This window comes from Enterococcus sp. AZ140, assembly GCF_051714405.1.
Lineage (GTDB): Bacteria > Bacillota > Bacilli > Lactobacillales > Enterococcaceae > Enterococcus_B > Enterococcus_B pernyi.
Genome location: NZ_JBIORU010000001.1, coordinates 2,311,271 through 2,368,941 on the forward strand (window position 1 = coordinate 2,311,271; position 57,671 = coordinate 2,368,941).

The 57,671-nt window shown below is 38.5% G+C and carries 52 protein-coding genes, 1 pseudogene, 1 riboswitch and 2 other annotated features (2 of these 56 running past the window's edge); of the genes and pseudogenes, 6 read left to right on the forward strand and 47 right to left on the reverse strand.

Going from position 1 to position 57,671, the window contains the following annotated elements; genetic code table 11:
- From IGJ39_RS10615 to IGJ39_RS10625, 3 genes are all read right to left on the reverse strand, one after another.
- A protein-coding gene (locus tag IGJ39_RS10615; RefSeq protein ID WP_023520114.1) for a DUF969 domain-containing protein crosses the window boundary here: on the reverse strand, window positions 1-63 show its 5' end (the start). Its footprint begins 624 nt before the window's first position; only the first 63 of its 687 coding nucleotides appear in the window; its start codon is at window positions 61-63; its stop codon lies beyond the left edge, outside the window.
- Between the two features lie 413 nt (window positions 64-476).
- Complete coding sequence (locus IGJ39_RS10620; protein ID WP_062804833.1) at window positions 477-1,268, reverse strand: TraX family protein; 792 nt, start codon at window positions 1,266-1,268, stop codon at window positions 477-479.
- Window positions 1,269-1,612: 344 nt separating this feature from the next.
- Window positions 1,613-3,037, reverse strand: coding sequence for a basic amino acid/polyamine antiporter (locus IGJ39_RS10625; RefSeq protein ID WP_195339375.1), 1,425 nt, complete (start codon window positions 3,035-3,037; stop codon window positions 1,613-1,615).
- 208 nt (window positions 3,038-3,245) lie between these two features.
- Here IGJ39_RS10625 and nrdI point away from each other — a divergent pair, with 208 nt between their 5' ends.
- Window positions 3,246-3,695, forward strand: coding sequence for a class Ib ribonucleoside-diphosphate reductase assembly flavoprotein NrdI (gene nrdI / locus IGJ39_RS10630; RefSeq protein ID WP_010734744.1), 450 nt, complete (start codon window positions 3,246-3,248; stop codon window positions 3,693-3,695).
- 36 nt (window positions 3,696-3,731) lie between these two features.
- Here nrdI and IGJ39_RS10635 read toward each other — a convergent pair whose 3' ends face one another.
- The 16 genes and pseudogenes from IGJ39_RS10635 to IGJ39_RS10710 form a co-directional block, all read right to left on the reverse strand.
- On the reverse strand, window positions 3,732-5,705 hold the full coding sequence (locus IGJ39_RS10635) for a glucose PTS transporter subunit IIA (protein ID WP_195339374.1): 1,974 nt from the start codon (window positions 5,703-5,705) through the stop codon (window positions 3,732-3,734).
- A gap of 13 nt (window positions 5,706-5,718) precedes the next feature.
- Window positions 5,719-6,612, reverse strand: a complete 894-nt coding sequence (gene murQ, locus IGJ39_RS10640; RefSeq protein ID WP_104776693.1) for an N-acetylmuramic acid 6-phosphate etherase — start codon at window positions 6,610-6,612, stop codon at window positions 5,719-5,721.
- Complete coding sequence (locus IGJ39_RS10645) at window positions 6,609-7,676, reverse strand: DUF871 domain-containing protein (RefSeq protein WP_438764653.1); 1,068 nt, start codon at window positions 7,674-7,676, stop codon at window positions 6,609-6,611. The genes murQ and IGJ39_RS10645 overlap by 4 nt, the downstream gene beginning before the upstream one ends.
- A 270-nt stretch (window positions 7,677-7,946) precedes the next feature.
- Window positions 7,947-8,219 (reverse strand): hypothetical protein, encoded by a 273-nt coding sequence (locus IGJ39_RS10650; RefSeq protein ID WP_010734740.1) that lies wholly within the window; start codon window positions 8,217-8,219, stop codon window positions 7,947-7,949.
- A gap of 19 nt (window positions 8,220-8,238) precedes the next feature.
- Window positions 8,239-8,544: a hypothetical protein gene (locus IGJ39_RS10655; RefSeq protein ID WP_065096410.1), complete on the reverse strand. Its 306-nt coding sequence runs from the start codon at window positions 8,542-8,544 to the stop codon at window positions 8,239-8,241.
- A gap of 16 nt (window positions 8,545-8,560) precedes the next feature.
- Window positions 8,561-9,919, reverse strand: a complete 1,359-nt coding sequence (locus tag IGJ39_RS10660) for a lipase family protein (protein ID WP_438764655.1) — start codon at window positions 9,917-9,919, stop codon at window positions 8,561-8,563.
- A gap of 4 nt (window positions 9,920-9,923) precedes the next feature.
- Window positions 9,924-10,442 (reverse strand): hypothetical protein, encoded by a 519-nt coding sequence (locus tag IGJ39_RS10665; RefSeq protein WP_438764657.1) that lies wholly within the window; start codon window positions 10,440-10,442, stop codon window positions 9,924-9,926.
- 167 nt (window positions 10,443-10,609) lie between these two features.
- A pseudogene (locus IGJ39_RS10670) lies at window positions 10,610-11,092 on the reverse strand (lipase family protein); the annotation flags it as partial.
- 2 nt (window positions 11,093-11,094) lie between these two features.
- Window positions 11,095-11,613: a hypothetical protein gene (locus tag IGJ39_RS10675; RefSeq protein WP_195273247.1), complete on the reverse strand. Its 519-nt coding sequence runs from the start codon at window positions 11,611-11,613 to the stop codon at window positions 11,095-11,097.
- 326 nt (window positions 11,614-11,939) lie between these two features.
- Window positions 11,940-12,272: a hypothetical protein gene (locus IGJ39_RS10680; RefSeq protein WP_438764660.1), complete on the reverse strand. Its 333-nt coding sequence runs from the start codon at window positions 12,270-12,272 to the stop codon at window positions 11,940-11,942.
- A 2-nt stretch (window positions 12,273-12,274) separates the two neighbouring features.
- The gene (locus IGJ39_RS10685; protein ID WP_438764662.1) at window positions 12,275-12,829 is read right to left on the reverse strand and encodes a hypothetical protein; all 555 of its coding nucleotides are present in this window, start codon (window positions 12,827-12,829) and stop codon (window positions 12,275-12,277) included.
- A gap of 198 nt (window positions 12,830-13,027) precedes the next feature.
- The gene (locus IGJ39_RS10690) at window positions 13,028-13,609 is read right to left on the reverse strand and encodes a polymer-forming cytoskeletal protein (protein ID WP_019723609.1); all 582 of its coding nucleotides are present in this window, start codon (window positions 13,607-13,609) and stop codon (window positions 13,028-13,030) included.
- A gap of 155 nt (window positions 13,610-13,764) precedes the next feature.
- Entirely contained in the window at window positions 13,765-14,292 is a 528-nt protein-coding gene (locus IGJ39_RS10695; RefSeq protein ID WP_260697720.1) for a histidine phosphatase family protein, read from the reverse strand.
- A gap of 104 nt (window positions 14,293-14,396) precedes the next feature.
- A complete protein-coding gene (locus IGJ39_RS10700; protein ID WP_065096057.1) occupies window positions 14,397-15,911 on the reverse strand; it encodes an Lsa family ABC-F type ribosomal protection protein in 1,515 nt (504 codons plus the stop codon).
- 251 nt (window positions 15,912-16,162) lie between these two features.
- Window positions 16,163-17,263 (reverse strand): glycerate kinase family protein, encoded by a 1,101-nt coding sequence (locus IGJ39_RS10705; RefSeq protein ID WP_065096058.1) that lies wholly within the window; start codon window positions 17,261-17,263, stop codon window positions 16,163-16,165.
- A 59-nt stretch (window positions 17,264-17,322) separates the two neighbouring features.
- A complete protein-coding gene (locus tag IGJ39_RS10710; protein ID WP_065096059.1) occupies window positions 17,323-18,213 on the reverse strand; it encodes an oligosaccharide biosynthesis protein Alg14 in 891 nt (296 codons plus the stop codon).
- Window positions 18,214-18,508: 295 nt separating this feature from the next.
- On the opposite strand from IGJ39_RS10710, the gene IGJ39_RS10715 reads away from it, so the two are divergent.
- Window positions 18,509-19,873 (forward strand): amino acid permease, encoded by a 1,365-nt coding sequence (locus IGJ39_RS10715; protein ID WP_062804822.1) that lies wholly within the window; start codon window positions 18,509-18,511, stop codon window positions 19,871-19,873.
- A 280-nt stretch (window positions 19,874-20,153) separates the two neighbouring features.
- Here IGJ39_RS10715 and nhaC read toward each other — a convergent pair whose 3' ends face one another.
- The 14 genes from nhaC to IGJ39_RS10785 form a co-directional block, all read right to left on the reverse strand.
- A complete protein-coding gene (gene nhaC, locus IGJ39_RS10720; protein WP_065096060.1) occupies window positions 20,154-21,566 on the reverse strand; it encodes a Na+/H+ antiporter NhaC in 1,413 nt (470 codons plus the stop codon).
- 409 nt (window positions 21,567-21,975) lie between these two features.
- The gene (locus IGJ39_RS10725; protein WP_065096061.1) at window positions 21,976-23,181 is read right to left on the reverse strand and encodes a M20 family metallopeptidase; all 1,206 of its coding nucleotides are present in this window, start codon (window positions 23,179-23,181) and stop codon (window positions 21,976-21,978) included.
- 23 nt (window positions 23,182-23,204) lie between these two features.
- Complete coding sequence (locus IGJ39_RS10730) at window positions 23,205-24,044, reverse strand: MetQ/NlpA family ABC transporter substrate-binding protein (RefSeq protein WP_065096062.1); 840 nt, start codon at window positions 24,042-24,044, stop codon at window positions 23,205-23,207.
- A 15-nt stretch (window positions 24,045-24,059) separates the two neighbouring features.
- Window positions 24,060-24,740, reverse strand: a complete 681-nt coding sequence (locus tag IGJ39_RS10735; RefSeq protein ID WP_023520129.1) for a methionine ABC transporter permease — start codon at window positions 24,738-24,740, stop codon at window positions 24,060-24,062.
- 1 nt (window position 24,741) lies between these two features.
- Window positions 24,742-25,815, reverse strand: coding sequence for a methionine ABC transporter ATP-binding protein (locus IGJ39_RS10740; RefSeq protein WP_065096063.1), 1,074 nt, complete (start codon window positions 25,813-25,815; stop codon window positions 24,742-24,744).
- A gap of 63 nt (window positions 25,816-25,878) precedes the next feature.
- Window positions 25,879-26,118 (reverse strand) — a binding site (T-box leader).
- Window positions 26,119-26,157: 39 nt separating this feature from the next.
- Window positions 26,158-26,392, reverse strand: a binding site (T-box leader).
- A gap of 123 nt (window positions 26,393-26,515) precedes the next feature.
- Window positions 26,516-27,190: an HAD family hydrolase gene (locus IGJ39_RS10745; RefSeq protein ID WP_010734725.1), complete on the reverse strand. Its 675-nt coding sequence runs from the start codon at window positions 27,188-27,190 to the stop codon at window positions 26,516-26,518.
- A 114-nt stretch (window positions 27,191-27,304) separates the two neighbouring features.
- Window positions 27,305-28,777 carry a helix-turn-helix domain-containing protein gene (locus IGJ39_RS10750; protein ID WP_065096064.1) on the reverse strand — a complete coding sequence of 491 codons (1,473 nt, stop codon included), beginning with the start codon at window positions 28,775-28,777 and terminating at the stop codon, window positions 27,305-27,307.
- Window positions 28,755-29,318, reverse strand: a complete 564-nt coding sequence (locus IGJ39_RS10755; RefSeq protein ID WP_065096065.1) for a hypothetical protein — start codon at window positions 29,316-29,318, stop codon at window positions 28,755-28,757. The genes IGJ39_RS10750 and IGJ39_RS10755 overlap by 23 nt, the downstream gene beginning before the upstream one ends.
- Window positions 29,319-29,439: 121 nt before the next feature.
- Complete coding sequence (locus tag IGJ39_RS10760; protein ID WP_065096066.1) at window positions 29,440-30,531, reverse strand: DUF916 and DUF3324 domain-containing protein; 1,092 nt, start codon at window positions 30,529-30,531, stop codon at window positions 29,440-29,442.
- 155 nt (window positions 30,532-30,686) lie between these two features.
- Complete coding sequence (locus IGJ39_RS10765) at window positions 30,687-31,424, reverse strand: WxL domain-containing protein (RefSeq protein ID WP_019724077.1); 738 nt, start codon at window positions 31,422-31,424, stop codon at window positions 30,687-30,689.
- 17 nt (window positions 31,425-31,441) lie between these two features.
- Window positions 31,442-32,230, reverse strand: coding sequence for a WxL domain-containing protein (locus tag IGJ39_RS10770; protein ID WP_019724078.1), 789 nt, complete (start codon window positions 32,228-32,230; stop codon window positions 31,442-31,444).
- Between the two features lie 38 nt (window positions 32,231-32,268).
- Window positions 32,269-32,994: a WxL domain-containing protein gene (locus IGJ39_RS10775; RefSeq protein WP_065096067.1), complete on the reverse strand. Its 726-nt coding sequence runs from the start codon at window positions 32,992-32,994 to the stop codon at window positions 32,269-32,271.
- On the reverse strand, window positions 32,991-33,374 hold the full coding sequence (locus tag IGJ39_RS10780) for an LPXTG cell wall anchor domain-containing protein (RefSeq protein ID WP_010734718.1): 384 nt from the start codon (window positions 33,372-33,374) through the stop codon (window positions 32,991-32,993). The genes IGJ39_RS10775 and IGJ39_RS10780 overlap by 4 nt, the downstream gene beginning before the upstream one ends.
- 31 nt (window positions 33,375-33,405) lie before the next feature.
- Complete coding sequence (locus IGJ39_RS10785; protein ID WP_081277421.1) at window positions 33,406-38,250, reverse strand: hypothetical protein; 4,845 nt, start codon at window positions 38,248-38,250, stop codon at window positions 33,406-33,408.
- A gap of 795 nt (window positions 38,251-39,045) precedes the next feature.
- On the opposite strand from IGJ39_RS10785, the gene IGJ39_RS10790 reads away from it, so the two are divergent.
- Window positions 39,046-39,228, forward strand: a complete 183-nt coding sequence (locus tag IGJ39_RS10790) for a hypothetical protein (RefSeq protein ID WP_143352731.1) — start codon at window positions 39,046-39,048, stop codon at window positions 39,226-39,228.
- A 405-nt stretch (window positions 39,229-39,633) separates the two neighbouring features.
- Here IGJ39_RS10790 and mgtA read toward each other — a convergent pair whose 3' ends face one another.
- Window positions 39,634-42,282 carry a magnesium-translocating P-type ATPase gene (mgtA, locus tag IGJ39_RS10795; protein WP_023520136.1) on the reverse strand — a complete coding sequence of 883 codons (2,649 nt, stop codon included), beginning with the start codon at window positions 42,280-42,282 and terminating at the stop codon, window positions 39,634-39,636.
- Between the two features lie 343 nt (window positions 42,283-42,625).
- Window positions 42,626-42,798: riboswitch (M-box (ykoK) riboswitch) on the reverse strand.
- A gap of 143 nt (window positions 42,799-42,941) precedes the next feature.
- Between mgtA and ndk the strand changes: the two genes are divergently transcribed.
- Window positions 42,942-43,376, forward strand: a complete 435-nt coding sequence (ndk, locus tag IGJ39_RS10800; RefSeq protein ID WP_010734714.1) for a nucleoside-diphosphate kinase — start codon at window positions 42,942-42,944, stop codon at window positions 43,374-43,376.
- A gap of 180 nt (window positions 43,377-43,556) precedes the next feature.
- Here the strand turns inward: ndk and IGJ39_RS10805 are convergent, their stop codons facing one another.
- From IGJ39_RS10805 to IGJ39_RS10820, 4 genes are all read right to left on the reverse strand, one after another.
- Window positions 43,557-44,423 carry a helix-turn-helix domain-containing protein gene (locus IGJ39_RS10805; RefSeq protein ID WP_066025490.1) on the reverse strand — a complete coding sequence of 289 codons (867 nt, stop codon included), beginning with the start codon at window positions 44,421-44,423 and terminating at the stop codon, window positions 43,557-43,559.
- A 719-nt stretch (window positions 44,424-45,142) separates the two neighbouring features.
- On the reverse strand, window positions 45,143-47,221 hold the full coding sequence (locus IGJ39_RS10810; RefSeq protein ID WP_065096841.1) for an LTA synthase family protein: 2,079 nt from the start codon (window positions 47,219-47,221) through the stop codon (window positions 45,143-45,145).
- 312 nt (window positions 47,222-47,533) lie between these two features.
- Window positions 47,534-48,082, reverse strand: a complete 549-nt coding sequence (locus IGJ39_RS10815) for a hypothetical protein (protein ID WP_080674330.1) — start codon at window positions 48,080-48,082, stop codon at window positions 47,534-47,536.
- Window positions 48,083-48,274: 192 nt separating this feature from the next.
- On the reverse strand, window positions 48,275-49,669 hold the full coding sequence (locus IGJ39_RS10820) for a glycoside hydrolase family 1 protein (protein ID WP_065096839.1): 1,395 nt from the start codon (window positions 49,667-49,669) through the stop codon (window positions 48,275-48,277).
- Window positions 49,670-49,973: 304 nt separating this feature from the next.
- Between IGJ39_RS10820 and IGJ39_RS10825 the strand changes: the two genes are divergently transcribed.
- Both IGJ39_RS10825 and IGJ39_RS10830 read left to right on the forward strand, forming a co-directional pair.
- The gene (locus tag IGJ39_RS10825; RefSeq protein WP_065096838.1) at window positions 49,974-50,390 is read left to right on the forward strand and encodes a hypothetical protein; all 417 of its coding nucleotides are present in this window, start codon (window positions 49,974-49,976) and stop codon (window positions 50,388-50,390) included.
- 352 nt (window positions 50,391-50,742) lie between these two features.
- Window positions 50,743-50,925: a hypothetical protein gene (locus IGJ39_RS10830; RefSeq protein ID WP_010734708.1), complete on the forward strand. Its 183-nt coding sequence runs from the start codon at window positions 50,743-50,745 to the stop codon at window positions 50,923-50,925.
- Window positions 50,926-51,103: 178 nt separating this feature from the next.
- Here the strand turns inward: IGJ39_RS10830 and IGJ39_RS10835 are convergent, their stop codons facing one another.
- The 9 genes from IGJ39_RS10835 to IGJ39_RS10875 all read right to left on the reverse strand — a co-directional run.
- A complete protein-coding gene (locus tag IGJ39_RS10835) occupies window positions 51,104-51,820 on the reverse strand; it encodes a deoxynucleoside kinase (protein WP_010734707.1) in 717 nt (238 codons plus the stop codon).
- A gap of 16 nt (window positions 51,821-51,836) precedes the next feature.
- Window positions 51,837-52,277: a nucleoside 2-deoxyribosyltransferase gene (locus IGJ39_RS10840; RefSeq protein WP_065096837.1), complete on the reverse strand. Its 441-nt coding sequence runs from the start codon at window positions 52,275-52,277 to the stop codon at window positions 51,837-51,839.
- Window positions 52,277-52,852 carry a TIGR00730 family Rossman fold protein gene (locus IGJ39_RS10845; RefSeq protein WP_065096836.1) on the reverse strand — a complete coding sequence of 192 codons (576 nt, stop codon included), beginning with the start codon at window positions 52,850-52,852 and terminating at the stop codon, window positions 52,277-52,279. The genes IGJ39_RS10840 and IGJ39_RS10845 overlap by 1 nt, the downstream gene beginning before the upstream one ends.
- A 348-nt stretch (window positions 52,853-53,200) precedes the next feature.
- A complete protein-coding gene (locus tag IGJ39_RS10850) occupies window positions 53,201-53,416 on the reverse strand; it encodes a hypothetical protein (protein ID WP_155756838.1) in 216 nt (71 codons plus the stop codon).
- A gap of 270 nt (window positions 53,417-53,686) precedes the next feature.
- A complete protein-coding gene (locus IGJ39_RS10855; RefSeq protein ID WP_065096835.1) occupies window positions 53,687-54,694 on the reverse strand; it encodes a sugar kinase in 1,008 nt (335 codons plus the stop codon).
- 2 nt (window positions 54,695-54,696) lie between these two features.
- A complete protein-coding gene (dagF, locus tag IGJ39_RS10860; protein WP_034691486.1) occupies window positions 54,697-55,446 on the reverse strand; it encodes a 2-dehydro-3-deoxy-phosphogluconate aldolase in 750 nt (249 codons plus the stop codon).
- A 5-nt stretch (window positions 55,447-55,451) separates the two neighbouring features.
- The gene (locus IGJ39_RS10865) at window positions 55,452-56,552 is read right to left on the reverse strand and encodes a DgaE family pyridoxal phosphate-dependent ammonia lyase (protein ID WP_438764673.1); all 1,101 of its coding nucleotides are present in this window, start codon (window positions 56,550-56,552) and stop codon (window positions 55,452-55,454) included.
- On the reverse strand, window positions 56,536-57,648 hold the full coding sequence (locus IGJ39_RS10870) for an amidohydrolase/deacetylase family metallohydrolase (RefSeq protein ID WP_438764675.1): 1,113 nt from the start codon (window positions 57,646-57,648) through the stop codon (window positions 56,536-56,538). The genes IGJ39_RS10865 and IGJ39_RS10870 overlap by 17 nt, the downstream gene beginning before the upstream one ends.
- 9 nt (window positions 57,649-57,657) lie before the next feature.
- A protein-coding gene (locus IGJ39_RS10875; protein WP_019722469.1) for a DUF871 domain-containing protein crosses the window boundary here: on the reverse strand, window positions 57,658-57,671 show its 3' portion. The gene runs 1,075 nt beyond the window's last position; only the last 14 of its 1,089 coding nucleotides appear in the window; the start codon falls outside the window, past its right edge; the stop codon is at window positions 57,658-57,660.

Consider the following 57,671-nt stretch of genomic DNA (forward strand, 5'->3'; position numbering starts at 1 on the left):
TAACTTGAAAGCAAAACCAAGAATAACAATCAGTACGCCTAACAGGCTAAGATAATTTTCCATCTGTTTTCCTCCTAAAAATTACATGATATTTTTTCATTATAAAATAAAATTGATTGAAAATATAGAGAATTCTTACAAAAAAAATAATATATTTTAAAAATTCTGTCAATTCCATAACAACAAATGACTTGAAGTCTTATTTATACTGCCGATTTTCTTGAACTACATAACATTTCTTTACATCTAACTAAGGGATCAAAAACTGTAATGTTTGAAACAACTCATAAAAACAAATGAGACGTTTCTGAGACATTAGTCCTCTCTCCCCTAAAACCGAATAAACGACAAGAACAGAAGTAACCTCTTCGAAAAAACAAGACGCCATCCACAAGAATTTGAAGAACAATTTTTGTGGATGGTGCCTTATTTCTTGAGGCTGAACACTTCTGTCCAGACCTCGCCTCATTTGTTTCTTAATGAATAAAAGAAAAAATCAAATAAATGATCCATAGATGTAACGGATAAAACAAGTAAAAAAAGTATTTGTCGAATGCGCGTCCGGTTCCACCTAGTTTTCCATTATAAAGAATGATAAATGGGATAACGGTGACCATCATAAATTCATTATCAAACGTTAAAAATTGATACAATGATTGATAATCAGGCATTTGTGTATAGGATAAAATTGCTAGACAAAATAAGATCAGCGTATACACAAAAATACCTAGAACCAATTTCCCTCGTTCTTTTTTCTCGCGGAAGAAATACATCAGCAACAACATTGGAACTAAATACAGACCACCTTCTGAAAAAGCAATCGTGATCATGACCAATAAAAGTGCTACTGCGACGAGCATTCCTTTTCTCCAAAGTGTTTTTCCTTTTATTATAGAAAGAAGCCACATCAAGCAAAACAGCAAAAATAATGTCAAAAAGATATTATGTGGACCTAAAAATAAATAATAGTTTGGCTGATGATTATATTCACTGATGTAATTTCCTGTTAATAAATGATAGATGATATTTCCAATCGCTACTACGAATGCAGCTATTCCTAATCGTTTCGCATACTGATATTTACTATGCGTATACTTGAAACCTTCAACTAATAAAAATACAAATAATGGCGCAACAAAACGTCCCAACCACGAGACCCAACTTGGTAACCCTAATTGCATCCCGAAATAACTGTTGATATGATCAACGACCATAAAAACAATTGCTATCCATTTCAATTGATAGCTCGTCAACCCTTTCACTCTCATATATTCCCTCCATTTTTTTATGCCTCAAGGAATAAGTATAGCCAATCACTACCTATTTCGACCATCTTTCTCTCAACCTTTTCTCTTACAAAATTGTTTGTTTGGATCATCATTAAAACAATATCTGCCTCAATGTGTCAAAATGTGACAACGTAACCATTCCTCTTCACTGAAATGAAACGAACAATCGCGGAAAAACGTTGTGAGAAAGTCACGTATCGTTTTTACTAAACAATCAGAGAATAGGCAGCATGAAAAAACACCTAAGAAATGACCTGAATCGGGTCGATCTCTTAGATGCTTTTTGAGTGATACAAAAGAATGGGTTTCAACTTTTGTGCGTTTTATAAATGCAATACTCCAGTTGCAAATAATGCCAATGCCACTACTCCAAAAATCGAGACTAACGAAAGCAATAAATAATCAAGTTTTGTCTGTGGAACAGCTTGCTGTTTTTCTTTTCTTGCTTTGAGATAAAATAAGATACCTGGTAAAAATAATACAAGAACGAGCATCACTTCATTGAAAGCGACAAATAGCATTGCCCAAATTTGAAAAGCACTTGCTAATGAGCCAACCAAGAATTGGACCCATTCTTTTCTTTGATAAGATAGTTTCATTTGATACAATCCTAAGAATAACCACGTAAAGAAGATCGCTGCTGTTCCGAGGGTATAAGCAAAGTTATAGGCACTATCTGTAAACAGTAGCGAAAGCAAAAAGACATTTGTACATAAAGTCGTTAATACGATCGCATATGTCGGTGCGCCCTTTTTATTGACTTTTCCCCAACGCGCTGGCAATAAGCCGTCATCCGCCATATTGCGCATCGTTTCAATGGGTAAAATCGTCCAAGATAACCATACACCGACCAGGGAAATGATCAGTCCACCATTGATCACGACAGCTCCCCATTTACCAACCATCATCTCAAACACATAGCCCATTGCTGGTTGCGTTTGGATTGTTTGGAGTTCTTCCATCGTCATCGTACCGTAAGGCAACATCGAAACTAAAACATAGATCACGATCAATCCAAAAATTCCTAAAATCGTGGCTTTTCCGACATCTGATTTTTTCTTCGCTCGTGAACCCACCACAGATGCACCTTCAATTCCAACAAATACCCAAAGCATCACCATGATACAACTTAGGATTTGACTTGAGAAAGGAATCGGCTGTCCATTGGCATTCAAGATGATATCACTTGAAAAATTATTGATGAATTGTTGCAATGAGAACGTGCTGATAGCAACAATGATAAATAAAAATAGCGGAACTAATTTACAAATTGTCACGATTGCATTGACGTAACTGGCATTTTCGACTCCTCGATTGACGAGCCAAGCATATCCCCACAAAAATATAGTACTGACGATGACCGAGGCGACATTTTGCCCCCCATCGAATACTGGAAAGAAATAGCCCAACGCACTCATCAATAGCGTAGCAAATGCCACGTTTCCTAACCAGCAGGTCAGCCAATAGCCCCACCCACTGACGAATCCCGAAAATCGACCAAAGCCAGCTTCGGCATAGCTAAAAATACCACCTTCTAATTCTGGACGTTTCTTATTGATATTATTGATTGACAAAGAGAGCATCATCATGGACGTCCCAACTAATACCCAGCTGAACAATGCTGGGCCACCAGCCGATCCTGAGATGTCGGTCATAATACCGAAAACGCCACCTCCAATCGCTGACCCAATCACTAAGGCCGCTAGTGGGATCAATCCAATACCTTTTTTCTGTTGCTCTGTGTCCATGTACGCATCCTCCAAAATAAACCGCTTTTATGCAAAGTATAGCAAAACTTCGTTTCATTTATTTTTTTCTAAAAAATTCTAATTGAAATTTAATTGTAACTATTTTTTTCTAATTATACAAGGAAAGCGACCGCTTCTCTTCCTCTTCTTATCTACCCAAAAAACAAAAAAATGCTATACTGGATAAGAATGATTGGAGGACGATATCATGAATATCTTATATATCTCAATTTCTGGTAACACCCGAGGATTCGTCAAAAAATTAGCAGCATTTGCTGTGGAACAACATGAAAAAGATGCTTCACTTCCCTTAGTCCACCTGAAAGAGATCCATGAAAATAGCGACTTTGAAAAAGAAACTAAACCTTTCTTTGTGTTTGTGCCAACCTATCTAGAAGGAGGCAATGGCATTGACAGTGGTGACCAAGAGATTTTGACAGAAACCATGCGAGAATACTTGGAATATCAAGAAAATCATGCGCTTTGTCTTGGTGTTGTCGGTAGCGGAAATAAAAATTTTAACTATCAATATTGTTTGACAGCGAAACAATATGCTGAACAATTCGGCTTTCCTATGATAGAAGATTATGAATTACGCGGTACACCAATAGATGTTGAAAGAATCTACCATGCCTTAGTTCAACGATATAGAGCTTAATAAAAAGCGCAAAATCCTTTGATTTTGCGCTTTTTATTATTTTACACTTTTCACATCCATCACAGGTGTTTTTGCTGTTACTTCACCTGTATGTGTTAAAACAAACGTTAGGACATGTTCCATATTTGTCAGGAGAACCATCATAGCGGTTTCTTTTCCTGCCTCTTTGATCGCAGCTAGATCCACGTCCGCTATCATCGTATCTTTTGTGACAGCTTGTCCTTCACTCACTTTTATATCAAATGGCGTTCCACCTAGTTCCACAGTATTGACTCCCATATGGATCAATAGCTCTAACCCATCAGCTGTTGTTAATCCGATGGCATGTTTCGTTGGGAAAATAGAGCTGATGATCCCAGAAGTTGGCGCATAGATATGACCATTCGTTGGTTCAACAAAATACCCTTCTCCCATCATCTTTTGAGCAAATACAGGATCACTCGCTTGTTCGATTGATTGTACTGTGCCATCTGCTACTGCATATAATTGAACAGCTTGTGTTTGATTTGTTGAACCGGTACTTGGTGCTGTCTGAACAGGTGCCTCTTCTGCTAATTCTTCTTTCGCTAATTGTTCTTTAGGAATCCCGAAAAAGAAAGTAGCTAAGAATCCGCCCGCATAAGCAGCTAACAATCCAAGGACGTAGCCAAACCATTTACCATCTGAAATCAAAGGAATCAACGCTGCGCCAGAAGGCCCAATAGCAATGGCACCAATATTCCCGATCAAACCGATCACCGCACCACCGATACCGCCTCCAATACAAGCAGTGATGAATGGACGGCCTAAAGGCAATGTTACACCGTAGATCAATGGTTCACCGATTCCTAAAATCCCTACAGGTAACGCACCTTTGATCATCTCAGTCAATTCTTTGTCTTTCTTACAACGAACCCATAAAGCAAGAGCAGCACCAACTTGTCCAGCTCCTGCCATTGCTAAAATAGGCAATAATAATGTACGTCCTGTTTCATCGATCATTTGTACGTGGATTGGGGTCAATATTTGATGCAGACCAAACATGACCATTGGTAAGAACAATGTACCTAATACAAATCCTGAGAAAGCACCACCCACACTAAGTACCCAATTGATCCCTCCTACCATACCATCTGAGATAAAACCAGCTAATGGCATAATCAAGAAAATCTCGATCAGCCCGATGACAATCAATGAAAGTGTTGGTGTCACAATGATGTCTACTGCATCAGGAACGATTTTGTGTAATTTCTTTTCAACGATCGAAAGCAACCAGACCGCAAAAATCACTCCGATGATCCCACCTTGTCCGGCAGCAAGTGGCGTTCCAGTAAACAGGTTCGTCAAAGGAGCTTCTGGATTCATCCCTGTCAACATGACAACCGCACCGATTACTCCACCAAGTGTTGGCGTTGCGCCAAATACTTGAGCGGCATTGATCCCAGTATAGATGACAAGATAACTAAACATCCCATTTTTAAGAATGTTCATGATGTCGATGTACTGTTGCCATGATGCACCATCGATGGTTCCGGCTGTCACAAGGTTTGTCAATACTGCGGCAATCCCTGCAACGATCCCTGTACCAACAAAAGCTGGAATCATTGGGACAAATATATTCGAGATATCTTTTAAAATAGATTTGATTTTTGACGGTTTTTGTTTTGATTTTTGTACGTTCTTCATCTCTTGGGCACGTTCGTTGACCTTGTCTTTCCCTGATAAACCAGTTGTAACATTAGGGTTTCCAGGAATTTTTTCACCTAGTTTGACTCCTGCTTGGTCAACCATTTCTTGTGCGACTTTGTTTACTTTCCCTGGTCCGATGATGACTTGTAACTGTTCGTCCTCAACTACCCCTAACACGCCCGGTATCGCTTTCAATTTCGCTACGTCGACCAACGATTCATCAATGACCTTCATCCGAACCCGTGTCATGCAATGGACAACGCTGTCTACGTTACCCATGCCACCAGCCCCAGCATAAATTTGTTTTGCCAGCTCTGTCAAAGTCAATTCATTTTTTGCCATTTCCTTTTCCCCCTTACAACGTTCGTTTTACAAAGCCGTCTGCCTCAGCTAGTTTTCTTTTTGCTGTCTCTTTGTCACTATTCGTCAATAACATAACGATCGCTAGTTTAACATTTTGTTCCGCTTCATAAAAGTATTTTTCTGCTGTTTCATAATCCACTTCTGTTGCTTCCATGATGATTCGCTTTGAACGTTCGACTAATTTGTCATTTGTTGGCTTGACATCGACCATTAGATTATTGAATACTTTTCCGATACCGATCATACTGATTGTAGAAATCATATTTAAAATCAATTTCTGTGCAGTTCCAGATTTTAAACGTGTCGAACCTGTTAAAAATTCTGGTCCCGCATCTACCTCAATAGGAAAATCAGCATGTTGACTGATTTCAGCTTCTTTATTACAAGAAATCGTTGCCGTCTTTGCGCCGATTGAACGAGCATAGTCTAAGCCACCAATCACATAAGGCGTGCGACCGCTAGCCGCGATACCTACGACCAAATCATTTTCCGTCAAGTTCAACTGGATCAAATCTTCTCTCCCTAACTCAAGTGAATCCTCTGCACCTTCAACTGCGACAGTCATAGCCGCTTCACCACCTGCAATCAAACCAATGACCATTTCAGGCTCTACACCAAATGTAGGAACACACTCGGCTGCATCCAGTACACCCAATCGTCCACTTGTGCCAGCGCCCATGTAGATCAAGCGTCCATTTTTTTTGAAAGAAACAATCGCGGCTTCAATCACTGGTTCAATACTTGGTAGTTCTTTTGCGACAGCTGCCGCCACTTCATGATCTTCTTGATTCATCAAGCGAGCGGCTTCAGAAACACTCATCTCATCCAAACCAAATGTCTTTTGATTTCTACGTTCCGTTGTTAATTTATCTAAATCGATCGTCATTTCTCAATTCCTTCTTTACATTTAAATTTATAAATCATTCCTGCATGGATTTGTTGGATCAATGGCAAATCAGCCGAGATCACTCGTGCCACACAATTGACTTTTTCATCTGCTGGTAAATCTTCTTTCATTAGTTGGATTTCACCCATATAGCGAAGATACGCTTCATTATCTAACGTGACCGTACCTGTTTTCCGTTCATCTGTTAATCGAGCAGGAATAGGAGGGATTTCTCTAAATCGTGCATCTGCACTACGTACCACAGCTTTAGCTTCATCTTGTCGATTCGTATGTGTACCTAAAATGATTGGACCAAATGTTGGGTCCAACAATGTCACATGCAATAAGATACCACCTGTTTCTTTATAATACGAGAATTGTTCCTGCGTGGTCAGCGATAGCCCACCGTCACCAATATAGATCAGATCCGTTCCACATGAAGCTAAGTCTAGCGCTGCTGCCAAAGGATGTTGGTAACGATGTTCTTCCAATGTTGGAAGTCCTTTGTATAAAGGCCCTCTCAACACTTCATCTCCTGGTACAAATCCTTGAATCGTAAATCCTTGTTCTGCTAACCATTGATTTTTTCTTTGGTACCACGATTTGTCTAACCCTGTTTCTGGGCGCGGATAATAATTGTGCCAAGCTTCCATCTGAGTAAAATCAGCACCTGCTTCTTTTAATTCTTGCACATCTTGTTCAGTGATCGTGCTTGCATTCAAACTGATTTTCAATTGATGAGACCACTTCGCAATCTGTTGGTTCGACAGGTGATAATCCATCCGCAGACCTGTCACACCAATCTCTTTTAATGGCTCAAGATTTTCTAAGGAGAACCCTGCCAACTCTAATGCCTTACCAGATATATCTACCATCAACTCTAATCCGGTTGTTTTTGCTTCTTGGCCAAGTTCCGTCAAACGCCTTTTATAAGCTGAAGGATCATCTTCTGGAATATGCATGGATGTAAAGATACCAATAAATCCCTTCTCTGCCATTTCATGGATATACGTTTTCGTTTCTTCAGACAACTCTTGATTCATAAATACAGAAAAACCAAACATGTACTCTCCCCCCTTACCATGTATCCGCATTCATTTATAAATTGATTATACTTCGTATGAAATAATTTTTCAACATAAATATAAAATATATTAAATTTCATTTCTTGATAGTGTAAAAAAAACGAATCAATGAATTCATCTAAGCAACTAATCCAAAAAAACCAAAAATAGTCCAACCTATTTTCGGCTTTTATAGATTATTCAGTTGATTAGTTCTGACAGAATCCTTTAATCAATTTATGTAAGAATAAGTTTTTTGTGTTTCTTTGACTAACCTTTGTCTAAGGCTTTTTCTTGTTCGTCTAAAGCTAGCGACACTTTGTTGCCAAATTGCCCTTTGAGGGTCTCCTTCAATCCTGTACCTGCTGAAGAAATCGTGCGTTTTGCTCTATTTGTCTCATTCTTCCCAGATTGATTTGTCGTTCTTATTTTCAATCCCTTCTCACTTTTCAGCGCGATTCCAAGTGAACGAGTTAAGCATTTCTCCATATCTTTCTGATATTTCTCCCACCATTGATCAATTGTTTCAATCATTTCAAACATCTCAAAACCTCCATTCTTTTTAATCCAATTGTGCCAGTTTCTTACGATAGACCTGCTCGTTATCTTCTAGGTCAAGCTGGATTTTCTTTCGTTGATGGCGCAATTCCGTCGACAGATCCTCTTCTAAACGAGAAATCATGATACGTCCATAGTCAAAGGCCTCTTGTGGTTCAGAAAAAGAGCGCAAAATCAATCGGAGATCTTTGTAAGTTGCTTCCGCTAGCTCATGGACTTTTCTTTCTGTTGCAATCATTGCTTCTTCTTGCTCTGATAACCCTCGTTTCGTTGCTTGATATGTTTCATAAAGCTGTATTTCCTGACTCAATTTTCCTCTCCTCCTTTTATACCCCAAACAATTGATTCGCTAATTCTTTGTCACGTGCCACCATTTCATTGATTTTTCGGGTGATTTCATCGGCGAGCGTTTGAAACTGTTCCGACATCTGATCGATCTGGCGGATCTTATCTCTAAATTCCTGTGTTGGCTCATCGACAATCTCCCATTTTGTACAATTAACTTCGGCTAATGTTTCAATTACCTCGTTGTACGTCAAATGTGGCGTATAATTGCGTATTCTTCCCAACCAGTCATTCCATAACTCTTCCAACTCCGTAATCCCGTTTTGGTAAATCACGCGAACATTGCCCATCGCCTCATCAAATTTACTTGCTGCGGTCCGTACGACAGCTAACGCTTGGCTATCCTCTAAATAAATTTTTTCTGACCGAGAAAGTCCGCCACCACTTGCAGTCAGCTTCTGCTGTAACTCTTTTAAGGTCAAGAATTCTTTGATTTGAACCTTGAGCCACTCATTTTCTTCTTTCAAACGCTTGATTTCATCTAGGGTATGTTCGCCACTGACTGCTAGTAGTTTGATCATTGCTTCGTTTTCCAAAAGTGTTTGTTGCCACAAAGTTGGGGCTAACAAGATCCCCCCATTGCCATCGACGTATACGATGATCTGTCCATGCTTATCGATATAATTTCCCTCTTCATCTGTTCTGAATTGATCCAGCGAATGGCCAAATGTTTCCCAGCCCGAATTATCGATTCCAAAACTATTGATTGGAAGCATCCCTTTCCCACCAGTGAAAAGCCCACTCGTGACGACATCCGAAGTGTCGTAGATATTGATCAGGGTACCGGGATGATTATCAAATAATGCTTGTGCAAGCCCTGGTCCTGCCGCGCCGTACGTCACACTGTCATAACCATTGATCGCTGCGACAAAAAGTGCTTTAGCGCCACCTAACGAGTGTCCTGTCGTTGAGATCGTATAGCCATCTGATTTGGGATACTGCTTTTCAATTTCACGGGCATAGTTCAAGGCAGAAGCAAATGCACCATTTGAGTGTTTATTACTTCGACCAATTTCCTCAAGGTTAGTATGCCAATCTTTGAGCGAAGTCGTGCCAGCATAGGCAATCGTCAGGTTTTTGGTGATGACGGAGTCGGGGAAGCCATTGACTTTCTTTAGCTCTTCGGTATCAAATGTCTTATACCGATCCTTAAGTTCAGCTACAACCATTGCCTGTGTACTGTTTTTCTTTGGTTTAGATTCATTACCTATTTTATCTTTGTTGGTATCTAGGGTATTTATAACAATATAGTTTTTATTTCTTTTTATCCTATCACCTACGACTAGATTACCATTTTCAACTTGATATACTTCATCTGAGAATCTTCTATTTTGATCCATTGAATTATATCCCTCCATTGTAAAATACAATCTTTATTTCGCTTAGTTGATTACGATTGGGATATTCTAGCTCTTCTAAATAGTATTTATTACCGGGTTTACTTTTATCTGAATCGATATCATAAATCCATTTATCAGTTTCAGCAGATTTGACACCTAATGTAGCAATTTGCTTATTTGAATCATTTATCAAAAAATGCACTTTTAAAAAATTCATTGGACTTACTGTATATCCAGTAAATTCTATTTTCTCAATATCTGTATACTCTCTGATACTCAACATTCTTTCTAAGTATTCTTCGGTTGTTATTCCTCCTTCTTTTTGGTATTCCTCTACGATTTCCTCTTGTTTCTTAGGATCTCTCTTGTAGAGCCGATAATTGTTATACATATAATTCGCCAAATCTTTCTGTATTTCCAGCAATTCTTGAAGATCTTCTTCCCTTTTATCCATATGCATTTTTCCTCCGATTCCTCCTAAAATAATTACCACTAATACACCTAACCAAAATCGTTTCTTCATACATCCTCCTTTCAGACTTCTTTTAGTTTTATATATGATCAGAATAAGCTCTTTACTTACTCTGGAATTTTTTATATAAGATATAACTCTTTTTATAGTTATGTATGGCCACGATAAAAAATTAATTATTTCAGTAGATACTTTGTCATTGTCTTTGATTGCTGCGGCAAGAAGTGTACTTTAGCTCCACCTAACGAGTGTCCTGTCGTTGAGATCGTATAGCCATCTGATTTGGGATACTGCTTTTCAATTTCACGGGCATAGTTCAAGGCAGAAGCAAATGCACCATTTGAGTGTTTATTGCTCTCCCAGATCTCCACGAGGTTTGTATGCCAATCTTTGAGCGAATTCGTGCCAGCATAGGCAATCGTCAGGTTTTTGGTGATGACGGAGTCGGGGAAGCCAGGTACTTTTCTTAATTCATTATCACTAAGTTTTTTGAATTCATCTTTAATTTCTGCTACTACCATTGCCTGCGTACTATTTTTCTTTGGCTTAGATTCATTGCCGATTTTGTCTTTATTGGTATCTATGGTATCTATGGTATTTATAACTAAATAATCTTGTTTTTCTCCAATTTTAGTGTTCAGTTCAATTTCTCCATGCTCAACTTTATAAACCTCATTGGAAAAATCTCTATTTTGATCCATAATTATAAACCTCCGTAATAATATTCAATTATTTCAGTAGGTGTTTCTATTCCATTAGGAAATTCTCTTACTTCTATAAAATACTTGTCTTCAGTTTTTTTTCTACCTATATCGACATTGTAGCGCCATTTATTTGTTTCTGCGGATTTTACTCCCAAAGTTGCGATATGCTTGTTAGAGTTATTCAAATTAAAATGTACTTCTAAAAAATTCATTGGACTTACTGTATATCCAGTAAATTCTATTTTCTCAATATCTGTATACTCTCTGATACTCAACATTCTTTCTAAGTATTCTTCGGTTGTTATTCCCCCATCTTTTTGGTATTCCTCTACAATTTCCTCTTGTTTCTTTGGATCTTTCTTGTAGAGCCGATAATTGTTATACACATAGTTCGCCAAATCTTTCTGTATTTCCAGCAATTCTTGGCGATCTTCTTGTCTCTTATCCATATACATTTTTCCTCCGATTCCTCCTAAGATAATGATCACTAACACACCTAGCCAATACCGTTTCTTCATATATCCTCCTTTCAGACTTCTTTTAGTTTTATATATAATCAGAATAAGCTTCTTACTTATTCTGGAATTTTTTATGTTAGATACAATCTTTTTTATTGAACGCTCTGATTTTGATAGTTATGTATGTCCACGATAAAAATTAATTATTTCAGTAAGTACTTTGTCATTGCCTTTGATTATTGCGACAAGAAGTTTGCTTTAGCTCCACCTACTGAGTACCCTGTCGATGAAATCGTATAACCCTCTGACTTTGGGTAATGTTTTTCAATTTCACGGGCATAGTTCAAAGCGGAGAGAAATGCTCCATTTTAGTGTTTATTGTTTCCTCAAATTTCAACGAAGTTTGTATGCCAATCTTTGACCGAAGTCGTGCCAGCATAGGTAATCGTAAGATTTTTGGTGATGACGGAGTCGGGGAAACCAGGTACTTTTCTTAATTGCTGTTCATTATAACCAAGATATTCCTCTTTTATTTTAGCAACTACCATTGCTTGCATACTATTTTTCTTTGGCTTAGATTCATTGCCGATTTTGCCTTTATTTGTATCTACTGTGTTTATAACTATATAATCTTGATTCTTACCAATTTTATTATTCACTACAATATTTCCTTGCTCAACTTTAGAAGCTCCATCAGAAAAATCTCTATTTTTATCCATAGTTACACCCTCCCATGATAAAAGACAACTTTTTCATTAGGTATTTCGTTTACATCAGGTGTTTTTTTTACTTCTATATAATATTTATAATATTTATTTTCTGATTTTTCTATTCCTATGTCGATATTATATATCCAGTTAGCAGTCTCAGAAGATTTAACACCTAATGTTGCAATTTGTTTATTTGAATCATTTATCACAAAATGTACCTCTAAAAAATTCATCGGGCTAATCGAATAACCCGTAAACTCAATTTTAATTATCTCAGTATACTCTCTGACCTCCAATAATGCTTTCAAATATTCTTCCGTTGTCATTTCTCCTTGTCCATAGTCATATTTCCTGAAGACTTCTTCTTCTTTCCCTCGGTTGTTTATATAGAGCCGATAATTGTTATACACATAATTCGCCAAATCTTTCTGTATTTCCAGCAATTCTTGAATATCTTCTTTTCTTTTATCCATGTAGATCTTTCCTCCGATTCCTCCAAAGATAATGACCGCTAATACACCTAGCAAAACCCGTTTCTTCATATATTCTCCTTTATTTAAAAGCATCTTTTACTCCATATTATTTTCTAGCATGTAGTTATTCTCTTTTTAGTTATGTACGTCTTTTCTGCTGAATCGTTTTTATGTAATCTTTCTCACGATTCATAAGTTCGTATCTCTAGGATTGATACGATATGTTTTTTAATGAAAAAAGACATCTAAAACAGAAGATTTTCTGCTTTAGATGCCTTTATTATCCTACGATTATTCGCTAACTGTTACGTCGCCTGTTACTGATGCGTCGTTTTCGTCAAGTTTTGCTGAATCTTGGTATTCTTGTTTTTCAAATGTTACGTTACCCTCTACTTTTGCTCCGTCTAATACAAAGCCATTCGCTTTTACAAGTACGTCACCTTTGATTGTTCCGTGAACGATATTTGTGTTTTCTGATTCAACGATCAATGTTGGAACAGTGATTGTGTATTCAGCAGTTACGTTACGGTCATCGTCTTGTGAGTACAAAGCAATTTTACGGTAGATGTCTGCACTTGCATCATCTTTGTCATGGAATTCGCCTGCGATAGTTACATCATTTGAGAATGTCACATCACCTGTTGCTGCAACGATCCAGTTACCGTCAGCTGACATTGCTTTTTCTAAAACAGCTGGATCATCACTGATTGAAGCTGTTGATACAACATCTGCTGAACTTTCTGTTGTACTTACTTCTGTTGTTGATGAAGCTGAACTAGAATTAGATGAATCATTGTTGTCAGCACCACAAGCTCCTAAAGCCAAAAGTGCTGTTGCTGTTAAACCTAATAAAGATAATTTTTTTGATAACATTAAATTTCTTCCTCTCTTTTTGTATTCCTATGAAATTATACCATGAAAGCGTACTTATGTGAAATAATCTTCATGAAAAGAAAAAATATTTTATATAGTAGAAAATTTACGATAACATCCTCTAGTTATTCTTGTTACGCCAAGAATAAAAACAGCTAGTCAAAGGTAACTAATTCCGTATTTTCAACAAAAAAGTCAAAGAATGTGTCATTTGGCATCGGATGAAAATAGGCATTGATGATTCGGATCAGTGCATTATGGCAAACAAGCAAGTAGACATTGTCCTCATCTTCTAAGCACTCTTTCAATAAAGGAGTGATCCGTGCATACACATCTAAAACCGATTCCCCATTTGGAAAACGTACCGCAAAATTTTGGCGTGCACGTTGAAAGTCTTCGTCTTCGCTAGGACGCCCATCATAATCCCCAAAATCCATCTCGATCAGTCGTTCATCCACTGTCATAGGTAGATTAACTTTTTTGGCTACCGCTTGTGCCGTATCTCTTGCGCGTTGCAAAGGGGAATGGATGATCTTGGTGATCGGTATTTCCAAGTTTGCAACTTTTTCAGCGAGTTTTTCTGCTTGTTCTTTACCTTTTTCTGTTAATTCGATGTCTGCATGGCCACAAACTAAGCCTTGAGCATTCCAAGTCGTTTCGCCATGTCTAGTAATATATAACATTAGATAACTCTCCTTTATTTTATGCTCTTTCAATTTTATCATACAATTTCAGTCCAAATGGATCATCTGCTTGGAATCGACGACGTTCGATTAGCCTTAGTGATTCAAATGTGTGTTTCTCTTCTTCTCAAGTCGATTCTTTTCGTTGCGACTTTTTCTAAGAATCGCTGGTCATGGTCGACGATCAACATCGCTGGTTTGACTTGTACTAAAAGCTGCTCGATTTGTTCTTGATTGAACACGTCCAGATAATTCAATGGCTCATCCCAGATATAAAGATCTGCGGATTGTGCAAATGATTTGGCTAATTCCACTTTTTTTCTTTGCCCCATACTCATGTTTTCAATGGAGGTATGAAACACGTCTCTTTCCATTCCTAATTTACGAAGATTATTTAAAAAGAGTTCCAAGTCTAGCTGATTCTTTTGCGCAAAATCTGTTAATGATCCGGTGTTATCTTCATAGTTTTGGCGAACATAACTGATGCTGATTGTTGCCGGACGTGTGACATCCCCCTTGGATTGACCAGTAAATTCCCCAAGTAAATACTGGATGATCGATGATTTACCACTACCATTAGGTCCAGTTATTGCCACACACTCTTGTTGCTCGATGCTAAAGCTGATAGGATCGAATAACATCTCTTCATAGCCTAATTGTAGATTTTCTACTGTCAATAAGCGTTTATGATGCGACTGATTTGGGCACATGTTCAATGAATCGATCGACTCTAGATCTTTCAGTAATTTCTCTTTCTCACTAATTTGAGTTTCCATCCGATTGACGATCGCTTTTGAACGTTTCATTGTACGAGCAGCATCCGCTCCAATTGCGCCACGATTGACACGCCGTGCTTCGGTATCAATAAAGCCAACACGTTTTTTTGTTTTGTCTCCTTCTCGAGAGTTAGCCCACTCCGCTTTTTCAGCTGCGGTTTTTTTCAAACGTCCGACTTCTTTTTTGATTTTTTGGTTTTGTGCTAACTCAAACTCATCTTTTCTACGCTTTTGTTCTTCGTAGACGGAATAATTTCCTTGATAGATCACTAATTGACTTTTTTCGATGACCAAAAGATGGTCAACGACTTCATCAATAAACTGACGATCATGACTGACAACAATAAACCCTTGTTTTTTATTATTCAGGTATTCAGCTACTTGCTGACGCCCAATCACATCTAAGTGATTTGTTGGTTCGTCAATCAGTGGAAAATGCAGCTCATCGGTAAATAAGAGAGCCAGCAATACTTTTGTTTTTTCTCCGCCGGAAAGGGAATCGTATGGGCGCCAAAGAATTTCCGGATCTGCCTGCATCAACATCAGCTCACGCTCGATCTCCCATAACTCACCATCTGAAACTTCTAACAACACATCATAGGTTAGTCGATTCGTTTCCCTGACCTGTTGTGGAAAATAGACAAATTCTTGTTGATGGGTCACTTGTCCTTGATAAGGTAGTTTGTTTTGCAAAATAGTTAATAACGTCGTTTTGCCACGACCATTTCGACCAATCAGTCCTAATTTCCATGTGGAATCAATATTTAAGTTTGCTTGATCGAATAACAGATTGTCTTGGCTGTCATAGCCAAACGTCAATTGTTTGATTTCGATTTTAGACATTTATCTTCACCTCGTTATAAAAAAGACCAGTCCTATTTTCAGAACTGGTCAAAGAAGATGAGTACAAAAAGAGACCCACTCATTGAAAGTAGCCAATTCTGAAAATCTGCATACTATCCCCTTGAACGAACAAGGTATAGTTAAAATGCAGCTTCAACAAATTGACTTACTTTTTCAATGCGCGGATCCCTCACTTTGTCTTTATTTGCCACTAGGTTACCATAGGTGTTTTAAGACTGTCAACCAATAAATTATTGAAACAAGCCACTGATTGCCTGTGAAAGCAGTCTGACGTTCTCAAGTGTTTCTTGATGATCCAATGCCTTATCAAGAGAAGTTGGGCCAGTTTGGATACTAAATACACTAGGAAGAATCGTCGTTAATTCACCTAAATCTTTTTCCCGACTCCCACAGAACGCTACAACTTTTTTGTTGTGTTTTTTTGCCAAAGAAGCCACACCATAAGGCACTTTCCCATGAATTGTCTGTTGATCGATCCGTCCTTCTCCTGTAATCACGATATCGGCTGATTTGATTTTATCTTCTAAGTCTACTAACTCAGAGACAGTCATAAAACCTGCTTTCATCGTAGCCCCGACAATGGCTAGAGCGCCTCCGATTCCACCAGCTGCGCCACTGCCAGCGAGTTTATTCAAATCAATTGCTGTGCTTTCCTTGATTTGTTCAACGACCTTTTCTGCTTGGGCTTCCAAAAATGCTAGAGTTTCTGGTGAACCACCTTTTTGTTTCCCAAATAGTTGAGTCGCCCCCTGTTTGCCAGTGTAAGGACTCGTAACGTCCGCTGCGATCGTCAATCGTTGCTCGATTCGCTCTAATTGAGAGACGTCGATTGTCTCGATAGATAACAAAGGATTCCCTTCTGTAACGCCATTTAGTTTCGCCCCTAATGACTGCAATAAACCCAAGCCTCCATCAGAACAACCGCTACCACCTAATGTTACGATAACTTCGTCTACTTGCTGATTCAAAGCATCTTTGATCAACTCTCCTAAACCAAAACTTGAAGCTAACCGGATCGTTTGATCTGTCGGTTCGGTCAACAAGTCCAATCCAATGACTTCCGTCGATTCAATGATGGCTAACTGACGGTTCTTTTTTTGTGTCAGTAAATAACGACATGCTTTTTTCCGAAAGAGCAAATCCGGACAAAAAAGTGTTCGCCATTCCCCGCCTAAAGTAGCGTAAATCACTTCAGCGGTTCCTTCGCCACCATCTGCGATGGGTTGATTGACTGTTTGTTCCGCTTCCCCCCAGCCTTGCAATGCTGCTTGGTTGAGTTCAATAGACGATGCGCTACCTTTAAACGAATCGATTGCTGCAAGTAATTTCATTCTGAGACTCCTTTTTCTGCGATGATTGAACAACGTGTTTTTCTTTAACTATATCATATCTAACGTGCTTCAATACCGCTATATTCATAGATAGAAAATACTTTAGGATCATAATCGATAAACCGCTGTGACCAATTTTCTACATCAAAAAATTCGATGATCTCACGATCGACGGTTTGATAAGGGCTATTTAAGAAGGCAGGAAGTTCCTCCAAATTCCTTTCTTCCAACAAGAAAATATTTTGTGGATTGTAGAAACGATACCCGGAAATTGCTTTGTTATCAGTGACTAATTTTTTTTGGAAGAAAATAGATTCAAATGTTCGTAAAGTCACACCACTTTGACCTTCTCGCAACAATTCCAAAATACCGGTCGAACCATTCGTCTTTTGCAAATATTCTGTATAGGTCAGATACCCTTCTTGATCATTTCCACGACTTGGTAAAATATAAAAGTTTGTTGAAATACCTAACTGTTCAAATGCGGCTTGATAATCATCTGCTCGTTGTTTTCTGCCGTTATCAGTTGCTCCAAAGAACAGATCAGTCGTGACTTCAGCTTTTGGTAATTCCATCTCTTTTGAATAAAAAGAACTATTGTGTTTAATCCCTAACTCTTTTGCTTCTAAAATATCAAAATGGTAAATGTCATCAATTGCTGGTTCTGCTTCTGCTTTCTTCAATAATTGAAGGTGTTCTTCTTTAAAATGGTTCCAAAAGAAGAGGATGATCTTCGCATTTGTGTACGGTCGAATACGAGAAGCAAATGCCACATCAAATCCATAATCTAAAAAAATAATTAGTTTATATTGATCGAGTTGCTGTTGGAACGATGACATAAAGGAATCATCCATCAAATCTTTTGCTGAGATGACGTCCATTGTTTGTACGTATGGGAAAAAATATAACGCCTTATTTTTCGCTATAAGCAATCGTTCGTGTTGGCTCATAGTTATCAACTCCTTATTTTTACTTACTCAAAACAAACCTATTAATTATGGGTTTCCTCTTATAATAGCCCTGTATGAAAGGAAAAAGCGAATGAAACGCTTTCGTTTCAAGTTATTTTTTATAGAAATATAACAATAATTATCAAAACAGATAAGAGTTCTATGATTGTTTCATTAAAAATTACAAAAAAGTTTTCAGAATAGTTGTAATTGTCAGACAATTTGTTATTATAGAGAATATTATTTTATAACCTACTTGTTTTTTCATTCATGTTTTTAGAAAAGAGGGTTTTTGATGGAAAGTACAGAACAAACAAAATTAAAAAAACAGCTAAGCTCCAGACACATCACGATGCTTGCTTTGGGTGGTGCAATTGGTGCTGGTTTATTCAAAGGAAGTGGTGAAGCCATTGGAATCGCTGGTCCTGCGGTCTTACTTGCTTTTTTGATTGGTGGTGGTATTTTATTTATTGTGATGAGTGGTCTAGGTAAGTTAGTTTTAGACGGTGGGGATACACAACATGGATTATCTGGCTTGATCCGCCCTTATTTAGGTAATCATTCTGCGGACTTCGTCGACTGGGTCTATTATTCCATGTGGATGATCAATATCATCGCTGAGGCTGTAGCAGCGGCTTCATTTTTACAATTATGGTTTCCACATGTACCCGCTTGGTGTTTCATTTTACTTTTAGCTATTTTAACGACCTTGATCAACCTTTATTCCGTTCGTTTATTCGCCGAAACCGAATATTGGTTAGCTTTTGCGAAGATCAGTGTCATCATCTTGATGATTCTTTTCGGGTTATATCTCGTCGGACAACAAATGTTAGGAACTGGAATTTTTCCTACATTAAGTCAATTGACTGATCACGGTGGCTTTACTCCCCATGGATTAAAAGGGGTCGTTAGTTCATTACTTGTCGTTATCTATTCATATGGCGGGTCAGAATTGATTGCAATTACTGTCAGTGAAGCGGACGATCCTAAAAAAGCCATACCAAAAGCGATAAAAGGGGTCATGGGCCGAATTGTTTCCTTCTATATTATTCCGCTTTTCTTATTGCTGATTCTTTTCCCTTGGAATACTTTAGCTGGTTCTGCGGTTAGCCCGTTCGTCTTGGTGTTTGAACAGATGAATATCCCTTTTGCTAGTGATATCGTGAACTTCGTCATTGTCTTGGCACTCTTTTCATCGATCAATTCTGGCGTTTATGCTTCTTCTCGCCTCTTGTTTTTCCGTTTGAAAGACAAAAAAGGCACCGCCAAGAAACTGGCAAAGTTGAACAAACATTATGTGCCACAACGTGCTGTATTATTTTGTACCAGTGTGCTATATCTAGGTGTCATCCTTTCCTATTTCGTAGGTGACAAACTTTTCGGTTACTTAGCTGGTTCCCTTTCTTATACGGTACTCGTGATTTGGCTAATGATCAGCGCTGCCGCTTTTCGTTTAGCATTGAAGAAAGGCACTTGGCAAGCCAAAAGTTTTAATTTATTTGCTTTGATCGCGTTAAGCTTGATCTTGATTGGGATACTCATGACAAATTCAATTGGTGTAACGGTCTTGACAGCTTTGTTATATGCGGTGATTTTCTTTAGCTATCAAAAGAAAAAAGATGTCTTTGCGATAAAAAATGAGCCTTTTTCTTCGATTTGATTGATGATAAAGATAGATAACTAAAACTTCCCCATGAACCAGCTAGAAAATACGAGATCACTTGATGGATCTTTGAGCTTTCTAGCTGGTTTTTATTAGTCTTTTTAGAGAACTTTGAGCCTGAATGAACCATTCGTCCAAAAAGATCCCCCTCGTTTTTTTTGTAACGACACTTGAACAGATGTTGTTTCACTTCATCGATACGTTCACTTGATGAATCAATCCATTGATTATCCAAAAAAAATAGCCTCCCGCTGATTGGGTGACTATTTTTTTGAATTTATATCGTTTCCTTCACAACGTTCAATTGTTCCTGCTTTTCTTTATTTTTTGCAATACCTAAACCAGTAATGGCACTGACCATCGAAAAGACGGGAGAAAGCAAACTGAAAAATACAAATGGTAAGTAGGTCATCGTTGGTATTCCAAACGTGCTGGCAACAAAACTACCGGCAATCCCCCAAGGAATAAGGTAATTGATGACTGTCCCTCCATCTTCTAAGGTACGACTCAAAACAGTTGGATCAAGTCCTGCTTTTTTGTATGTTTCTTTGAACGCATTTCCTGGTAAGATCACAGATAAGAACTGTTCACCGATAAACAGATTGACACCAATACTTGTCATTAGTGTCGTAAAAATCAGTTTAGGTGTCGTCGTCATTTTCTTCGATACTACTTCCATAACTGTAGAGATCAACTCAAATTCGATCAATAAACCGCCTAATGAAAGCGTTAGAATAATCAAGGACACTGTAGGCATCATACTTTCGATCCCACCGCGGCTAAGTAACGCATCGATTTGCGTGTTTCCTGTTTCAGATAGAAAACCAGATTCGAGGACTGTCGCTAGTCCTGAGAAGGAAGTGCTTGGATCTTGGATAAAAATCATTCCAACTGCTACGGCAATATTCAACAGGATCGTTAAGATCGCTGGAATTTTTTTCCAAGCACAAACCAACATCAAGAATAAAGGGATTAGAGACCAGATCGAAATCGTAAAGTTGTTTTCTAAAATAGTTGTTACATTTTGGATTTCTGTCAAGCTGGCACCTTTATCTGTATGTCCTAAAAATGCAAACAAAATCAAAGAAACAATAAATGCCGGAAGTGTTGACCACATCATATGTTTGATATGTTTAAATAGATCCGCATCAACAATGGCTGCTGCCAGATTTGTCGATTCAGATAATGGCGACATCTTATCTCCAAAAACTGCCCCAGAAACAATAGCACCGACAACTAATGCGGGGTTCAATCCCAACGTTGTGCCGATACCGAAAAAGGCGATACCGATGGTTGACATGACAGTAAAGGCACTACCGACTGCACTGCCGACAATGGCACACACAACAAAAACGGAAGGCACAAACCAGGGGACACTAATGATGTTAAAGCCATAGACCATCAACGTTGGAATGATGCCAGCTTGGATCCAGACCGCAATCAATGCGCCGACTAAAATAAAGATAAAGATCGGGATGATCCCCGGTTTGAGACCATTGATGATTCCTTCATGTAATCGATCGGTTGGCTGTTTCTTCACTGCTGCGTAGACCATGACCATACCAATAGCAATCAAAATCGCGATATTCGGTGAAATCTTAAAGCCAACTACTCCGGCTGCTATCGTTGCAACGATAATTATTAATACACTCACTGCTTCTATAAAACTAGGTTTTTTTATTTTTTCCATATCCATTCTCCTTTTTTAAGTTTGTTACGTCTTAAAAAAGCTTCGATATCGAATGACTCCGCCACAATTCATCTGCGTTTCCTCCCTAAAAAAAAGACAAAAAGATCTGTTTTCAACTAAGGACGAATTTCTCCGCGGTACCACCTTAATTAAAAACAGATCTGTTTTTCACTTTGATTTGAATGATTTAATTGTTAAAACTTTTCCTGTAATTCATAGAATTGGCTTGGTCGGTTCGCAGCAACCACCGACTTTCTGAACAAAACACCAAAACTACTACTGGGTGAAAAGTGAACTTTCATGAAGTTTACCTGCATCTGTCCAATTTGTCAATCTAAATGTATTTTTTCTGAAAACAAATGTTTTGATTCATCACGATCTAGTCCTTTCACCCATCCATCATTTTCCGTTATTTTTTTGCAAGTATTGCTTGATGCTCCTGCTTTATTTTATCTAGAAGTTCTGGCTTTTCAAATAGATCTAATGCAGTATTTGCCAATAGTTCAGCAGCAATAGCAATCGAAGCTAGTCCTTTTTCACTGCGAGCAGCTGCTTTAAATTCTTCCGAATGACCGGCGATATATTCATCAGCAATCGAGACAGTTGGTTGGATCGTCGGAATCACATGACTCACGTTACCAACGTCAGAAGAACCTAGACTTGTTTGTTCTTTTGTTTCGATTTCTTCCTCAGGTACACCTGCTGCATTCGCATGGCTGAAGAACAGCGCATCAAATGAAGGTGTCACGATCACATCATCGACAGAATTTTGGAACAACCCAAATTCATAACTTGTTCCCGTACTCAAAGCCGCCCCTTTCACAATATTTTCGACTTTTTGATACACCTCATTCAATGTCTGACGATTTTTTGCTCGCAAGTAAAATCGACCCGCTGCATATTCAGGAATCACATTTGCAGCAACCCCACCATCCGTGATGATCCCATGGATATTGACGTCTTTTGGCAGTTGCAGGCGCAACGCATTGATTCCATTAAACACTTGAATCAACGCTTCTAAGGCATTCACTCCTTTTTCTGGTGCGGCAGCCGCATGGGAAGCAACGCCATGAAACTTGATATCTACTGGATCATTGGCTAACGATTCTGTCGTTTTACCGTAACGATATGCGGGATGGACACAAAGGGCCGCATCCACATCTTCAAAGAAGCCTTCCCGTACAAAACTTCCTTTAGCTGATCCGTTTTCGCCTCCCTCTTCTCCAGGTGTGCCATATACCCGAACCTCTCCACCGATCTCAGCAATTCGTTCGCGCAAGACACTGGCAGCTAAGACAGAATACGTACCAAACAAGTTGTGTCCACAAGCATGACCGATTCCTGGTAAAGCGTCAAATTCTGCTAAAAAAGCAATCGTTGGTCCTGGTTTTCCTGAAGCGTAACGAGCATCAAATCCTGTTCGATGACCAGCAACATCTTTTGTGACAGAAAATCCTTCTTTTTCTAATTGTTTGATCAAGGCATCTGAGGAATAAAACTCATAATTACTTACCTCAGGATGGTCATGGATATCTAGTGCTAATGCTTGATATTCAGTTAATCGTTGCTGGATTGCTTCCTTAAAAGAATGTGTTGTTAAAGTAGATGTTGTCATATTGGCTTCCTCCAGTTTGCTTTTTATTTTTTACCAAATGTTTCCCAGGCAGGTACGCTTGATCCTTTTGATGTTTCTTCGATCACTTTTGCTGTTTCTTCCGTTTGATAGGTGTCAACGATCTTTTGATAGATTTCGTTATTTTCATCTTCTTTTCTTGCTACAATGATGTTGACATATGGTCTGGCGCTGTCATCGACAGGTTCTAAAAAGATAGCATCACTCGTTGGGTTCAATCCTGCATCGACTGCCACACCACTGTTGATCACTGAAAGATCCACGTCATTCAATGCACGAGCTGTCTGTGAGGCATCCAGTTCAGAGATGTCTAGGTTTTTTGTATTTTCAGTGATATCTGAAGTAGTCGGTGTTTGCCCTTTCGCTGGATCAACTTTGATCAAACCAGCTGTTTGTAGCAACAGCAACGCACGTCCACCATTTGTGACGTCGTTAGGAATAGCAACTTTTGCGCCATCCTTGATATCATCAATGGATTGGATCGTATTGGAATAGATCCCTAAAGGTGCATTCACTGTGTTGCCGATCGAGACTAGATCCGTTCCGTGTTCCGTATTGTAATTGTCTAAAAAGAATTGATGTTGAAAAGCATTGAGATCGATCGAGCCATCTGCTAATGCAGCATTCGGTTGATTATAGTCGGTAAATTTCACGTATTCTAAGTCAATATCTTCTTTTGCTAAACGTGCTTTGACATCATCCCAAACGTCAGTGTCCTCTCCAATGATCCCAAGTTTTACTGTCGTTTGTTTGTTTGTGTCTGTTTCGGCATTTCCTTGGCTACAGCCAGCCAACCAAATAAGTGCAACAAAAGCGAGTACTGTATAACGAATGATTTTTTTCATGATGATTCCTCCAGTTTAATGTGATATTTTTTTGATCAATAAATTGCTGATCCATTGACTTAAGAAAACAAGGATCAAGATCAACAAAGTGGCGACGATCGTCACGTCTGTTTGAAAACGATTATACCCACGAGAAATAGCTAGGTTTCCTAATCCTCCTGCCCCAACTGCTCCTGCCATTGCAGTCAAGCCAATGACATTGATGATCGTCAATGCAGAGACACGAATGATCCCTGGCAAGCCTTCGATCAAATAGACTCTAAAAACGATTCCTATTGGACTGGTTCCCATTGATTCGGCTGCTTCAATCACTCCAGGATCTACTTCTAACAACGCATTTTCCACTTGTCGAGCGAAAAATGGCACAACACCAAAGATCAAAGGGACTAAAGCAGCTTTCGCACCGATCGTAGTACCGACTAAAAAGCGAGTCGTCAATGCCAGTAAAGAAAGTAAAATGATAAAGGGAATCGAGCGGACCACATTGATGACCTTGTCTAGCACCTCATAAAGCAAGCGATTTTCAAGCAATCCTTGGGGCCGTGTCACAACCAATACGATCCCAAAACCAAGACCGATCGCACCTCCGATCAACGCGGTCCAAAAAGACATATACAACGTTTGTTTCGTCGCTTCAATAAATTCATCGGGTATCAAATAGACATTGGGTAAATAGGTTTCTAAGAAATGGGTCATATCAGCGTCCTCCTTGAATCACTTTCATTTCCTTACTTGCGCCATTTTTTTGTAAAATCGTTGCTTGTACACCGGATTCAATAAGATAAGCCAAGGCTTTTTCTCGTTGATGGATCTCTCCTGATAAAGTAACGATCAATCGTCCTAATGGGGTTTCTTGTAATAGTTCTACATTGCCGTATAAAATATTCGCAATGACTTGGTATTTGCTATAAAGTTGTGCGATCAACGGTTCATTCGTTTGTGTGCCCACATAACTCAATTCCACTAACCATTTATTGGTCAACTGATCTGCAAAAGCACGATGCGAGCGAATCGTTTCTAATGCTTGGTCAACGTGGGTGGCTGTTCGGATAAACTCTTGCGTCAAAACTTCTTTTGGTGCACTGAAAATCTGAACGCTACTTCCCTGTTCGATCACTTCCCCGTTTTCCATCACAGCTACTTTGTTGCAGATTTCTTTAACGACTTGCATCTCATGTGTGATCAAAACGATCGTCAATCCTAATTGCTGGTTCAGTTTTTTCAATAAAGCTAAAATCTGATGGGTCGTTTTTGGATCTAAGGCACTCGTTGCCTCATCACAAAGTAATACTTGCGGATCACTGGCTAATGCACGAGCGATAGCAACTCTTTGCTTTTGTCCACCTGAAAGTTGTTTTGGATACGCAGTAGCTTTTTCTTCTAACCCGACTAATGTTAGAAGCTCATTAACTTTTTGACGACGCTCCTGTTTCGATTTTTTCGTATATTTCAACGAGAAATCGACGTTGTCAAAAATCGTGCGACTTTCCATTAGGTGAAAATGTTGAAAAATCATCCCGATCGATTTTCGTTCTTTTCGTAATTCTTTCGGGGATAGTTTTCCTAGCTCTGTTCCATTGATGATGACTTTGCCACTTGTTGGTTTTTGTAACAGGTTCATGACACGAACCAGCGTACTTTTCCCAGCACCTGAATAACCTACGATCCCGTAAACATCCCCTTTAGCAATCGAAAGATCCACCTGTTTCACTGCCTGGATCGTCTTTTCTTTTTGTTGGAAAGAAACATTTATTGCTTGTAATTCAATCATTTTTACTCCTCCTTCGGTTTGACGATAAAAAAAGGCATCCTCAAGAAAATGACTCATCACTTTCTTGAGGACGCCTTTTTGCGTGTTACCACCTCATGTTCAAGTTACACTTACATGTAACTCCTCTTCGAGTACAATCATACTCTAGCAAGCTAACGGTTGCGACCGTCACCGTCTCACAATTTTGCTCGGGGTGAATTGCTCAATAGCCATTTTCCAAACATGCCACCTTGCTTCTTCTCAGCTACCGAAGCTCTCTGTTAAAGGTTTTTGTATTTGTACTTACTATTTCAACGCAAAAAATATATAAAAAAAATCCTTTTATCAGCATAAATCTACTGATAAAAGGACGACGTATCGTGGTACCACCTTTATTCGGAAGTTTCCTTCCCTCGATCCAACATCTCTTGACGAGAGATTGGTTGTCCGTTTTAACGGTCAGACATTTCCGAACTTGCCTACTTATCGACAAGTTATTCTCCAAGGCCATTTTTCAACTTTTCTTACTTGACTCTTTCCACCAACCAGAGCCTCTCTTTGAAGTTTCCAAGTTTACTTTCCTTATCAACGAATCCATATTTTGTTGTTGAGAACACTTTATCTAAGTGAAAACAAAAAGTCAAGCAAGAAATTTAAAAAAATATGCACTCAGTCGATTGATCAATAAAAAAATCGTTGGTGGCACTGGATTTCCAGCCGTTTATTTTTTTCCTTTTTGTTTTTCTAACATCTCCAACACGATCAAAAGATCGGTACCTTCTGCTAAGATCGATAAATCTGCTTTTTCTCTTTCGGTATAAGCCCGATCAAAGCTTGAATCTGGAATCAAAACAACACCCATTCCTGCTCGTGATGCGGCGGTCGCACCAACCAAAGAATCTTCCACTGCAAAGGCTTCTGACGCTGTCAATCCCGACCGCTCTAGCGCAGTTAGATAAGGAATTGGTGAAGGTTTATTTTCAGACACTTCATCCCCAAAGGTATATGTATGAAAATAAGGCTTCAAAGAAAATTGATCCAAAATATTGTTTGCTCGTTTTGTTACCGTCGTCGTTGCGAGACCAAGAATGAGTTTTTGATCATTCAATTCTTTCAATACTTCTTTTGCATGAGGTTTTAATTGGATAGCGCCACTATGCAGTTGTTGATAAAAATATTCTTCTCGTTTTTCGCGAACCTTTTGTACCATTTCCGGTGTTCCCGCCATTTTGATCAACAAATCATAGCTTTGTTTCCAATTTTTTCCACCCCATGTATCAACGATTTCTTGAGGTATTTCGATATCAAATTGCTTGAATCCCCATAGCCAACCGTCACGATAAGTTCTTTCTGTATCAACTAATAGTCCATCTAAGTCAAATATTGCACCCTTCATATCCACTGATCCTTTCAAAAAAACAATATCTGTAGTGTATCATGTTTTTTCATTCAAACCAATGGGATCTCAAGCATTTTTGTTATGAGTGGTAATTACATTCACCCTCCGTACTCAATTATTCGGATTCATTTTAGTTATTTTATTTCTACGAATCTTTAATAATTGATTCGTAAAATTAGCCCAATCGACTGCCCTTGGAGGAACTAACCATATGATTTGGAACAAGTCTCCAAAAGAACAGATTTCTTTATCTGTCAAAAGTAGATCTGTTTCATCATCTGCCTTCGTTTGGTAGATGATATTCAAGTCAGAGATTTTCTGGATATTATTTTTGATCAACGCATTAAATTGCGGACCAAAGGAAAAATCAATACAAATACGAAGAGGTTTCAATTGTTGATCGATCGGTAAGGTATCCATCATCACTAACACATAATGAAAAAATAAAAATTCTTTTGCGAGCCAAATTTGCTTGTTCTTTTTTTGTTTTTTGATGTAATCTCTGCAAAACAAAAAATATTCTGGATACATTTCATAAAAATAAGTGACATCCAGGTTATTATTGTCATCAATATTTTCTTCTTTGAAATATTTGATCTTCAAATGCAAGACCGTCAGCTGTCTTCTGATTTCTTTTAGCTGATTCTCTGAGAGAATAAATGCTTGCCCAAGTTCTTCAAGAAATAAGTCATTCAAGGCAAGTATTTCCTTTAGTGTCACTCCCTCAATAAGTTCCGGCTCATTGATTGCGCCTTCGACAACAAGATAAGCAAAAATCTGTTGCGCTTCGCTATATAGCTCTTTTTCCGTATCGATCTTTGCCTCTTTTTCAAGCCAAGAAAATATGCTTCGAAAGAAATCATTAGTTTCTAACATTTTTTTATTGAATGTCAATTGACTTTTTTTATTCTCGGACATTCGCCAACCTTGCTTTATTCGAATCAAGCTGACTGAAAGAAAATGTTGGAGTTTTGTTTCACTAAAACCTGTAAAAGAAGCAGCGAATTTCGGTTCAAGCAACCGAATCAATTCTTCCACTGGTTTCGTGATCTCTGTTGGATAAACCGAATAAGCCCGTCCGTATAATTTGGTGAAATAAAACGTCACCAATCCACGTACAGAGCCTTCTTCCCCACTTAATAAGAATTTTTTTGTGACTGTAAGTTCTTTGTCTGCTAATCTCGTACGCATGTCTTTCAGCTTTTGGTAGACAAGGGGATGACTGATATAATTCTTGATCGCATAGTCATTGACAGATTCGAACGTTTCAAAAAATATTTCTTGTAACATCAAAAAACCAAAGGAATGGCGGACATACATTTCACCTAAAATTGTCGAATTCCCTCGACCACTCTCAATCAGTCGGACGTTATTTCCTTCGAAAAACAGTTGAAATTCATCCGTTAGCCCATAGTCCACAAAATCATGTGACAATTCTTCCATTGACTTATTCAGCAAAAAATAAGAGATATCCAATTCTTCCAGCACTTTTTCATGATTTTCAATTAAAAGTGGCTTTGTTTCCAAATAACGTAGCAACTCTAACTTTCGTTGCGCTGGCTTATCTAAAAATAGTTTGAACATTTTGATTTCCTCTACCTTCTGGTTTTTCTCCATAGAGTATCGTACCTGAAAATAAGTAGCTCATTGCTGCCATCTGACTATTATCTGAACTAGCAGAACCAGAACCACTCGACTGTGGCAACATCACTTGGCTATGAGAGTGATCATCAGAAAAAAATTGATCATCTAAGGTTATTTTACGTGATGTACTAGCAATCTGGCTAATAATATCGCCCTGGTTATCTAATAATTTTGTTTTGTTTGGTCGCTTTTTTTTAGGAATTGAAGAATCTTGATACGGTAATTCGGCTGGTGGTTGTTCTTCAACTTTCTGCTTTTTGTTATTTATAATTGCAGTATCTTGTGATTGTTCGGTGTGTTCAACCTCTGCTTCTTTCTCATCCGTTACAGGACGTTGGGGAGTAACTGGTTGAATTTGGATTTCTTCTGTTGGATTCAACGGATCATAAATGATCGTTTCTGCATATATATAGTTGGAAGATTCAAAATAGACTACCGCGAACAAAAGTGTTCCTAATATGGCGATTTTTTGTCTTTTCACTTTTCTCCCCCTTTTTTGATTAGACATTTTTAGTAAGTGAAACCATACGTTTCCAAGCAAAAATTGTCTGACTAATCTTATTTATTTGATCAGTCAGACGTTTTTTTATCAGGGATTGATATTATTTATTTTCAGATTCGTCTTCATCTTTTTGTTTTTTTCTTTTCCAAAAAATAAATAGAAGTAAAAGAATCAATAATAATAGGATACCGAATAATAGATAGATCCAAGTATTGTCTTGTTCGATCGTCACATCTTTTTCGTTTAATTCCCTAGCAACTTCGCCTTTGATTTCAAAGTCTTTTTCAAATTCCCATTTATATTTATAGGTTTCCTCAGAGCCATTAGAAGTTTTGACTTTGTATTCTCCATCTTCAGCTTTTTCGCCGTAAGCAGTCATCTTCATCGTATACTTCCCTGCTTCCAACTTTTCACCATTTAAAGAAATGGGGTAAGCAAAGTGAGAATTTGGCGCCATTTGCATACTTTCGGCTTGGCTTTCGTACAGCACTTCAGCTGATCCTTTTTTCGTGATCGTTGTTGCTACATTCAATTGATTCAAGTAAACCGCTTGAGGGTTTTGCAAATGTACATTGATCACATTTCTCGCATTGACTTGTGCGGGTTCCACTTTCGTTGCTTTGAGATCAGGCTTGATCGCTGTCATATTTTGACGGATCAATAATGCAACCACATAAGAATACTCATTTTTGATGGCTAACCCTTTATCTTCTGAAGAAGAACTCTGGGTGTCATCCGTTTTTTCTTTAAAAGTGATCCCGCCTGCCATGACACCATCAAATTTTTCTGCTGGCATCGTGACTGTGATTGGCACTGTCACTTCCGAATGTTTTGGTAACGTCACTTCTGGCTCTGCTTTCGCATAATCTTTTAAATTGTAAACCAAACTATTATCGGGTTCAATTTTATTTTCACCATACTCCACCACACCATTCAAATTAGTTGTTGCACTGTTGATCGTGGTTTCGATCGTGATGTCGTTGTCTGTGTCATTGCGTAATTGGACTTCGATTGTTTGTTGTTTGTCAGGTTCCATCAATAGATCGAAATATGTTTTTTCTTTATCGATTTGATTTTCAGGAATCACTGGGGTAACCGCAAAATTAAATTCTGATGCAAAAGTTGATTGGACTGGGACCATACTTAGCATGGCAACAATGAGGCTGACAATAAGGATAAATCTTTTTTTCATAATATTTTTAACTCCCTGATAAATTAGATGTTGGCGAGGCTATGACAGAAGCGTTCTATCCCTTCAAAGGTAACTAATATCACTGCGTTGCACCAATTTTTTTGAGGTCAAGACAAAAAGTTCTTTCACTTTTGCCTTGACCAGATTGTATTCGATTAGTTTCCTGGCGCATCTGTTAACGTCCAAGTGAACGTTGTTTGATAAGCTTTTGCGTATTTTGTCGTTGAACCTGGTACTTCTAGTGCAATACTATTTTTCGCAGTATCCACTGAATTTCCCCAATCCATCAAATACGTTCCAGCACCTTCACCATTTTTCGCACTCATCACTAATGATTCACTACCACTTGGATCTAAGCTGAAAGTTGCAACGCCTGTTGGTTTTGCTGATTGTGAACCAGTCACGACATTACCATTTGATAATGTGATTTTTGCACCTGTCAATTCTTGGTCTTCCGCTGTTTTGAATTGTGCATTTTGTTTTACTTTCAATGTCCAACCTGTTTCAGTTCCGCGGTTGTCAGATACTTGAACAAAGTTTGGTCCTTCTTTTTCAACATCACTTGCATCTTTATATTTTTGTGCTGCAGCATAGTATGTTTGCGTTTTAGACGTGATTTTTTGTTCACCGAAGACTAGACTTGAAGCAAAGTCGATCGACAATGGTCCATTTGTACCTGGATTTGGCTTACCATCAGGATTTGTTGGATCAACTGGCGTCACTGGTTGTTCTGGATCAAGTGGATCAACTGGATCAGTCGTCTCTGTATTTGGCACATAATTGATGACACCATTTGAAGTATACTCTCCACCATCAGCTGCTGCTACGCTAACTGTGCTGAATACTCCGCCTAATAACATTGTAGATAATAAGATCATTTGTGATTTTTTCATTTTTATTTTCTCCATTCTTAATTTCCTGGTGTATCAGATAGATTCCAAGTTAATGTTGTTGAGTACGTGACTGCATCTTTCGGCGTTTTACCCGGGATGGTCAATGAAACACTTTTTGTAACCATTGAGGATACGTCTTTATTTTTTTGGTCTTTCATTGTGATTGTCTCCACTTTATCCCCCCACGCTTCGATCCACGTACCAGAACCTGCATCTTGTCCTGCACTTAGAACAATCGATTCTGCACCGTTTGGATCTAAGGCGATTTCAGTGGTCGCAGTCGGTGCAGCCACACCCTCTGCATTTGATTTGACTACCGGATCTTGCAATTCGATTACCGCGCCAGTCAACGTGTTGTTTAATGTGTCATCGTTCTTAAATTGACCGTTTTGACATACTTTCAATGTCCAACCAGCATTATTTCCTCGGTGATCAGACACTTGGACATAATCTGGTGTGACTAGATCCGAAAATGTGCCATCGTCATTTACATAAGTCTGTGCTTTGGCATAATAGGTTTCTGTTTTATTCGATATCTTATTCATGCCGAAATCAAAACTTGAAGCAAAGTCGATCGATAGTGGCCCTTTTGTACCTGGTTCTGGGTCGGTTCCATCTGGATTAGTTGGATGAACCGGTTTGTCTGGATCAGGGTCGATTGGATTGACTGGATCGGTTGGTTCCGTATCAGGTATAAAATTGACCGTACCGTTACTTGTATACTTTGCTTGATCGACTGCTTGGACGGTAACCGTAACTCCTGTCAAAAGACTAATGATCATTAAACCACTTACTGTTTTTTTCATACGATCCCCCAAAGTGATTCATTTTCTGCCTTTTTCTTTTATGGTGCTGGAGTAGATTTAAGGCTCCATGTCAATGTGGTTCTATACTCTTTCGCTAATTTGACCGTTTTACCTGGTACGTTAAGTTTTACAGCAGTTGCGCCTTGTGTGGCATCCGTACCAAATTTGTAGATCCAAGTTCCCATGCCTTTACCCGCGTCAGCAGTCATCAAGACTGATTCGCTTCCAGGAGTCAATGTGTTTTGTGTTACTAGATCTGGTTTGTATTGATCATCCATGATCGATGCACTTGCACCGTTACTTAAGGATAGTACTGCACCAGATAACTCTTCATCAGCAGCAGTTTTGAATTGACTGTCTTGCTTGACAGATAAGCTCCATCCTTCTTGTGTTCCACGTTTGTCTGTTACTTGGACGTAGTTTGGTCCGTCTGTTCCATCTTTGAATGTTTGGATCTGTGCATAGTAGTCTTTTGTGACAGTAGTGATTTTTTGTTTCCCAAATTGGAAGCTTGAAGCAAAATCAATTGATAATGGTCCGTTCGTCCCTGGATTTGGTCCATTTGGATCAGTTGGATCTACTGGTTCTACCGGACTTGTTGGATCAGTTGGATCAACCGGGGTTGTTGGATCGGTATCTGCTTCAAATGCGATCACTCCATTTGTCTCATAGCTTGCAGTTTCATCCGCAGCAAATACTGTGCTTGTTCCTACTAGTGTACTAAATAAAATAATTCCAGCTGTTAACAACGTTGTCTTTTTCATTTTTCTCTTCTTCTCCTTTTTATAACAATAATTATCAATACGATCAAAAGAAGGAAACTTCCAATAATCGTAAATTGTTTACTTCTGTATTCTCCAGTTTTTGGTAACTGTTTGCTATCCCCTTGTATCGCCTCTTGCTGTTCCACAGTTGCTCCATTTTTTTCAGAGGACGTTTGATCCTCTTGAGTAGAGCTGGGGGAAGTTGGCTCACCCACCCCTTCTTCGGAACTGCTACTTCCTGCTTCAGGATATTCATAGGTGCCATAAAATCCTGTAACACCCTCACTTTTGAACGATTGCTCTTCATCGGCTAGACCAATTGGCGTTTGAGTAAAAAGAAGTCCTAACAACACAAGGATCTTCCACCTTTTTTTCTTCATCTTTCCCACCTATTCTCTATCGTCGTGTTTTCTATGGGTTACCAGGGGCTGCAACCAATGACCATGATAATGTTCCTTGATAACTTCCGACTTTTTGTTTTTCCGGAGGAACAGTTAACTTGATTCCTTTGTTGTTCGTTTGTCCCCACTCTTGATTGACAAGATATTCACCATTTGTCGTCAGTGTCTTCTCTTCCACGATCACTGCATTAGGGCCGAGTACGGTATTCTTTGTACCGTCTGTAAATGAAAGTGTATTAGAAAGTTGGGTTGTCCCCGAAGTCAAAGGTTGTTTTTCAGTGACTGTCAATTGCCAGCTATCCCGTTCAGAACCTCTTGTATCTTTCACGATCAAATCACCTTCGATCAATGGCCAATACGTTTGAGTCGTTGTCTTAACTTTTTGTGTCTCGAAATTCATCGTATTTGGTACTTCTTTAATCTCTAATGTTCCTGTAATTGCTACATTGATTGTTTTTTCAGTTGTTATTCCATTTAGTTGATAGCTATACGTCGTTGAAACATTTTTTAAAACTTCCGCTTCTGTCGCATTCTTGATTGCTGAAAACGTTGCGTCTGTCAATGTTGGTACTTGATTCGCACTGCCATCAGCTAAGATCACTTGTGCCAATGTTCGTTGATTCAACTCTTGTTGAGACGTCAATCCATTGGCATCAGATAAACTCATCCGAACATCTTTTGCATAGACGGCAAAACTGCGATCCGTCGAAATCGTTGCTTCATTTTTTACAACAATCAAGTTTGCTTGTTGTTCCTTTTCATTCCCCGTCGTACCGACTTTGTAATCAATGACATGTTTTCTGGAAACTTCATCTGCTGCTAGTGGTTGCTTGATTTCATCCATCACATCAGCCGTGATCGAATCCGTAAAGAATGGACGTCCCTTCGCCTCCATCAATGTTAAAATCGATTGTTTATCGACTAAATCTTGTGCTTCTTTTTCAGAAATGATCACATTTTTAGCAGAAAGCTCAGCTGCATTCGAATACTTCACTTTGACTTCATAACTGTATTCGCTATCTGGCGATTGCCAATCGATCGTTGAAGAATCCTTTTGTTCAGCAATCGTTGTTGAGGTATCTCCTTTTTTTGAACTGATGATTTCTGCTTGGTACAACCATGAACCAGTTGTTTGTGTTTCTGGTTCAAAGCTTAATTTTGGTGTGATACCTTTTCCTGATGGAATCACCAAGCGTCCTTTTTGAACTTTTGTACCTGCAGTTTCTGTGCCCCATGCATTCAAGACTAATGGCGCATTTCCTTCTTTCACTTCACTGACGTCATGAAAAATACTTCCTTTGCCTTGAGCAATCCCAGGATTTTCTACTTCATAATCGATAACTGAACCAGGTATGGCGATACCATAACCACTACCGGATTTTGAGACATCGTTATCTCCGATGAAGCTTTTCCCAGTTGCTTTTTCAGTTCCTCTGAAATTCAAAGGTGTTAGCTTTGTTGCATTGGCAATCGTTGGATTGATTGTCAAAACTTGATAGGCTTTATTTGCACCGAACCATGTACCGGTACTATCTACTTGCGTTGCTGAATCTCCAGTAGTTGACTTGATCCAGACTAATTCATCTTTTGCAGGATCAGGAAACTCGACATCTGAAATATTGACTTTTCCTGTTCCAGGAATCGTTTCTAAAGTGGCTTCATCCTCTATAGTTAACTTAGCTGCTGAAATTAAGTTACTAGAAGTTGAAACGCCGATCCCAGCATTTTTTGACAGATGGATGTTTCCAAATGAATGATAGGTTGTTGCATGATTGGCAGCAGTCGCAGATAAACCATTTTTGATATTTCCGCCATTTGCCATTAATTTCAATCCGTTTGTTACATTTAATTCGGTGAAATTGACGATGCCTAGTCCAGTAAGATTGATTGGATCAGTTTGATAGTTGTTTGTACCATCGACATTTTCACCAAAATTGAACACGACTTTGTTGGTACTAGCACTAGCGATCGTATTCGTAAAGTTATCACTGGCTGCACCACCGGATAAACCGTTGATGCTGACCGCTCCTTGAACATTAGCAGTAACATTACGCAAAATTTTTCCACTGCTGATATTGGAATACTGTGTAGCATACAGATTACCAATACTAGAACCCTCCGCTTGGATATTCATCTGGATCGAGCCATTTTTGGTGTACGCAGCATTACTACCACCATCCCCATAAATGCTCGCACCATTTAATGAATCCACACCTGGTTTGGTAAAGATATTCAACGTAATCGTATTGTCTGCAGATGTCCCCAAATTCGTGTTTTGTCCATATGGTCGTCCACCTGTGATATACGTATTACCCGGCAACTTGAATTCACCGTCATAGTTTCGTAAATCGATGAGTAAACTAGCATTTCCAAGTAGTGACCCATAGTTTGTGATACCACCAGAAAAGCCATTAGAACCAGTTCGTGGAGTACCAGAGAAGTTCCCACCATAGATGCGATTATCTGAATTTCCAGTGACAGTATGTCCACCACTTGCGCCATAGGATGCACCCATTGAAGCATTAATGACGCCTTCATAAACGGTCACTCCTACGTTTCCGACAATTTTTTTGTCATCCCATCCGCCACCAGATAAGAACCAGTCTACTTGACCATCATTGACGATGGTTTGTCCGTTACCATACACACGTGTACCTGCATAGCCTGTACCTTCTAACGTATCAGCGATTCCACCATTTAATATGTTTGAACTATTTCCTTCAATAACCCCTGAATAAGAACCACCATAAGTCCATCGCGCTACAGTATTATTTAATATTGTTTGTGTATCTCCTTTAATATAGATGTCCCATGTATCATTTGAAGCAGGATAACCACCTCCACCTACAACGTCCCAACCAGAAGCTTCCCCCCGATTTTTCTTCGTGGTCGAATAGGCTAAATCGGTTGGCATTGATCCGGAATAGGCAAAGCCAGCTCCGCCGATTGAACCATCTGCATTAGCCGTTCCAACTTCAATCGTTGTGTTACCTTCGATGTAGCCACCGCGACCTGCTGCTGTTGTCCAAATTGCACCATTATTGAATGAACCACTGACTAATTTTGAGGTGATGTTACCGAAGACTTTGAACTCTGCCGCAGCTTTGGCTAAATCCGCTCTTTGTTGTGGTGTATACGCATCATAGGTTGTTTCATTTGATGCCCCAATCCCACTTTTATTGAATTTAACCACGTTATTGCCGGCGCCCCCATTGAAGTCATTGATTCCACCGGCAGATGGGGTTCCTGCTTTGACCGTATTCGTGATATTCCCAGTGACCGTACCGGTATAACGATTGCCGCCTTCAAATTCTGCCCGTCCAGCACTGTATAAACTACTATCCAAATTTGTTTCGATTCCGTCAGTTGAACGATTGGTTCCGATATTTCCTCGAGAGGACCCACCGATGAATCGTTCCCCTGCGCCGTACCAACGACCATAACCTGAGATGTTATTGGTTACTTTTCCACCAATATTCCCGTAGATGACACCACCATAAAAGGTACTTAATTGAAACCCTGTTGCACTATTGGTAATCCCGATAGTTGTAGATACAGTGCCCGTAACATTTGCTGTATTGGTCGCACTGGTTCCATTTCCACCACCGTACAAATTTGTGATTCGTCCACCCGCATTATTGATAATCGTAGAGACGTTTCCATCAACGGTACCAATATTAGCTCCCCCTGCTAATGTATTGATTCCCCCATTATTCGTATTGTTGATAACGATACTCGTATTCCCTTTCAGCGTACCGCCATTTTGATTACCACCAAAGATATTCCATGTATAAGAACCTGTCGTATTGATAGTGATTACCGGATTCCCTACGACATCTCCTGAATTGGTTCCACCATAGATTGAAATACCATTACCGTTTGCTCCCCCATTCAAATTCAAGCTGTGTCCATTCATATAGAAGTAAGAGCCGGTATAGCTAATATTTCGTAAAGTAATCGTTGAACCAAAGTAAGCATTCGCAGTAAAAGCAAGTGTTTTTGCACCAGATGGTACCGTTAAATCTTGTGTGATTGGATCATCTGAATGGCCAGTGATCACTAGTTTATTTACTTTATCTTTTAATGAGGCAAACGTAGCGTTAGTTGCATCGACCGTACTTGGAATATTGTTAGCGACTGTTGCAGCTGTTAATGTGACGTTTGATCCCATATACATGACGTAATCTTGCATATTGCCCGCATGATACAAATCATTTAATGCCGCTTTTACTCCGGTATCTGATGCAGCATATGTCTGGTAAGCTTGCGTACTATCTGTAGGATTTGGTACAACAAGTACTTTCGTCTTATCCGCGGTAGCAATCGTATCTTTGATCGAAGCATCTGTACTTCTCAAAGAGCGGAATGCCTGTTGTTTAAATACTGCTTTTAGTTGTAGATCCTTCGTCACTGTTAATTGGCTGATTTCTTCATTCGTATAGAGTTTGCCTTCAACTTCCCAACCGTACAATGGTTGATCATCCGCAAAACTCGGGATATCATTACTTGCTAATTTTTCGTTTTCCTTCACTGTCAGTTCTTTAACTTCCGCTCCTGATTCGAATAAATGAGTGCTATCTGTCATAAAAGTTAAAGTAAAGTGTTTTTCTTCAGTCGTCGATTCTTGTGTCTGCGCCTCTGACTGTTTCACCTCCTCTTTTACTGATTCTGTTGTCTGTGTGACTGTCTCTTCACTTTGCATGGTTTGATCAATCGACTCTTCTGTTTGAGTTGTGGGTGATAGAGTGACTGAGTCATTTTCAGCATCCACTGCCTGCACGACGGTTGACAATGGAGAAGTTATTCCTGAAAAAAGAAGCATTGCGGCAACACACATAACAATATTTTTTTTCATCTTATCTTCCCTTCTGCTTCATACAACAAAATTAACTTATTGATAATTATTATTGCTTGCTTGATTCTTTTTGTATTGTATAATGTTAAATCCAGTTATTTTTAAAAAAAAATTCTTTATTACTGAAAAACGATTATTTTTTTTCAGAGCATATTATTTGACTTTTAAAAATAACAAGTGATTTTAAAAATTCAATTGGAAGTAAAAAAAGCTGTTATATCAACGTTAATCATGTGTCGCTAATTCGCTTTATCACTCATTTTCTGCTTATTTAATTTTCTACCATGAAAAACGAATGAAATTTTCATGAATTATAATATAGTAAAGAACCAGTCATTTTTTTAAACGGCTATTTTTCCGAGTGCGTTTTGTTGTTTTTTTATTTCGAGTTTTGCATTATAATCTTTTTTTTGTTTATACTCATCGAATGACCATGCGTAATCCCTTCAAAAATAAATACATTCTATTCCCAAACACCATTTTTCATAAATAAGCCATCATTCATAAAAATTTGTAAAATACAATTTTTCATGAATGATGGCTTATTTGTTTGAACACTTATGTTCCGACCTTAAAGGATCAATTTTAGACTCCACTATTTTCGACTCAAACCTCTGTAACAAAAATTTTATCGACCTGTCTCAACATTATTAGCTACCGATCTAAACAAACAGCTATTTTTATAAACGATAGCGCAACTATTCGTGACCGTAACCCCAACTACACTCACTTATCATTAGTTATTCGCTTAAATCTACTTAGAGTAACTACGACAATATATCATTCCCGCTTCTATTGAAGCCACGATTCCCAGCATACTCTTATGATCGTATTTCCCAAGAGTATTTCCCCGTCGGATTGCTTCAATTGATCCATTCTTCGCCCCCTTATCCCGTTGCGAGTCAAGAAGTGAGACAAATGATCCATTTGATTCAATGTTTGATCGAACTGCTATATCAATGGTTTATCGTTATCTAGTTTTTCTAAAAATCAAGCATTTTGAGTCTTACTTGAATCATAGATTTTCTTTATCCAACATAACAATAGCTGGCAACGGGTAATAATAGATTGCTTTTAAACAATCGCTCGAACACATTGTATAACGCTCGTTTCCGTTATATTTAAATATAATTTATTCTTTTTTGAAAAATTATTTAAATATAACTTACGCGAGTACTTGACTTTTTTAGTAGCGCAGAAAAAAATAGATTAGGTATTTAAAATACCTAATCTATCAGCGTTTTACTATTGATGGAACGATGCAGCGATTCACTAAAATTTTATAGAATAAGCGAACCATTTAAATGAAGTTTATTTTTTTATTGAAATCTTACCTGAAGGATGCTCAAATTCCTCGTACGAAAGTGCAGAAAAGATTTTATTTTACAATAGTTCTCCAAATTTATTGATATAGATTTTTTTCATGAATGTAACTAATCCTAAATAAGCGATAACAGTCACGATCAACCAAATCCAATAGTTAGCTGGTAATGGTAACAATCCTAGTCCTTCACCAAAATTAGTAAAAGGAAGAACAGAACCTACTAGAATACCTAATGTTGTAATTGAAAACATAATAAAAGTGGCATTACTTTGCAAGAAAGGCACTTTAGGTGTCCGTAACGCATGTAACACTAAGGTTTGCGTCCATAAAGATTCAACAAACCAACCAGCATGGAACAATGCGATAAATAGAACTTGTTGTGAGCCAGTTAATGTATGGTAACTTCCACCAACAACTGCTGGACAAATCACAAAGTACATCAATAGATAGGTCGTGATGTCAAAAACGGAACTCGTTGGTCCGAAGTACACCATAAATTTGCCAATACTTGATGCTTCCCATTTTTTTGGTTCATGCAAATATTCTTTATCCATTCTATCCCATGGCAAAGAGATACAAGATACATCATAAATCAAATTTAAGAATAAAATTTGTAACGGTAGCATAGGTAAAAATGGAAGGAATGTACTAGCTACCAAGACAGAAAACATGTTGCCAAAGTTTGAACTAGCTGTCGCTTTGATGTATTTCATAATATTGCCGAAAGTCTCTCTACCTGACAATAATCCTTTTTCTAAAATCATCAAATCTTTTTCTAACAAGATAACATCCGCTGATTCTTTTGCAATATCTACTGCTGTATCTACTGAAATACCGATATCTGCGACTTTCATTGCTGGTGCGTCGTTAATACCATCGCCTAAAAAACCTACTGTGTGACCATTGTTACGTAAGGCAGTGGTTAATCGTGCTTTTTGTTGCGGATTCAATTTGACAAAGACATCATGTGCCTCAGCAACTTTTCCTAATTCCTTATCAGACATCTCAGCGATTTTCTCGCCAGTGATCAATTCATTGATTTGTAAGCCTACTTGTCGACAAACAGAACGTGTGACCAACTCGTTGTCACCAGTCAATACTTTTACAGCAACACCATGATCTTTCAAAGCTTTCAATGCTTGTTTGGTTGTTTCTTTTGGTGGATCAAGGAAAGCAAGATAGCCAATCAAGACCATTTCTGACTCATCTTTCACTGAAAATTCTCCAACCACACTTGGATTCGTTTTTTGCGCGACACCGATCACACGCAACCCATCTTCATTCAAGTCCTTCACTTTCGCCAAAACTGTTTCTCTTTGTTCAGCAGTCAATGGTTTGACTTCACCACCAAGGTCGATGTATGAAGAGATACTTAACATTTCTTCGATCGCACCCTTTGTGATCATTTGCGTTTTTCCAGCTGGGTCAGCCACCACGACACTCATTCTTCTACGTTCAAAATCAAAGGGGATTTCATCTACTTTTTGATAACGAATCTTCTCTGTATCTAACGTCTCAACTGCTTCATCAATAATGGCAACATCTAAAAGATTCTTTAATCCAGTTTGGTAGTAACTATTCAAGTAGGCGTGGCGCAGTACTCGGTCATTTTCATTTCCTTCACAATCCATGTGGTATTCTAAAATAATTTTATCTTGAGTCAATGTACCTGTTTTATCTGTACAAAGGACATCGATCGCACCAAAATTTTGAATGGCATTTAGATTTTTGATGACTGTTCCTTTTTTCGCCATAGCACTGGCACCTTTGACCAGATTTGTCGTAACGATCATCGGTAGCATTTCTGGTGTTAACCCAACAGCGACTGATAAACCAAACAAGAATGCTTCTAACCAGTCTCCTTTTGTAAATCCATTGATCACGATCACAGTTGGTGCCATCAATGCCATGAATTTGATCAACAACATGGATGTTTTTTGGATGCCTAATTCAAAGCTTGTTTTTATCGGTTTTTGTGATAAGTTTTGTGCCACATGTCCAAACATCGTGTCGTTCCCAACAGAGATGATGATACCTTCTGCACTACCACTAATCACATTGCTTCCCATGAATGCAATATTTTCATAACTCGTTTCGCTTTGTGTTCTTCCAGAGCACACAGTCGCATGTTTCTCAACGGGATAGCTTTCACCCGTTAATGCCGCTTGTGAGATAAATAAATCTTTGGCAGAAAGTAACCGCATATCCGCTGGGATCATATCCCCTGCAGATAAACGTACTTGATCCCCACAAACGATTTCCTCCATAGGAATTTCTTTGTATTCACCATCTCGTTTTACGGCAGCTGTTACTTTCACCAATGATTTCAACTTTTCAGCAGCTTGGTTCGAACGTACGGATTGGATCAAGGTCATCGTGCCACTGACTAACACCATGGCAAAAATGATGATTACACCAAACAAATCTTTATCTGCTGGAGCAGCTAATAGATACTCGGTGATAAAAGAAATAATTCCTAAAGCAATCAATACTAATGTGAAAGGGGTGATAAACGCCTTGATCACTTCTACAATAAACGGCGTTTTCTTTCCATATGAAATACTGTTATTTCCATAAGTTTCTCTTAAATTTTCCACTTGTTCTGAAGACAAGCCTTTTTGTGTTGTTTGAAATAAGTCAAATAACTGTTGCTTATTTTTACTAGCAAAACCAGCGTAGACTTTTTTTGTTTCTTTCTTTTTTTCCATCTCGTGTTCCTCCTTTGATCTTATCAAGCACACACTGATATCTGTTGTGCGCTTGATCGTTTATCTAATCAACGGAGACAGAGTGTTCTAAAGGCGCTGAGAACAGATAGATAATAGTCTCAACATACCAACGCTTTGTCTCCTTGTACACCGGACTTTCATCCATTTGTTCTCATCTCCTTTCGTTTACTTAAATTACTTTCTTGGCCGACTACTGGATACTTCAACTTCCCAACTTGATCACCCTCTAACACCTTTTTATTTGAAAAAACAGATTGGTGAGAAACAAAAAACCTTTCGCCAAAACTCAGCGAAAGGTCAAAAAAGTGCACAAAAAAAAGCATGGATGATCTACTCGTTGAGTTTTGGCACTATACAACGTAAAAAGCAAAAGAGCTTTTAGCTACCTTATGAAAAGCCTTATCTCGACAATTCCTGTTCTACCCATTGGCGTCTCTCGACATTTTTGGGCAGTAGCCTATGTTTGTATAGGAGCCTCACCTAACAAATCTTATTCAGTTTTTCCTCACCTAATGTAACAACTATTGGCTGGAATGTCAAACACATTTTCAAAAAAGTTGAAACTCTAAGGGATTCGTTTGTCATGTTTTCTTTCTCTAGGTATAATGAACCTATCACAACAGATCGGAGTGAAAGATATGGAACGTACACTTGTTATTATCAAACCTGATGGGGTAAGACGTCATTTGATTGGCCGAATCATCCAGCGTTTTGAAGAAAAAGGATTCGCAATCGCTGAAATGAAATTCGCGACGATGACTGAAAAACTAGCAAAAGAGCACTATCAACATCTATCTAATCGAAGCTTTTTCGATGACTTGATCGACTATATGACTTCTGGTCCAGTCGTCTATCTGGTATTAACAGGTGAAGATGTGATCGATCTCGTACGCAAAATGGTCGGTGCAACAAAAGCAGCGGATGCCGTTCCTGGGACGATCAGAGGCGATTTTGCCTTACCTGGTACAGAAAATATCATTCACGCTTCGGATTCACGAGATGCAGCCAATACTGAGATCACACGTTTCTTTCCGCCATTCGATACAAAGAAAGTAGAAGATGCGAAAAAATAAATTTTTTGCTCACTGACTTTTTGAGTGCATCAATTTTTGATCATCTTATTGATATGCCAGTCCTTCTGTTAGAGGTCATGCTCCACACGTTTAGTGAGAGGATTGACTCAATACTAGAGGGACTGGTTTTCCTTTTGTATTAAGTCAAATGCCCACTAAATAGCCGCTTTCAGCAAATCTCTAGCGTTGTGCTTGGATAGACAATAGTTTTTCTTCTAATTCATCTCGCTCTTCTTTGCCTAAGGTATACTCGATCACTGCAAATAATGACTCAAACTCCTCTTTTTTGATTGGTTCCCCTAATGCGGTGGCGATCAATCGACGATAATAATCGGACATCAAACTCTCGTAAATGACTGCTGTCTTTGATTTCAAACCTAAACAACGATACATATCTTCATTAATGCTTCGTGCTTTTTTATATCTTTTTTTGTCGATATAATAGACAGTTAAATTCTTTAAAAAAAGAAACAAACACTGATCATAACCTGACTTCATTGCTTTACGCATTCTTTTTTTAATTTTCAAATAATTGTTTTCGATAAAGGAATCGCTGAAAATAAAGGGGAACTCTGCTAATAAGTCTAGTTCATATCGACCAAATTCTTTCAGTTTCATAAAGTAATCTTCGATCATTCGTATCTCATATCCCAAAAATTCCAATTGGATATCTGGCTTCACACTTGATTTCCAATACATATGTATATTCAGTACGAGATAGTAAAGATCAGCCGTTCGCTTAAATTGCTTGCGATTGTCGGCGATTTCTTTGTAGGGATCAAAATCATCCTCCTGAACTTTATTCAAAAGATTACGTGTTTTTCTCGTTTTCCGTGGTTCTTCCACTTGATTTCGTAGCGATTCGTATTCAGTAAGTGTGATATTCAACCGATCAAGAAATGCCATCAGTGTTAAAAAAGAAATTTTTTTGATCGTACGATTCTCGATCCCCACAAGCGAAGTTTTTGAACAGATCCCTTCTGCCAATTGTGACTGTGTCAACTTGCGACTTACCCGTAATTTTTTGATCAATTCTCCATCGTGCATAATATGCCTCCTTTAGTGTGTGCATTTTCCAATAAGATCCTCTTCGTCAGAACAACAACCGAAAAAGAGAAATAACTATCGAAATATTTATTGCATTCACTAATTAAGTACGCATAAATAAAAAAAATATTTGAAGAACAATAAAAAAACTTCTAAAAAGTGAAATTACAACTTTTTAGAAGTTTAGTAAGGTTGTGAAAGAAGCGTTCAGCACTGAATAATAAGGCAGAAAAAGCAAAAATGGCTTTTTCATTTTAGGTTTTTTGACTTATTACTGAAGTGTTGCTGATTGAACACCGTTGATCCAGGTTGTGAAAGAAGCGTTCAGCACTAAATAATAAGGCAGAAAAAGCAAAAATGGCTTTTTCATTTTAGGTTTTTTTGACTTATTACTGAAGTGTTGCTGATTGAACACCGTTGATCCAGGTTGTGAGAAAGCCGTTCAGCTCCGAATATTAAGACGAAACTTGAGGAAATAGCTTTCTATATTTTTTCAAGTTTTGACTTAATATTGAAGGAGCTGGCTTTCGAACACCGTTTATCATAGGTTGTGAAAGAAGCGCTTTGACCTGAACAGTAAGATAAAAAGGCAGAAAATAGTTCCTCATATTTTTTGATTTTTCAGCTTAGTGTTGAAGGTCAGCTACTTGAACACCGTTGATCCAGGTTGTGAAAGAAGCCTTCAGATAGCTTGTTCCTTCACCGACATCTAGCCATGTCTATGGTTTGTCCGCCGTTCCATCCTCTGCAGGGTATAGATTGGTTGTTGTTTGATCATGATTTTTAGAATAGACACTTGTTGAGGCTGCACCTTTTTCTTTTTCAATTTGTTGGTTCCGTTGCACTTGATTCTTATAGTCATACTTTGCAGGATCGATCGTCGTAAATCCATTTGGCACATAGAATCGCAAAAGATTTTCTTGATTGAGTTTATCAGAAAGACTCAAAGCTGTTTTTACCTGATTTTGTTCTTGTGCGACTTTTTGTTCCGCTGCTTGGTTTTCTTCAAGTAATGCCCCTGTTTTCGTATCATAGATTTTTCCACCTAATACGGTGTAATCCGGCGCGACAAAATTCCCATTTCTGAATGCCACGACTTGGTCATGTTGAGGTGAAAGTAAATCTGTACCAAAATGGATATAATTTTTGTCCTCGATTCCTAATAAATGGAGTAAAGTTGGTAAAACATCGATTTCACCACCATACTCATGTTTGACTGTTCCTTTTGTATAACCTGGAATATGGAACATCAGTGGTACTCTTTGCATCTGCGCATTATCAAAATCGCCCCATGTTTCTGGATCTTTTCCTAGTGCTGAAGCAAGGTCTTTATTGTCCGTATTTGAGATACCAAAATGATCCCCGTAAATCACGAACATCGAATGGTCATAAATCCCAGAAGCTTTCAAATAAGTAAAGAACTGTTTGAGAGACTGATCTAAATAATGGGCCGTCCGCACATAATTATCAACGGTACTATTTCCTGTATTTAACGAAGGAAAATCAAAGTTTTTGTCATCTGTATAATAAGGGGTGTGATTCGTGACAGAAAGAAACTTCGCATAAAATGGTTGTTGCAAATGTTCAAGATAGTTTGCGGATTCTCGAAATAGATTTTTATCTAAAATACCATAGCCAAGCATCTCATCTGAATCAGCGAAATATGAGCGATCAAAGAAATTATCATACCCTAGATTTTTGTATACATGATCACGATTCCAGAAACTACCGACATTCCCATGAAAAACCGCACTGGTATAGCCTTGTGTCTGATCCAAGATGGCTGGAGCAGCTTGGAACACATTATCTGAACCTAATTCTGTAAACAACGAACCTTGAGGCAACCCAAACGTCCCGGTTTCCAACATGTTCTCCGCATCACTGGTTTTCCCTTGTCCAACTTCATGGAAAAAGTTATCAAAACTGATTGTTCCCTGATCGGTAAAGAGACTATTTAAAAAAGGAGTGACCTCCTGTCCATCTACTTTCATATTGATCAAAAATTGTTGAAAACTTTCCAAATGCAATACGATCACATTTCTTCCTTTTGCAAGTCCAAACATCTCTGGATCAGGAGCAGCGTAGTGAGATTTGGTGTAATCGAGAACTTCATCTAAGCCATTGCTGCTTGCATGCGCTCTGACACTGCTAGTGATCCCTGTTTTTATCCCATCATAGATCGTATAGGCATCAAGTCCAAGATATTTAACAATATAAGAACGATCGAATGTCCGTTGCAATAATTGAGGGCGATTCGCTTCACTCATTGCCAGATTGCCAGAAAAGATCAACGCAGACAAACAAGTCACCGCAACCGCCACTGGCTTACGCACAGGGAGTGCTTTCAATGGTACTTTTTTTATAAATACGCGAATCAGCAGAAAAGCAAAGACGGCGATATCGATCCAATAAAGGATATCATGAGGCTTCATCAAAGAAAAAGAGCTACCAGACAATCCTTGGGAAACCTTGGAGAAACCTAGTGCTGATTTAACGGTAATGAAATCTGTGAACTCACGATAGAAAATAATATTCAAATATAGCAATAACGTGTTTAAAAAATCGATGATAAATAAAACGATCAAACTTGTTCTGACTTTCTTAAAATACAAAGAAATCCCAAAAAACAATAGCGTTGTCGCTATTGGATTGATCCATAAAATAAACGTTTGGATGCTTCCTTCTACGCCTAAAGAAAAATCAGTATAGTAGGCAAAAATCGTTTTCATCCAAAAGAAAAAGCCAGCAATCAAAACGATGAGTACTTGATGTTGGCCAATTTTTTTTAGTTGTGTCAAAGTCACCACTTCTCTCTAAATTATTGTTCCTGTCTATTTTGCTCCTAAACATTTAGTTTTTGCTAAAAAAATCTGTTTTTTTACTCTTTTTTATAAATTAATAACTGGTGTTCTATCGTTGCTTTTCTACTTTCCGGAAAGTAACTGCTTCGAAAATAAGGCGGAATCTAGGCAAATTGTCTTAATTTGCCTAGATTCCGCCTTATTGATCAGAGCTGAACATTTCTTGCCCCAACTCTTCCACTAGCAGATCTCAATATTTTTATGTTAGAAAATTTGAACTTTTTTCACTTGTTTATGCGCTTGTTCCTGTTACGGTCCAGTTACTACACTAGAATTAGTCGTATTGGACGTCTCTTCGGATGAAGAGGTGGTGGTTTCAGTTATTTCTTGGATTTCTTCTGTCGTCTTCCGCCATTCAGTCAAGCGTTGATTGACCATCTCTGGATCTACTTTTTCAGAATAACTAGAAGATACCTTTCCATTTTTTAACCGTGCGACTTTCTGTTTATCTTCGGTCAAAAGCAGCACGCTCAAGTGCTTGTCTCCGTGTTGGACTTGCCTGATTGAAATGGCACTTAATACATCATTGACATTGATGAATTGATTTTTTTCCTTGTCTTTTGGCAGATAAATCTCTAATTCTCCCTTTTCATAGTTCGCTACAACTTCGTAGTCCGCCCACCAATAGGTTGAAAATTCTTTTTTGAATTCATCTACTGAAGCTTTATTTGCAATGGTTGTTTCTGGTTCTTTGTGCGCAAGATCAGCGGTCATTTTACCAGAAAATACTGCGGATAACATAAGTATTATAAAAAAGCCAATTAACCAAAAGAGAAGAAAAGGCCTTTTTTTTCGCATACCTTCTTCCACTCCCATTCAAATTTACCTAATCTATTATATACAAAAAATGAAACTTTAAGCGAAGAAATTAAAGAAAAAGATAAAAAATAACGCATATCGATGATGCAGGAAAGTGAAAATCCCGAGATCATCGTGAATCTCGGGATCATTTTTTAAATTAAAAAATTTCAAAAAAGAACAAATTTCTAATCAAACAGAAAAACTATTTGTATCAGCTACTTCTTTGAACCAGTAGCCAGATTTTTTGATCGTCCGTTTGCCGTCAGCTAGATCAACTGAAATAAAGCCATAGCGATTTTTATACGCATTCGTCCATGACCAGTTATCCATACACGTCCACATGTGATAGCCTAAGCAGTTCGCACCTTCTTCGATTGCTTGATGCACATATTTTAAGTGTTCTTGGACAAATTCGATGCGATAATCATCATGGATCATTCCGTCAGCTTCAATAAAGCGGGCTTCATTTTCAACACCCATACCGTTTTCTGAGATAAAACAGTCGATGTTGCCGTAGTTGTCTCGAACATTGATCAAGATATCGTAAATACCTTTTTCATAAATCTCCCACCCGCGATAAGGATTCATTTTACGTCCCGGCATTTCATAGTTATCAAAGTAATCTTCGGGCATTGGGCCATTTGTTGTATCGATTGCTGTTTCTTTAGCTTTGATACGGCGTGGCTGATAATAATTGATTCCTAAAAGATCCACCGTATTATTTTTGATAATTGCTAGATCTTCTTCCTGCATGTCCGGAAGAATCTCTAGCTCAGTTACGATCTCGATCAATTCTTGTGGAAATTCTCCTTTAACAGCGGGATCTAAAAATGAGCGATTGAAAAAGGCATCGGCGATTTGCGCAGCTTTCACATCGGCAGGATCGTTCTCATTTCTTGGATAACTAGGTGTTAAATTTAAGATGATCCCGATTTTACCGTCTTGTTTTGTTTCATGATAGGCTTTGATAGCTAACGCAGAAGATAATGCCTCGTGATAGCCAACTTGAACTGCTTTTTTCATATCCGACTCTTCAGGATAATGCCAACGATATAAATAACCAGCTTCGACAGGAACGATTGGTTCATTATGCGTGAACCATTTTTTTACCTTCGTTCCAAATAATTCAAAACAAGTTTTGGCATACGTTTCATAAGCTTCGACAGTTTCACGGGCGAACCAACCACCTTTTTCTTGAAGGTACATCGGCATATCGAAATGATACAAGTTAACAAATGGCTCAATACCATGTGCAATCAGTTCATCAAAATAACTATTATAAAATGCGACTGCTTGGGGATTGACTGCACCTGTTTCATCTGGAATCAAGCGACTCCATTGAATAGATGTCCGAAATGAATTATGTCCGGTTTGTTTCATCAACTGAACATCTTCTTTATATTTTGTATAGACTTGCGACGCTTTTTCCGGACCGACTTGATCAAAGAATTTTTCTGGCTCTTTGGAAAACCAATAATCGAAAATATTGTCTCCTTTATGATCGCCAGGTACCCGTCCTTCTGTTTGTGGTCCACTTGCTGCAGAACCCCACCAAAATTTTTCTGGAAATTGATATGTTGTCATTTTTGCACCTCGTTGATTCTTTTCATTTATGTTTTTTTATGTCGCACATCACAATACAGCAAACGCTTTCTCCGCTTACAACCATTATTATAAACCGTTTTCTCCAAAAAGACTAGACCAATTAGGATAAATAATAAAATCGAACCAATGAGACTAAAAATGTTTACTTTACTTCCCAGCAAACTTCTCCTGGAACCGCTCTAAAACATCAATCGCTTCAAAAACTTACTTTTTGTAGCCATTTATTTCATGTTGCTGGATTCAATGGTATAATCACTTTATCCAATCTACTGGGGGCATTATTTTGAAAAAAACATTGATTTACTTTACGTTGATTTTTTCCTTATTCGCTTTTTCTGGCTGTAATCAATCAAATCACTCAACGGAAGAAACAACGAATACGACCACTTTTCAGGCGGATAAATCTGATATAACAAATAGCACCTATACACTGAAGGTCCGAAAAAACATGGACCTTGCCAATGCAGAGATCAAATTTAAAAATGACACGATGGAATGGACACGAACATATGCTGAGTCTGAAACTGATACAGCAAGCACGTCTCCAGAGAAAATCGTGTTAACCGATGTCAAGATCACAACTGAAAATGAGGAGTATACGATCGTTGGTAAAAAAGACGGTTCGACTCAGACTTTTCATTTTAGAAAAATCGGTAATTTTCGTATAGAAGATGATGAAGGTAATATCTATACGTTATAGTTTGAGTGCATGACATAAAAACAGCAGTCGAGACAGAAATGTTTCATCTCGAAAAATAAGGCGCCATCTACGAAAATTGTTTTCCTAATTTTTGTGGATGGTGCCTTATTTTTCGAAGCGGTTACTGCTATTTCGACGTTTATTCAGTTTTAGAATATGCTTTCCCACTCATGTTTCTTTTCATCAGATCGTGCATCTTTTAGCCGTTTTTCACTATGAAAGATCACAATGATACGTCAATTTTCTGATACATGCTCATCGCTAAAAATTCTAAATTTTCTTAATTAATTTTGTTTCTATCCTGTGTTTCTGCTATAGTAAAGAAGCACTTGATATACTAAGGAGAAAGAATATGCAGACAGCAAATACTCAAGATTACTGTACCTGTACGACGAATCAAAATGTACACACAGAGATCAACGACCAAGGAAGAGCCAATTTTTGTGACCATTGCCATAAAATGATCGAGGGTTCGAATCAACCTTTTGAGTTTTTTACAAGCCGAGAAGAGTCGAACAAAGAAACAAATAGTTAAAAATACAAAAAAAGAGCGCGGAACAGAAGTGTTTAGTCTCTAAAAATAAGGCGACAACTACAAAAATCATTCTTCCACTTTTTGTAGTTGTTGCCTTTTTTTGAAGAGAAAACTTTAACTCCACTGTTTATTCGGTTCTAGGTTAAAAACAATCAGCGAATTTTGCTTTTGTCTCGCCTTACATAGCACCTGACGAATCTAATTGCTGCCCTTTAGCATGTTGATTGTCAGTATAATAACTTCCAGACTGCTGTTCTTCTAATTCAGCCAGTTTTGCTTGGATCTGCTCAATCACGACTTGTGCATCTTCAGGTCTTTCGACAAAATCAAAGGCATCACCATCTATTTGGATCTTTGGGCAAACATCAAAGTCTTCGTACCATTGATCATACCGTTCATTTAACGAGCGGTAATACTGATAAAGTGTTTCATCACTATCCAATTGTTCATAGTCTCGTCCACGTTTTTTGATTCGTGCCAACATCGTATCGAGAGAGACTTTGATATGCACGAGTAGATCGGGTCTTTTTTTAGGTGCAACATCATCTAATTCATGAAGCATCGTATCTAAGAGGTTATCGTATTGTTGGACTTCAATATCTGACACACGCCCCAAATCGGCATTTAGATGAAACAATAAACTGTCTTCATAAATCGAACGGTCCAATACGTTATCATCATGGTTCAATGCATTTTTCATAGCTAAAAATCGTTTATTCAAAAAGAAGATTTGCAATAAAAATGCATATTGCTCTGGATTAGAGTAAAACAAAGGTAGTACCTCGTTATCCTCTACATTTTCATAAAATGGTGTTGAATCAATCTTTTTGGCAAGCATATCGGTCAAACTACTCTTTCCTGCGCCAATTGTTCCTGAAATCAATATCACTGACATCTAATCCCTTCTCATTCTATAAATATTCGCCTTTATAAGCACTTTTTGGTAACATCTTGAAATCATATGCTTGGATCGCTTCGATCGTTTTTACATATGAATGTAAACTTTGGGTGATCATCAAATTAGTGGGTACCGTTTCTTCTTGAAAAATAATGATCGGTTTGTCCATCATCGTGGCGACGCCTAATTCATAGGCAGTGCCAGGATCGATCGTCTGATGTTCAAAGTCTAGGATTGCTACGACCAAGTCTGCCGAGGCAAGTTCTTTCATGTCTCTCTCGTAGACTTCTTGCGCCCATCCGCTACTAAACATCTCATAATTACTGTGTTGATGGTGTCTTGGTGAGTAGAAACTATCCACCGTTGGATTGGCAGTCAATGCCGTTTCAACCTGAGCAATCCGCTCGATTTGTTCATCTGAAAAGAAAGGTCCTGCTAAATAAATATAACTCATTATTTAATCTCCTGCATCATTGATTTCGTTTGTTTTTCTGTTGCACATAATTGATCGATCAGCTCAAAAGGATCATTTGAAAAATAAAGATGGTTGAGCCATTTCTCAGCCATAAATCCTTCACTTGCAAAATTCCTAATCAATTCTTTCAATCCTGAATAATACCCATGAACATCAAGGATACCCATTGGTTTTTCTGGTATCAAGCCGATCGCCATCCAGGAGAGTAGCTGCGAAAATTCTTCAAGTGTACCTAGTCCTCCAGGAAAAACCAGCACTGCTTCCCCTTTTTCGAATAATAGTTCCTTACGTTTATCGATCGTTTCTGTTGGTATAAACGTCGTCACATCTGTTTTTGGTAATTTTTCAGAAAACAGCCCGACTGGATAGATCCCTGTTACTTGTCCGCCATTTTGTAAGATCGTGCGACTAAAAACACTCATGACACCCGAATCTGAGCCACCATAAACCAATTCAATTTGTTTTTCTGCCATATATTTTCCAATCGTTTCAGCTAACAGAATATACTTCTGATCTTGCCCAAAACGTGAACCACAAAAAATAGTCAACTTCAAAAAAAACACATCCTTACTAATCGATCTACCTTTATTCTACTCTTGTTTTTTTAAAATAAAAGACTAGATTTAGTTGTATTTTAGTGTTATGAAAAATAAAAAACACTATATATAGTGTTTTGTCTTAGACTAGCATTTCAATAGATTATGTTTTAATACTATTTTTTAAATAACTAAAAACTACAAAAACGCAAGGTCTTAATTTGTGGTATTCTCTTTCTTTCGACTTTCTTGCGAATAACATTTGACTTCTGTTGAAGAAAGAAATCTATTTTATTTCTTTTGTTATTTTTATTTGTATCGATCAACAAATTCTCAACGGATGATCCGTTAGAAGATAGAAAACAGTCAAAGCATGGCTGAGGTCAGTACGCATGACTTGCCTTGATCATTGATAAGGGTTCGGAAAAAGCGATAAACGATGTTGTGGATCATTACTTGTTCTTTCAGACTTACTGTTTGATCAATCGTCCTTGGGTATACGTGTTGGACAAAAAAAGAAGAGGGAACGATTGTCCCTCCTCTTTTTGGCACAGTAAATAAAAGCCCATACATTTTATTCATTTAATCGACAAAAAAGCTAGCAATCTCTTTTAAGATTCGATACAATGAACTCGGTCGATGGTTTCCATTGACTATGGCAAACTTGATTGGTCAATGCGTTGACTACTCAAGCCCTCAATTTTTAGCTGCCACTAAAAATTGGGGGGCCTTTTTTATTTGACTGTTTCTATCTGCCATTTATGATACTGATTCCCAGATAGAGAGTCAAGCGAATCTGAAAAGCTACGAAAAACTGTACCATTTTTCGCCCAGTTTTTTGTATAACTTGTTTTATCGATTCAAATCGATCGTTGGATGCGTCAATAATTGGTCCACTTGCTTTCTAGTCGTCAGTGGCACATCCCCTTGGATCGTGTGGGCTAAGCGTGAATTACCTAATGCAACTTGGACGGTTCGATCCAATGACCAATTTTCGTTATAGCCTAATAAAATCCCCGCAGCAAAGGCATCGCCTGCTCCGATACGATCTAAACTATCCAGTGGATACGCTTCTGTTTCGATCCATTCTGTCGAAGTCATCAGATAACCACTTAGTTGTTTCTTTTCACTGGTTGATTGCCGTGTCGTACCAGCAAACCAGTCAATTTGGTAATCACTTAAAAATTTTTGGAACGAACGAATCTTGGCAGAAGGACTGGAAAGGTCGATCGGCCTCTCTAATAATTCAGACAAATCACGAACAGAACCAAAGATGACTGTGCAATAGGGCAGTATTTCTTGATAACGTTCCTTCATCACTCTTTTTTTATCTGGCTCTTGGTTTAGACTCGGACGAAAATTAAAATCAAAACAAACTTTTTTTCCTTTCCTATGCGCTGTTTTTGCTACAGCAAGCGCCACTTCCGCTGAATGCTCATTCAAACTCAAACTTATGCCACAGATGTGGACTAAATCAACTGTTTCGATAAAGTCCTCGATGGCATAATCAGCCACTGTAGCTAAGCCAAAAGAACTGTTTTTACGATTTTGATAGGTGATTTCTGTTGGTCTGACCCCATAGCCCATCTCAGCAAAATAAGTACCGATATGTTGTTCTTTTTGAATGACATAGGAGGTATTGATACCTAAACTCTTCAAATTAGCTAACGCTGCATCTCCCAAACGATTGTCTGGTAACGCCGTCAACAAGTAACTTTCCACCCCGAAATGCGCTAGATTACCGACTAGATTCACACCTGTTCCTGTATAAGCCATACGCAAAGTGTGCGTCTGTTCCAACATCAGGAATTCTGGAGGTGTCAGCCTCAACATCACTTCACCAAATGCACCGATTTTCATGGTCACTCACCTGTTTTCACTAATTTTTTCATCATTTCCAACAACTGACGGACTTCCTGTGGTCGAGTGTCACCTGTCTCTGGATCAATGATCGAACTATAGACGTGGGGGATGATTTTTTTGACTCCTGCATCTAATGCGATCTGAACGATTTCTTCAAAATTCGTCAAATCGATTCCACCTGTTGGCTCTAAATAAAAATCAAACGCTGCACAAGCTGCTGCAACAGCTTCATATTCTTTCTTATGCGCCAATCCCTTCATCGGAAAATATTTGATCGAGCTTCCACCCATATCCTGTAACAAACGAATGGCTGTTTCGATCGGTACCATTGCAGCAGGGCCTTGGCTACTTAAAGGACCAGTGGCAAGATTGACGTATCCTTCTTTTCCAGTTGGAGAAACTAAACCATTGACGATCGTGTCTGACTGTCCTAAGACCGCACGAGAAGCGCCAACACCTGTGAAAACTTGGTTGACATGTTGGGGTTGTAATACTTTCGCCAAGCGAGTCACCATCTGGCTTTGCTTTGGATCGCCGGCACCTAAGCCGATCGATAAGGCATTATTTGTTGCTTCTTGGTATTTTTTCATGTCTGTGATAGCTGCATCATCACTCGGATAATTTTTAGATAAAACACCTAGTAGGATATGCCCTTCGGCTGCTTCATAACATTCTTTTGCATTTTCGACAGAATTGGCTAGCACATTCAAACAGATTCTATCTTCAAGATAATTTGGGGTCAATGACATCATGATTACTCCTTTGGTTGTAAGATTTCATTTAAACGTTGGATGATCTGTTCCATCTCTTTTTGCGTCACTGAGCGAATATCAAACTCAATGATCCCGTTGTTCGCTTGGTACTCTCTGGTATAAATGACTGGGGCTTTTGCTTTTAGCTGCTCGATGATCGTTCTGGCAGAGCCTGTAACGACTTGGATGCTGGCACGATAGATTTCTCGCCCAGCTGGATCTTGGACGACTTTAGCCTTGATACCTGGCAACTTTTCCAGTGCTTCGACAAATGGCTGAACTCTTTTTTTCATCGATTCACCTGATTCACTACCATGTATCAAATAATCATCGACTGCTTGGACAAAGCCTAAAACATTTTCTTTGCCGATCTTCATCGATCGACCAATGCCTTGTGATTGCAGACGAACCCAAGAAACAAACGGATCTTTACCAATCACCATCCCTGCACTTGGACCTTCAATCGCTTTGGCACCTGAATAGATCACTAGATCAGCGCCTAATGCGGTATATTTAAGTAAGTCTTCTTCGGCTGCTGCATCAACGATCAAAGGCAGTTCGTAGTGATTAGCCACTTTTACCGCTTCTGCCACATCCAACATACTTTTCTGTACGGTATGATGACTTTTGATGTACAAAATACCTGCTGTTTGCTCGGTGATCATCGCCTCGATGTGGTCAGGTGTACATTGGTTGGCATACCCTGCCTCAATGACATGCCCACCTCCTTGTTGGATCATTAGTTCCACTGGCACACCATAATCGACATTGTGGCCTTTGGGTAAAATGATTTCTCTGCGTTTGATCGTTTCGTCATAAGGGTGATGTACATGATACATCGATCCTTGACCGATCACCGCAGCAACGGATTGAGCGATTCCAGCAGATGCGGAAGAAACGATTTGAACATCGTCTACTTCTAATTGTTTTGCCAAGTATGCACCGGTTTTCTTCATCAATTCAGCCATTTCAAAAAAATGTTCGCCCCCAAAACGCTGGGCTTCTAACACCGATTCGCTCAAAGTGGACACGCCTAAGATCGTCATTCGACCAGAAGCATTGATCACTTCATTCAAGCCAAATTTCTCATGATTCACAGTCATAACTGACACCTCCAATAATAACGCTTACAGGGATAATTTGCTGCGTGGTCGTTCGCGTATTGCCATTTGAATCTGTCAATTGCTTTTCTTGATCAAGAAAGTTATAAATCGTAAAGTCTGCATCAAAGCCTTCTTTGATGTTTCCTTTTGTCGCTAGATTAAACTGTCTCGCTGGTGCGCTAGTCACTTTTTCGAGGATTTCTTGCCAAGAATAACCGACAACGTATAGTTTCTCCATCGTCGTCGCTAAATCATATACCGGACCGTTTTTACGATTTCTGATATAGATATCTGTGCTGATCGAATCGGCTTTGATCCCTGCATGAAGCGCTGTTTCTGCAACATCAAAATTGAAACTATCAGTCCCATGTCCGATGTCAAACACCACACCATCAGCAATGGCTTTTTTGACGAAGGATTTGATTTCATTGGTTGCTGGATCGATGATGCCATTAGGCTTTCCATTGAAGCAATGGGTCATCACATCGTTCTTTCCCATATGTGCTAAAATTTCATCTAAACGAGGAGGAGCAGAACCGATATGGACCATTAACGGTAATCCAGCATTTTGCTTTTGGATTTTCTTTGCCAATTTTAAAGGCGTGACACCATTTGTTCCCACGACTGTTTTACTCATCCGAGCTTTTAGCCCTACAATAAAATCAGGCAATTCTGTTAATTTTTGATGAACCAGATCCGTTTGGATCTTTGATAAATCTGCCAACTCATCTTGTTCAACAATACCCCATTTTGAAATATTCAGTAAAGCGAAAACATTTGTTTTTGCTTGCTTTGCATGTCCATAAAATGTGTGGATATTTTCCGCACCTGTCGTCCCAGCATCAATGACCGTCGTTACCCCTTTATCCACACCGATTTCATCGGGATAGTCGTAATATAGTGTCATTTCTTCAAAACAATGGACATGATCATCGATCCAGCCTGCGGAGAGATACTGTTCGTCTGAAAGTGTCAGTTCTTGTTTTGCCGTTTCTTCGATGTGTTTACTGATCAAGGCGATCTTGCCGTTCTTCACACCGATATCAACAGGGTCTTTGCCTAACTCCTTGCCATTTCTTATAATTAAATCAAACATGACAAACGCCTACTTTTCTATAA

Excerpts from the sequence above, each read along its gene's own strand:
- IGJ39_RS10680 (WP_438764660.1), bottom strand. The coding sequence starts at position 12,272 with ATGGATAAAAATAGAGATTTTTCTGATGGAGCTTCTAAAGTTGAGCAA.
- IGJ39_RS10710 (WP_065096059.1), bottom strand. The coding sequence starts at position 18,213 with ATGAGCCAACACGAACGATTGCTTATAGCGAAAAATAAGGCGTTATAT.
- IGJ39_RS10690 (WP_019723609.1), bottom strand. The coding sequence starts at position 13,609 with ATGTTATCAAAAAAATTATCTTTATTAGGTTTAACAGCAACAGCACTT.
- IGJ39_RS10745 (WP_010734725.1), bottom strand. The coding sequence starts at position 27,190 with ATGAAGGGTGCAATATTTGACTTAGATGGACTATTAGTTGATACAGAA.
- IGJ39_RS10840 (WP_065096837.1), bottom strand. The coding sequence starts at position 52,277 with ATGAGTTATATTTATTTAGCAGGACCTTTCTTTTCAGATGAACAAATC.
- IGJ39_RS10805 (WP_066025490.1), bottom strand. The coding sequence starts at position 44,423 with ATGCACGATGGAGAATTGATCAAAAAATTACGGGTAAGTCGCAAGTTG.
- IGJ39_RS10815 (WP_080674330.1), bottom strand. The coding sequence starts at position 48,082 with ATGCGAAAAAAAAGGCCTTTTCTTCTCTTTTGGTTAATTGGCTTTTTT.
- IGJ39_RS10865 (WP_438764673.1), bottom strand. The coding sequence starts at position 56,552 with ATGACTGTGAATCATGAGAAATTTGGCTTGAATGAAGTGATCAATGCT.
- IGJ39_RS10735 (WP_023520129.1), bottom strand. The coding sequence starts at position 24,740 with ATGACCCATTTCTTAGAAACCTATTTACCCAATGTCTATTTGATACCC.
- IGJ39_RS10760 (WP_065096066.1), bottom strand. The coding sequence starts at position 30,531 with ATGAAAAAAAGATTTATCCTTATTGTCAGCCTCATTGTTGCCATGCTA.
- IGJ39_RS10855 (WP_065096835.1), bottom strand. The coding sequence starts at position 54,694 with ATGAAAATCGGTGCATTTGGTGAAGTGATGTTGAGGCTGACACCTCCA.
- IGJ39_RS10725 (WP_065096061.1), bottom strand. The coding sequence starts at position 23,181 with ATGACAACATCTACTTTAACAACACATTCTTTTAAGGAAGCAATCCAG.
- IGJ39_RS10620 (WP_062804833.1), bottom strand. The coding sequence starts at position 1,268 with ATGAGAGTGAAAGGGTTGACGAGCTATCAATTGAAATGGATAGCAATT.
- dagF (WP_034691486.1), bottom strand. The coding sequence starts at position 55,446 with ATGTCATTGACCCCAAATTATCTTGAAGATAGAATCTGTTTGAATGTG.
- IGJ39_RS10740 (WP_065096063.1), bottom strand. The coding sequence starts at position 25,815 with ATGATTGAATTACAAGCAATAAATGTTTCTTTCCAACAAAAAGAAAAG.
- IGJ39_RS10870 (WP_438764675.1), bottom strand. The coding sequence starts at position 57,648 with ATGTTTGATTTAATTATAAGAAATGGCAAGGAGTTAGGCAAAGACCCT.
- IGJ39_RS10635 (WP_195339374.1), bottom strand. The coding sequence starts at position 5,705 with ATGGCAAAAAATGAATTGACTTTGACAGAGCTGGCAAAACAAATTTAT.
- IGJ39_RS10705 (WP_065096058.1), bottom strand. The coding sequence starts at position 17,263 with ATGAAATTACTTGCAGCAATCGATTCGTTTAAAGGTAGCGCATCGTCT.
- nrdI (WP_010734744.1), top strand. The coding sequence starts at position 3,246 with ATGAATATCTTATATATCTCAATTTCTGGTAACACCCGAGGATTCGTC.
- IGJ39_RS10695 (WP_260697720.1), bottom strand. The coding sequence starts at position 14,292 with ATGTTATATATTACTAGACATGGCGAAACGACTTGGAATGCTCAAGGC.
- IGJ39_RS10785 (WP_081277421.1), bottom strand. The coding sequence starts at position 38,250 with ATGAAAAAAAATATTGTTATGTGTGTTGCCGCAATGCTTCTTTTTTCA.
- IGJ39_RS10820 (WP_065096839.1), bottom strand. The coding sequence starts at position 49,669 with ATGACAACATATCAATTTCCAGAAAAATTTTGGTGGGGTTCTGCAGCA.
- IGJ39_RS10730 (WP_065096062.1), bottom strand. The coding sequence starts at position 24,044 with ATGAAAAAAATCATTCGTTATACAGTACTCGCTTTTGTTGCACTTATT.
- mgtA (WP_023520136.1), bottom strand. The coding sequence starts at position 42,282 with ATGGAAAAAAAGAAAGAAACAAAAAAAGTCTACGCTGGTTTTGCTAGT.
- nhaC (WP_065096060.1), bottom strand. The coding sequence starts at position 21,566 with ATGGAAAAAATAAAAAAACCTAGTTTTATAGAAGCAGTGAGTGTATTA.
- IGJ39_RS10660 (WP_438764655.1), bottom strand. The coding sequence starts at position 9,919 with ATGGATCAAAATAGAAGATTCTCAGATGAAGTATATCAAGTTGAAAAT.
- IGJ39_RS10715 (WP_062804822.1), top strand. The coding sequence starts at position 18,509 with ATGGAAAGTACAGAACAAACAAAATTAAAAAAACAGCTAAGCTCCAGA.
- IGJ39_RS10770 (WP_019724078.1), bottom strand. The coding sequence starts at position 32,230 with ATGAAAAAAACAGTAAGTGGTTTAATGATCATTAGTCTTTTGACAGGA.
- IGJ39_RS10650 (WP_010734740.1), bottom strand. The coding sequence starts at position 8,219 with ATGTTTGAAATGATTGAAACAATTGATCAATGGTGGGAGAAATATCAG.
- IGJ39_RS10830 (WP_010734708.1), top strand. The coding sequence starts at position 50,743 with ATGCAGACAGCAAATACTCAAGATTACTGTACCTGTACGACGAATCAA.
- IGJ39_RS10700 (WP_065096057.1), bottom strand. The coding sequence starts at position 15,911 with ATGTCTAAAATCGAAATCAAACAATTGACGTTTGGCTATGACAGCCAA.
- IGJ39_RS10780 (WP_010734718.1), bottom strand. The coding sequence starts at position 33,374 with ATGAAGAAAAAAAGGTGGAAGATCCTTGTGTTGTTAGGACTTCTTTTT.
- IGJ39_RS10675 (WP_195273247.1), bottom strand. The coding sequence starts at position 11,613 with ATGAAGAAACGGTATTGGCTAGGTGTGTTAGTGATCATTATCTTAGGA.
- ndk (WP_010734714.1), top strand. The coding sequence starts at position 42,942 with ATGGAACGTACACTTGTTATTATCAAACCTGATGGGGTAAGACGTCAT.
- IGJ39_RS10765 (WP_019724077.1), bottom strand. The coding sequence starts at position 31,424 with ATGAAAAAATCACAAATGATCTTATTATCTACAATGTTATTAGGCGGA.
- IGJ39_RS10625 (WP_195339375.1), bottom strand. The coding sequence starts at position 3,037 with ATGGACACAGAGCAACAGAAAAAAGGTATTGGATTGATCCCACTAGCG.
- murQ (WP_104776693.1), bottom strand. The coding sequence starts at position 6,612 with ATGACGATCGATTTAGATAAATTAACAACGGAACGTAGAAATCAAAAG.
- IGJ39_RS10685 (WP_438764662.1), bottom strand. The coding sequence starts at position 12,829 with ATGCTTTTAAATAAAGGAGAATATATGAAGAAACGGGTTTTGCTAGGT.
- IGJ39_RS10850 (WP_155756838.1), bottom strand. The coding sequence starts at position 53,416 with ATGAATAAAATGTATGGGCTTTTATTTACTGTGCCAAAAAGAGGAGGG.
- IGJ39_RS10775 (WP_065096067.1), bottom strand. The coding sequence starts at position 32,994 with ATGAAAAAGACAACGTTGTTAACAGCTGGAATTATTTTATTTAGTACA.
- IGJ39_RS10750 (WP_065096064.1), bottom strand. The coding sequence starts at position 28,777 with ATGTTCAAACTATTTTTAGATAAGCCAGCGCAACGAAAGTTAGAGTTG.
- IGJ39_RS10835 (WP_010734707.1), bottom strand. The coding sequence starts at position 51,820 with ATGTCAGTGATATTGATTTCAGGAACAATTGGCGCAGGAAAGAGTAGT.
- IGJ39_RS10665 (WP_438764657.1), bottom strand. The coding sequence starts at position 10,442 with ATGAAGAAACGATTTTGGTTAGGTGTATTAGTGGTAATTATTTTAGGA.
- IGJ39_RS10645 (WP_438764653.1), bottom strand. The coding sequence starts at position 7,676 with ATGTTTGGTTTTTCTGTATTTATGAATCAAGAGTTGTCTGAAGAAACG.